Below are 56790 nucleotides of genomic sequence, written 5' to 3'. Positions count from 1 at the left end.
CCCATCTTCGCCCGGGTCTTGATCCACTCGGGCTTGCGCTCGATGGGGGTCTGGCTGTTCCGGACCTCCAGGCGCAGCATCTTGCGTCCGTCGGGTGCGACAGCGGCCACGTCCGGCTCCCTATGACTTCGATTCCTCGGCGCACACCAGGGTACGCCCGTGATTCATACGCTTTTACGCCCAGGGCAACCGGTGCCTACGCGGGCGCATTCCCGCCGCCCCGGTACGGCCCGCCGCAGCGCGCCGGTCGGGAGCGCACCTCACACCGCCCGCGGCAGCGGGACCGCCGACTCCAGGACCTCCCGCAGATGCTTCTCGATCACCGGGAGGACCTCGGCCACCGGGATCCGGCGGCCCAGCTCGTTGGAGAGCGACGTCACGCCCGCGTCGCGGATCCCGCACGGCACGATCTTGTCGAACACGGTGTTGTCCGGCTCGCAGTTGATCGAGAAGCCGTGCATGGACACGCCCTTGGCGATCCGCACCCCGATCGCCGCCAGCTTGCGGTCCTCGCGGCGCTGCCCGGCGTTGGACGGGGCGTACTCCGGGCCGTGCAGCCGCGCGTCGAACTCCTCGTCCGTCAGCCGGGGGTCGAAGTCCAGGTTCAGGCCCCCGAGCGCCGGACGCTGCTCGACCGGATCGCCGAGCACCCACACCCCGCTGCGGCCCTCCACCCGGGTGGTCTCCAGGCCGAACTCCGCGAAGGTGCGGATCATGGCCTCTTCGAGGCGGCGTACGTGCGCGATGACGTCCACCGGGCGCGGCAGCTTGAGGATCGGATAGCCGACGAGCTGGCCCGGGCCGTGCCAGGTGATCTTCCCGCCGCGGTCCACGTCCACCACCGGGGTGCCGTCAAGGGGGCGCTCGCTGTCCTCCGTGCGCCGTCCGGCCGTATACACCGGGGTGTGCTCCAGCAGCAGGCACGTGTCCGGGACCTCGTCCGCGAAGCGGGCCGCGTGCACCCGGCGCTGCTCCTGCCACGCCTCCTGGTAGTCGACGGCGTCCGCCCCGAAACCCAGGTGGACAAAGCGCAGCTCACTCACGGCAGCTCCTCTTCGAACCTCGTTCGCCGCCATGGCGGCGGCCATGGCGACCTTTCGCGCCACCAGCCACTGTACGACCGCCGTACGACACCGCCGCGGGCGGCCGGAGGGCCGGGGCGGTGCGGCGGGGCCCCGGCACCGGGAACCACGAGGTCGGGGCGGGGCCCCGGCGGCCCGTCCGCCGCCCTTGGCCTGTGCTCACACGATCGGATGAATGCGGGTCAGAGGAGGCCAGGAGGCGCGCCGGGACCGCTAAATTCGCGCCGTTCCACAGAGCGATCAGGGAGACCGGCAGGCTGATGACGGAACGATCCCCGCAGCGCAACCCCAACCGTCAGCTCGCGGCGCTCATCGCCGAGGCAGGTTTCTCCAATGCCGGGCTCGCCCGGCGGGTCGACCAGCTCGGCCTTGAGCACGGCCTCGATCTGCGTTACGACAAGACGTCCGTGACCCGGTGGCTGCGCGGGCAGCAGCCGCGGGGGACGACCCCGGCCCTCATCGCCGAGGTCTTCACCCGCAGACTGGGCCGGCGGCTGTCCGCGCAGGACCTCGGGCTGGACGCGTGCGCCCCGGTGTACGCCGGGCTGGAGTTCGCCGCGACGCCCGAGGAGGCGGTGGACATCGTCAGCGGCCTGTGGCGGAAGGACTCCGGCAACCACGTCGAACTGCGCAAGATCGCCTTCACCCCGGCGGGCCTGGTGGTGCCCAGCCGCGACTGGCTGATCGGGCGCCCCGACGACCGGGTGGCCCGCGGCGAGCCGGCGCCGCCCGCGCCGGGCCGGGTCCCCGCGCAGGGTCGGGTGCCCGCGCAGGGACGGCCGGGCGTGCCGCGGCAGCGCCAGATCACCGCCGACCGCGGTCCCGGCCACAAGGTGTCGATGGGCGACATCGCGGCCCTGCGGTCGGTGGGCGAACTGTTCCGGACCCTGGACCACGCGTACGGCGGCGGGCACGCCCGCCAAGCCCTGGTGCGCTACCTGGAGCACGAGGGCGAGCCCATGCTGCGCGGCACGTACGGGGAGGCGACCGGGCGGCGGCTGTTCGCGGCCGTCGCCGACCTGACCCGGCTGGCCGGCTGGACGTCGTACGACATCGCGGCGCACGGACTGGCCCAGCGGTACTTCGTCCAGGCACTGCGGCTGGCGCAGGCGGCGGGGGACCGGGCGTACGGGAGCTATGTGCTGGTGACGATGAGCCGGCAGGCGGTCTATCTGGGGCACGGGCGCGAAGCCGTGCAGCTCGCCCGGGTCGCCCAGCAGGGCGTGGGCAGCGGGGCGCCCCCGGTGGTGCAGTCGCTGCTGCACGCGGTCGAGGCGCGCGGGCACGCGGTCCTGGGGGATGTGCGGGCCTGCTCGGCGTCGCTGGCGCGGGCGGAGCGGGCGCTGGAGACGGCGCGGCCGGGGGACGAGGTGCCGCACTGGGCGCGGTTCTTCGACGAGGCGCAGCTGGCGGACGAGTTCGGGCACAGCTACCGGGACCTCCAGCAGTACCGGAGCGCGGCGCAGCACGCGGAGCGGTCGCTCCAGCTGCGGGGCGCGGGGTACGCGCGCAGTCGGCTGTTCTGCCGGGTGGTGCTGGCCACGGCGCGGCTGGGGCTCGGTGAGCTGGAGCAGGCGTGCGCGCTGGGGGCGGAGGCGGCGCAGCAGGCGTCGGAGATGCGGTCGGCGCGGGCGGTGGAGTACGTGCGCGACTTCGAGCGGCGGCTGGAGCCGTATCGGGACGCGGCGCCGGTGCGGGGGTATCGGGAGCGGGTGGCGGCGCTGGGGTGAGTCGTCGGCTGGGTGCCGGGTGCGTGGGTGGGCCGGGGCCGCCGTCGTCGGCTGTCTCGCCGTGCGTGGTTACGCTGCCGACGGCAGCGGCGTGTCCGTTGCCGGGGTGAGGCCGAAGTCGTGGAGGACCGCGCGGGCCGCGCGGCGGCCCGAGAAGAGGGCGCCCTGCACCGAGCTGGTGTCCCGGTGGTCGCCGCACACGTACAGCCCGCACAGCAGCCGTACCGGGCGGCTCAGGTCGTGCGGGGCGGGCATGGCGGGGATCGCGTACGGGTCGTGGTGGGCGCCGAGCAGTTCCCAGTCGGTGGTGGGCGTGCCGTAGACGGCGGAGAGCTGGCGGCGGGCCGCGCGGTCGAGGTCCGTCAGGGGGAGTCCGGCGGCGGTGCCGAGCACCGTGGAGGTGATCAGGGGGCGCCCCGGCGGGGTGCGGGACGGGTCGACCTCGCTGACCACGGCGGTGTGCGCCAGCGGGCCGCGGCGGTCGGCGGTGAGGATCAGCGAGGGTTCGTGCAGCGGGGAGTGCGGGGCCGTGTGGTGCAGCACGGTGACCGGGTGGAAGCCGGGCAGCCGCAGACCCGGAAGGAGTTCGGCCGCGGCGTGGGCGCCGGTGGCCACGATGACGGAGCGGCAGCCGAAGTCCCCGTGCTCGGCAGTGGTCACCGCGGTGGTGGACGCCGAGGTGACGCGCACTCCGGTACGGACGGTCCCCGGGGGCAGCGCGGCCGCCAGGAGCTCCGGTAAGGCCGCCGTACCGCCGGCCGGGAGGCAGAGGCGGCCGCGGGCGTAGCCGCGCAGGACGAGATCGGCGCAGCGGCTGGAGGTGGTCAGGTCCGGATCGCCCAGGAGCGAGACCAGCAACGGGCGCAGAAAGGTTTCGGCAGTACGGGTGGGCAGACCGCGCCCGGTGAGGGTCTCGCCGACGGGGCGGTCGGGGCGGGCGAGCAGCCGGGCCGGCGGCAGCGCGGCGAGCCTGCCGAGCGCCGTGCTGAGCCGCGCCTGGTCGAGCGCGCCGCCGAGCGGGGCCCGGGCGGCGGTCGCCAGGGCGCGCGCCGTGGTGAACGCGCCCCTTCCGCTCCGGGGCGGGGCGACGCGCTGCGTACGGCCGTCGCCGTGCACCAGCACGCCGGGCGAGAACGGCCGCAGCGTGAGCCCGTTCAGCCCGGGCAGGCGTCGCAGTTCGGGGAAGGAGGTGATGAGCAGCCGCCCGGTGCGGTCCAACCGGAAGCCGTCCACGCTGTCGGTGGCCATCCGGCCGCCCACCCGTGGCGCGGCCTCCAGGACCGTGACCGACACCCCCGCGGATATCAGCTGGTGAGCGGCGGACAGGCCGGCCGGCCCCGCCCCCACGATCACGACGTCTGTGCGTTCCGCGCGCTGGAGCACGTGCCCTCCCCGAGGTCGGTGCGTCGCTCGGGAGCCTCATGCCCCGGGCGGGCGGCCGGGATACGTCTGACGACGACGGTAGGAGGGAAAACGCTTGCCGACAGTCGCGCACCGACCGGGCACAGGCGCACGCCGGTCGCACAATCCGCACCGGTGTGGCCGGAGTCGCCCAGCGGGGCGGGGTGGGGGGCGCGCGAGCACCCCGCGCGCCCCTCGGCCTTGGGGACGGCCGCCCTCCGGAATGTCGGACTCCCGGGTCCGCCTGGCACAGTGTCAGGCATGTCCCAGCTGCTGATCCGTACCGCCACGCTCGACGACGACGCGGCGCTCGCCGCGGTGGACGCGAGGACCTGGTCGACGCTGCACGCCGTACAGCCGCGCCCCGAGCCCCCGTACGGCGGGTTCTTCACCGAGCGCAACCGGCCCGAGCACATACTCGTCGCCGAGGTCGACGGGGCGCCGGCCGGGTTCCTGCGCCTGGTGCCGCCGACGCCGCTGGCCTGCAACGCCCACGTCCGCCAGATCCAGGGGCTGGCGGTGGAGGCGTGGGCGCGCGGCAAGGGAGTGGCGCGGGCGCTGCTGTCCGCGGCGTACGAGGCGGCGCGGAGCGAGGGCGCGGTCCGCATGACACTGCGGGTCCTGGGGCACAACGGCCCGGCCCGGCGGCTCTACGAGTCGGAGGGGTTCGTGGTGGAGGGCGTGCTGCGCGGCGAGTTCCTGCTCGACGGCGCGTACGTGGACGACGTGTGCATGGCGCGCCCGCTCACGACCTGAACTGCTCCCAGAGCCTGGGGAAGCGGTCCGCCAGGACGTCCTCGTTCTCGAAGTCCAGCGGCGTGCCCGCCGGCTCGTCCGCTCGGGGCGGCAGCCCCAGGTCGGGCAGCGGGAGGCCGGTCAGCCGCTCGTACGCCTCGTCGGCCGCGAAGCCGAGGTCCTCGCAGTCCCCGTCGCGCTCCTCGTCGAAGTCCTCCAGCAGATCCGCCAGGTCGTCCGGCTCGTGCAGGGCGCCCTCGAAGACCTCCCGCCCCTGTCCGATCAGCCAGTACCGGAAGTTGTCGAACGCGTCGTCGCTCGCCCCGTACAGCAGCACCGAGGCGGCGCCCCACAGATCCCAGCGGTAGGCGCGGTTGAACCGCGCCTCGAAGTGCCGGGCGAAGTCCAGCACGGCGTCCGGGTCCATCCGCACCAGTCGCTCGACCAGCAGGTCGGACTGGTCCTCGGGGTCTCCCGCGGCGGCCTCGCGGGTGCTGTCCACCAGCTCCCAGAACTCCGTTTCGTCCATCACGGGACCAGGATCGGGCCTGCGCACCGCCCCCGCACGCGGAGCGGGCCGGATGCGGCGGTTTCGCTGTCGCTGCGAAAAGCGGACAGGAGGTGTCTGCTTTCACTGGGAGCGTCGATGACGTCAACCGCACGGCGGACCGAAGGGAAGAGCGGGCGATGAGCACACAGGGCGTACTGGCGGACAAGATCGCGCTGGTCGCGGGGGCGACGCGGGGCGCGAGCCGGGCGATGGCCGTGGCCCTCGGAGCCGAGGGCGCCACCGTCTACGTCACCGGGCGCACCACCCGCGACCGGGTCAGCGAGGTCGGACGGCCGACCGAGACCATCGAGGAGACGGCGGAACTGGTGACCGCGGCGGGCGGCGCGGGGATCGCCGTGCCCACCGACCACCTGGAGCGCGAGCAGGTCCGGGCGCTGGTCGAGCGCATCGACCGCGAGCAGGGCCGGCTGGACGTGCTGGTCAACGGGATGTGGGGCGGCGACTATCTGTGGATCGAAGCCGGCGGCTTCCACACGAAGAAGATGTGGGAGATCGACCTGGACGCGGGGCTGCGGATGCTGCGGCTGGGTGTCGAGAGCCACATCATCACCAGCCACCACGCGCTGCCGCTGCTGACCCGGCGGCCGGGCGGGCTGGTGGTGGAGGTCACCGACGGCACGGCCGAGTACAACGCGAAGTACCGCGGGCAGTTCCACTTCGACCTGGCCAAGTACGCGCCGATCCGGATGGCCTTCGACCTCGGAGAGGAGCTCAGGGAACTGGGCTGCACGGCGGTCTGCATCACGCCGGGGTACCTGCGGTCGGAGGCGATGCTCGACACGCACATGAAGGTGACGGAGGAGAACTGGCGCGATGCGGTCGAGCAGGACCCGCACTTCTGCATCTCCGAGTCGCCCGTGTACGTCGGCCGGGCCGTGGCGGCCCTGGCCGCCGACCCGGACGTGGCGCGCTGGAACGGGCAGTCGCTGTCCAGCGGGCAGCTGGCCCGGGTCTACGGCTTCACGGACGTGGACGGGACCCGGCCTGACGCGTGGGGCTACATCATGGCCGAGGAGGCGGGGAAGGAGCCGAAGGAGGCGGACTACCGGTAGCCGGGCGACACCGGTGCGCGCCGGCCGTACAGCGCCGCGCTTCTCGCCGCGGCCCGTGCGAAGCGCTCGCGCAGCTCCGGCGGGGCCAGGACCTCCGCCTCCGGGCCGAGCGCCAGCAGTTGCGCGTAGGCGACCTCCAGCGTCTCGACGGGCAGGGTGACGGTCACCCGCCCCTGCTCGTCGGGGTCCCCGGCCGCCGCCAGCGCGTCCTGACCGGCCGTCCGGTCCGTCGTGTACGGCAGGCGGCGCGCTCCCTCGGGGGTCAGCCGCAGCACCACCTCGGTGCGCAGCAGCGAGCGGGCGAACGCCGCCGCCCGCTCCTCCCAGAACTCCGGCAGCGCGAACGCGGGGTCCCGTATGAACCGCTCCTCCAGCACGGAGACGGCCGCGAAGCGGTCCACCCGGTAGACCCGCAGGTCACCCGGCTCGGTGGGGCCGCCCACCCGAGCCGCCAGGTACCACACGCCCGCCTTGAGCACGAGCCCGTACGGCGCCAGCTCCCGCGCCACCTCGTCGTCCGGCGAACGGAACCGGGCGTCCTTGCGGAGATAGCGGGCGCGGATCAGGCGGTCGTCCCAGACCGCCTCGGCGACGACGGGCAGCAGCTCGGGCGTCTGAGGTTCCTGGTACCAGCCCGGCGCGTCGAGGTGGAAGCGCTGCGCCGCGCCGTCCGCCGCGTCGCGCAGCTCCGGCAGCAGTGCCGCCGAGACCTTCAGCCGCGCCGCCGAGGCCGCGTCCGCCAATCCCATCTCCCGCAGCGCCGACGGCACCCCGGACAGGAACAGCGCCTCGGCCTCCGTACGCCCAAGGCCGGTCAGCCGGGTGCGGTAGCCGCCGATCAGGCGGTACCCCCCGGCCCGGCCGCGGTCCGCGTACACCGGGACCCCCGCCTCGGACAGCGCGAGGACGTCCCGCGCGACCGTGCGCTCGGAGACCTCCAGCTCCCGCGCCAGCTCGGCAGCCGTCATCGACGGCCGGTTCTGGAGGAGGAGCACCAATCTGATCAGCCGGGCAGCGCGCATGACGTCATCGTGCACGCTGCCACTGACATCACGGGGCGGGGGCCCCGCGGCGAGACCCCCGCGGTCGACTCAGAGGCCGTAGCGCTCCCGGGCCTTCGCCACCATGGCGGGCTCGACCTCGCCCCGCTTGGCCAGCGCCGCCAGCGCGGCGACCGTGATCGACTCCGCGTCCACCCCGAAGTGGCGGCGCGCGGCGTCCCGGGTGTCGGAGAGCCCGAACCCGTCCGTGCCCAGCGAGGTCCAGTCCTGCTCCACCCACGGCGCGATCTGGTCGGGGACCGCCCGCATCCAGTCGCTGACGGCGAGGACCGGGCCCGGTGCGCCTGCCAGGGCTCGGGTGACGTACGGGATCCGGTCCTCGCCCTGGAGCCGCGCCGCGTCACAGGTCAGGGCGTCGCGGCGGAGCTCGCTCCAGGAGGTGGCCGACCAGATGTCGGCCGTCACGCCCCAGTCCTCGGCAAGCAGGCGCCGGGCGTCCAGCGCCCAGTGGATCGCCGTGCCGCTGGCCAGGATCTGGAGCTGGGAGTCGTCGGTCGCGGTGAACCGGTACAGGCCGCGCACGATGCCCTCCTCGACGCCCTCGGGCATCGCGGGCTGGTGCTTGGGCTCGTTGTAGACCGTCAGGTAGTAGAAGACGTCCGAGTCCTCGCCGGGCGCGGTCTCGCCGTACATGCGGCGCAGGCCGTCCTTGACGATCACCGCGATCTCGTAGGCGAAGGCCGGGTCGTAGTTCAGCGACGCCGGGTTCGTCGACGCGATGAGGTGCGAGTGGCCGTCGGCGTGCTGGAGGCCCTCGCCGGTCAGGGTGGTGCGGCCCGCCGTGGCGCCGACGATGAAGCCCTTGCCGAGCTGGTCGGCGAGCTGCCACATCTGGTCGCCGGTGCGCTGCCAGCCGAACATCGAGTAGAAGATGTAGAAGGGGATCATCGTCTCGCCGTGCGTCGCGTACGACGTGGCGGCGGCGATGAAGTCGGCCATGGCGCCGGCCTCGGTGATCCCCTCGTTGAGGATCTGGCCGTCCGCGGCCTCCTTGTAGTACATCAGCTGGTCGCGGTCGACCGGCTCGTACGTCTGGCCGAGCGGCGAGTAGATGCCGGCGGACGGGAAGAGCGACTCCATGCCGAACGTACGGGCCTCGTCCGGGACGATCGGCACCCAGCGCCTGCCCGACTGCTTGTCCCGCATCAGGTCCTTGACGAGGCGGACGAAGGCCATCGTGGTGGCCATCTCCTGCTTGCCGGAGCCCTTGAGCAGCGGCGCGAAGGCGCGGTCCTCGGGCTGCGGCAGCGGCGCGACGGGGTGCACCCGGCGGGCGGGCGCGGGGCCGCCGAGGGCAGCGCGGCGCTCCTGGAGGTAGCGGACCTCGGGGGAGTCGGGGCCGGGGTGGCCGTAGGGCACCAGGTCCTCGTCGAGCCTGGCGTCCGGGATCGGCAGGTCGAGCAGGTCGCGCATGGCGCGGAACTCCTTGCCCGACAGCTTCTTCATCTGGTGGTTGGCGTTCTTGGACTCGAAGCCGGGGCCGAGCGTGTAGCCCTTCACCGTCTGCGCCAGGATCACGGTCGGCGCGCCCTTGAACTCCACAGCCGCCTTGTACGCCGCGTAGACCTTGCGGGCCTCGTGGCCGCCGCGCGAGGTGTGGAAGCACTCGGCGATCTTGGCGTCCGACAGCACCCCGGCGAGCTGGACCAGCGCCGGGTTCGCGCCGAAGAAGTGCTCGCGGATGTACGCGACGTCGCGGGTGGCGTACGTCTGGAACTGGGCGTCCGGCACCTCGCGGAGGCGGCGGACCAGCGCGCCGGTGGTGTCCAGCCGGAACAGCTCGTCCCAGGCGGAGCCCCACAGCGACTTGACCACGTTCCAGCCGGCGCCGCGGAACTGGGCCTCCAGCTCCTGCACGATCTTGAAGTTGGCGCGGACCGGGCCGTCCAGGCGCTGGAGGTTGCAGTTGATGACGAAGGTGAGGTTGTCGAGCCGCTCCCGCGCCGCGAGGGCGAGGGCGGCGGTCGACTCCGGCTCGTCCATCTCGCCGTCGCCCAGGAACGCCCAGACGTGGGAGGCCGAGGTGTCCTTGATGCCGCGGTTGGTCAGATAGCGGTTGAAGCGCGCCTGGTAGATGGCGGAGAGCGGGCCGAGTCCCATGGAGACCGTCGGGAACTCCCACAGCCACGGCAGCCGGCGCGGGTGCGGGTAGGACGGCAGGCCCGCTCCGCCCGCCTCCTGGCGGAAGTTGTCCAGGTGTTCCTCGGTCAGCCGCCCGTCGAGGAACGCGCGGGCGTAGATGCCGGGGGAGGCGTGGCCCTGGATGTAGAGCTGGTCGCCGGACCCGTCGGCCTCCTTGCCGCGGAAGAAGTGGTTGAAGCCCGTCTCGTACAGCCAGGCGGCGGAGGCGAAGGTGGCGATGTGGCCGCCGACGCCGAAGCGGGAGCCGCGGGTGACCATCGCGGCGGCGTTCCAGCGGTTCCAGGCGGTGATCCGCCGTTCCATGTCCTCGTCGCCGGCGAACGCGGGCTCGGCGGCGGTCGGGATGGTGTTGACGTAGTCGGTCTCCACCAGCCCCGGCAGGGCCAGACCCGCGCTCCGGCCGTGCTCCAGCGTGCGGCGCATCAGGTACGCGGCCCGGTGCGGGCCCGCGGCCTTGGCGACGGCGTCCAGGGAGGCCGCCCACTCGGCGGTCTCCTCGGGGTCCCGGTCCGGGAGCTGGTCGAGCTCGCTCGGCTGAGGGGGTACGAGGTCGGTCATGAAGCGCCGCCTTCCGGACTCGAAGGGGGTGGTGGCAGAAAGCCCTGAAGTTGGCAGGACAGGGCGGTGGGCGGTGGCCCGCCGTCGACTGTAAGTCGCTGATCGATGATCGATCAAAGTATTGGAGCGAAAAACTTCTCCATTGGGCGAAATTGGCATTCCGTGCCGCGAAATAAGGCACGGAGTGCCGGGATAAAAGGGGCGAGTCGGGTGCGGGTGCCGTGGGGGCGTCGGCGTCAGGCGCGCGGCGCGCAGCCCAGCACGTGCGCCTTGACCAGCTCGCCGATCCGCGGGTCGCGGCGCCGGAACGCCTCGACGAGCGCCTCGTGCTCCTCGGCGTACGACTGCTGGCGGGTCCCCAGCCAGCGGATGGACAGCGCCGTGAACACCTCGATGCCCAGGCCCTCCCAGGTGTGCAGCAGCACGCTGTTCCCGGCGGCCCGCACCAGCTCCCGGTGGAAGGCCACCGTATGGCGCACCTGCGCCTCCCCGTCGCCCGCCCGGTCCGCCTCGTACAGCGCCGCGACCTCCGGCTCCAGCGCGGAGACGTCCGCGGCCAGCCGCTCCGCGGCCAGCTCCGCCGCGATCTGCTCCAGGCCCGCGCGCACCGGATAGATCTCCTCCAGGTCGGCGGCGGTCAGGTTCCGTACCCGGACGCCCTTGTTGGGCGCGGACTCGATCAGCCGCAGCGCCTCCAGCTCGCGCAGCGCCTCCCGCACCGGCGTCTGGCTGACCTGGAGCTCCACCGCGATCCGCCGCTCCACGATCCGCTCGCCCGGCTTCCAGCGCCCGCTGACGATCCCCTCCACGATGTGCTCGCGGATCTGTTCGCGCAGCGAGTGGACGACGGGCGGGCTGGTCATGAAGGGCTCCTCGGCGGGCGGCGGGGCGATGCGTAGACAATACGGCGGCGCCCCCGCCCGGAAGGGGTTCCGGGCGGGGGCGCCGCTGGTGAGGCTGGTAACACGTAAGGCCAGGGGCCTTACAGACCGAGCTCGACCTCGTTGAGATCCTCGGTGGCCGGACCGTGGTCCGGCCACCGCCATGGTCAGAGCCCGAGCTCGACCTCGAACTCGCCGGCCTCCAGGATCGCCTTGACGGCCGTCAGGTAGCGGGCGGCGTCGGCGCCGTCCACCAGACGGTGGTCGTAGGAGAGCGTCAGGTACGTCATGTCGCGGACGCCGATGACGGTGCCCTCGGCGGTCTCGATGACGGCCGGACGCTTGACCGTGGCGCCGATGCCCAGGATCGCGACCTGGTTCGGCGGCACGATGATCGTGTCGAACAGCGCACCGCGCGAGCCGGTGTTGCTGATGGTGAAGGTCGCACCGGCCAGCTCGTCCGGGGTGATCTTGCTGCCGCGGACCTTGCCCGCCAGCTCCGCGGTCTTCTTGGCGATGCCGGCGATGTTCAGGTCGCCCGCACCCTTGATGACCGGGGTCATCAGACCCTTCTCGGAGTCCACCGCGATACCGATGTTCTCGGTGTCGAAGTAGGTGATCGTGCCCTCGTCCTCGTTGATCCGGGCGTTGATGACCGGGTAGGCCTTCAGCGCCTGGGCCGCCGCCTTCACGAAGAACGGCATCGGGGAGAGCTTGACGCCCTCGCGGGCGGCGAAGGAGTCCTTCGCCTGGGCGCGCAGCTTCATCAGCTTGGTGATGTCGACCTCGACGACCGAGGACAGCTGCGCCTGGCTGTGCAGCGCCTTCATCATGTTGTCGCCGATGACCTTGCGCATGCGGGTCATCTTGACCGTCTGGCCGCGCAGCGGGGACACCTCGAGGGCTGGGGCCTTCTTGGCGGCTGCCGGAGCGGCGGCGGCCGGAGCCGGCGCAGCGGCGGCGGCCTTGGCGGCCTCGGCGGCGGCGATGACGTCCTGCTTGCGGATACGGCCGCCGACGCCGGTGCCCTGGACGGCGGCCAGGTCGACGCCGGACTCGGCGGCGAGCTTGCGCACCAGCGGGGTGACGTACGCGCCCTCGCCACCGGCGGCGGCCGGAGCGGGGGCGGCCGGGGCAGCCGGAGCCGGAGCGGCCGGAGCCACCGGGGCGGGCGCGGGCGCCGGGGCCGGGGCGGCAGGGGCGACAGGAGCCGGAGCCGGAGCTGCGGCCGGGGCCGGAGCGGGCGCCGGGGCGGCCGGAGCGGGCGCCGGAGCCGGGGCCTCGGCGGCGGGCGCCGGGGCCGGGGCGGCCGGAGCGGCCGGGGCAGCAGGAGCCGCACCGGCGGCGCCGATCACGGCGAGCTTGGCGCCGACCTCGGCGGTGCCGTCCTCCTCGACCAGGATCTCCAGCAGGGTGCCGGAGACCGGGGCCGGGATCTCGGTGTCGACCTTGTCGGTGGAGACCTCGAGCAGCGGCTCGTCGGCCTCGACCGAGTCGCCGACCGCCTTCAGCCAGCGGGTGACGGTGCCCTCGGTGACCGACTCGCCCAGCGCGGGCAGGACGACGTCGGTGCCCTCGGCCGCACCGGCCGGGGCGGCGGGGGCCTCGGCGACGGGCGCCGGGGCGGGGGCGGGGGTGGGCTCGGGCTGCGCCGCCGGGGCCGGGGCCTCGACGACTGCCTCCGCGGCAGCCGGGGCGGGGGCCTCGGCCGGGGCGCCGGTGCCGTCGTCGATGACGGCGAGCTCGGCGCCGACCTCGACCGTCTCGTCCTCGGCCACCTTGATGGAGGAGAGGATGCCGGACGCGGGGGCCGGGATCTCGGTGTCGACCTTGTCGGTCGAGACCTCGAGCAGCGGCTCGTCGGCCTCGACGCGCTCACCCTCGGCCTTGAGCCAGCGGGTGACGGTGCCCTCGGTCACGCTCTCGCCGAGCGCCGGCAGGGTTACGGAAACCGCCATGGTTTCGGTTGCTCCTAACGATCTGTGCTGATGGGTCGCGCTCGGGGATTAGTCGTGGGAGTGCAGCGGCTTGCCGGCCAGCGCCAGGTGCGCCTCGCCGAGAGCCTCGTTCTGCGTCGGGTGCGCGTGGACGAGCTGGGCGACCTCCGCCGGCAGCGCCTCCCAGTTGTAGATCAGCTGGGCCTCACCGACCTGCTCGCCCATACGGTCACCGACCATGTGGACGCCGACCACGGCACCGTCGCGGACCTGGACGAGCTTGATCTCGCCCGCGGTCTTGAGGATCTTGCTCTTGCCGTTGCCCGCCAGGTTGTACTTCAGGGCGACGACCTTGTCGGCGCCGTACAGCTCCTTGGCCTTCGCCTCGGTGATGCCGACGGAGGCGACCTCCGGGTGGCAGTACGTCACGCGCGGCACGCCGTCGTAGTCGATCGGCACGGTCTTGAGACCGGCCAGCCGCTCCGCCACCAGGATGCCCTCCGCGAAGCCGACGTGCGCGAGCTGGAGGGTCGGGACCAGGTCGCCGACCGCCGAGATCGTCGGCACGTTGGTCCGCATGTACTCGTCCACGAGGACGTAACCGCGGTCCATGGCGACCCCGGCCTCCTCGTAGCCCAGGCCCTGGGAGACCGGGCCGCGCCCGACGGCGACGAGCAGCAGCTCGGCCTCGAACGTCTTGCCGTCGGCGAGGGTGACCTTGACGCCGTCGGCCGTGTACTCGGCCTTCTCGAAGAAGGTGCCGAGGTTGAACTTGATGCCGCGCTTGCGGAAGGCGCGCTCCAGCAGCTTGGAGCTGTTCTCGTCCTCGACCGGGACGAGGTGCTTCATGCCCTCGATGACGGTCACGTCCACGCCGAAGGACTTCCACGCGGAGGCGAACTCGACGCCGATGACGCCGCCGCCCAGCACGATCGCGGACTTCGGGACGCGGTCCAGGACCAGCGCGTGGTCCGAGGAGATGATGCGGTTGCCGTCGATCTCCAGGCCCGGGAGCGACTTCGGCACGGAGCCGGTCGCCAGCAGGACGTGGCGGCCGGTGTAGCGCTGGCCGTTCACGTCGACGGAGGTCGGGGAGGACAGCCGGCCCTCGCCGGTCACGTAGGTGACCTTGCGGGAGGCGACCAAGCCCTGCAGACCCTTGTAGAGCCCGGCGACCACGTCGTCCTTGTACTTGTGCACACCCGCGATGTCGATGCCCTCGAAGGAGGTCTTGACACCGAACTCGGCGCCCTCGCGAGCCTGGTCGGCGATCTCGCCGGCGTGCAGCAGGGCCTTGGTGGGGATGCAGCCGCGGTGCAGGCAGGTGCCGCCCAGCTTGTCCTTCTCGATCAGTGCGACGTCCAGGCCCAGCTGAGCACCTCGCAGGGCAGCGGCGTAACCACCGCTTCCGCCTCCGAGGATCACTAGGTCGAAAACGGTGCTGGCGTCGTTCGCCACGTCACGTCCTCCATGCATGGTGCGCCGGGGCCGGTCGTCGGTGACCGGGCGGCGGCTGTTGTTCGGCCGCTATTGCTTCGGCCCTCTGATGGGGGCCCTGTCCTGCCGGGACAACATCTTCGCACTTGTTGGCGGACGGCGGGACGCGGGGCCGGTGTGTGAGACACCCGTCGAGCTCTGTCCAGGGGTTACTCACGCGTAAGGCCGTACGGATTTCGTTGAGGGCGGAATCAGTCGTACGGGCCGGACGGTCCCGGACAAAACGCCCGGGACCGTCCTGCGTCGCAGGTACGTCAGCCCAGGTCGCCGGCGGCTGTGCGCTCGGCGAGCCGGACCAGCGTGCGGACGGCGGAGCCGGTGCCGCCCTTGGGCGTGTAGCCGAACGGGCCGGACTCGTTGAAGGCCGGGCCCGCGATGTCCAGGTGGGCCCAGGTGATGCCCTCCCCGACGAACTCCTTCAGGAACAGGCCGGCGACCAGGCCGCCGCCCATCCGCTCACCGATGTTGGCGAGGTCGGCGACCGGGGAGTCCATGCTCTTGCGCAGGTGCGTCGGGAGCGGCATCGGCCAGGACGGCTCGCCTGCCTCCTCCGCGATCTCGTGGATCGCGGTGCGGTACGCGTCGTCGTTGGCCATGATCCCGAAGGTGCGGTTGCCCAGCGCCGCGACCATCGCACCGGTCAGGGTGGCCACGTCGACGATGGCGTCCGGCTTCTCCTGAGAGGCGCGGGTCAGCGCGTCGGCGAGCACCAGCCGGCCCTCGGCGTCGGTGTTCAGCACCTCGACCGTCTTGCCGCTGTACATCGTCAGGACGTCGCCCGGACGGGTGGCGGAGCCGGACGGCATGTTCTCGGCGAGCGCCAGCCAGCCGGTCACGTTGACCTTCAGGCCCAGCCTGGCGGCGGCGACGACGGCGGCGAACACGGCGGCGGCACCGCTCATGTCGCACTTCATCGTCTCGTTGTGCCCGGCCGGCTTCAGGGAGATGCCGCCCGAGTCGTACGTGATGCCCTTGCCGACCAGGGCCAGGGTCGCGTCCGCCTTGGGGTGCGTGTAGGCGACCTTCACCAGGCGCGGCGGGGCGTCCGAGCCCTGGCCGACGCCGAGGATGCCGCCGAAGCCGCCCTTCTTCAGGGCCTTCTCGTCCAGCACCTCGACCTTGAGGCCGTGCTCCTTGCCCGCGTCCTGGACGGCAGCGGCGAACGCCTTCGGGTCCAGCACGTTGGGCGCGGTGTTGATCAGGTCGCGGGCCCGGTTGACCTCGGAGGCCAGCGTGGCGGCGCGCTCGGCCGCGGCCTTGAACGCCTTGTCCCGCGGCTTGGCGCCCAGGACGGCGACCTCGGCCAGCGGGGCGCCGTTGCCGTTGCCCTTCTTGGTGCCGTTCTCGCTGCGGTGCGCGGTGAAGGTGTACGCGCCGAGCAGCGCGCCCTCGGCGATCGCGGCCGCGTCCTCGGCGTCCTGGACGGGCAGCGCGAACGCGCCCTTCTTGGCACCGGACAGCGCGCGGGCGGCGGCTCCCGCCGCGCGGCGGAGTGCCTCGGCGTCGAACCGGCCGTCCCCGTCCTTGACGGGGGCCTCGCCGAGACCGACCGCCAGCACGACCGGCGCCTTGAACCCGGCCGGGGCCGGGAGCTTGGTCACCTCGCCCTCGGCGCCGCTCGCCCCGAGCGTCTCGACGATGCTCGCGAGCTTCCCGTCGTACGCGGCGTCCACGGTCTCGGCGCCGGGTGCGACGACGGGGCCCTTCGGCCCCTTCGCCACACCGACGACGACGGCGTCCGCGCGCAGCGTCGCCGCGGAAGAGGTGCTGAGAGTCAGTGCAGTCACGGTGTTGGGGTCCCTACTTCCGGTTGGTTGCTCGGCCGATGGGTGGGTCAGCCGCGCCCGGGGGCATCGTATGCGCCGGTCGCGGGGCGGTTGCGGCGCGGGCCTACGTGGATGCCGTGGAGCGGGCTTGGTTGGGCCATCGCGAGCCTAACTCTGCCTCGTGCCTTCTGCGTTTGTCCGCAATGCCGGGCGGGATGTGTCCGTGATGCCGGGCGGGATGTGTCCGTGATGCCGGGCGGGATGTGTCCGTGATGCCGGGTGGGGTTCGTCGGCGATGCCGGGTGGGGTTCGTCCGCCATGCCGGGGGTGGGCAGGCGAGTCGCGGGTCAGCCCAGCGCCAGGGCGATCAGCGCCGTCGTGGCGGCGGTCTCGGCGAGCGCGCCGAACACGTCGCCGGTGACCCCGCCGAAGCGGCGGCGGCAGTGCCGCAGCAGCAGTTCGGCGGCGCCGAGCGCGGCCACGGCGGCGAGCGCGTGCCCGACGGCGGCCTGCGGACCCCAGGTCGCGCCCGCCGCCGCGCACCCGGCGGCCACCAGCGCCGCCGCCACCGTCGCGGGCAGCGCGGGAACGGCGCCCGCGACCGCCGCGCCCAGGCCCTCGGGCCGGGCCGCGGGCACCCCCGAGCGGGCGGCGAGGGTGAGGGCGCACCGGGCCGTGCCGCCCGCGACGGCCGCCGCGACCGCGCCGCGCGCCCAGTGGTCCCCGTACAGCTCGGCCACCGCCGCGACCTGGGCGAGCAGCACGAACAGCAGGGTGACGACCCCGAAGGGCCCGATGTCCGACCGCTTCATGATGCGCAGCGCGTCGTCCGCGGGCTTGCCGCTGCCCAGCCCGTCGGCGGTGTCGGCGAGCCCGTCGAGGTGCAGACCGCGGGTCAGCGCCGCCGGTACGGCGACCGTGGCGACCGCCGCGAGCAGCGGCCCCGCGCCGAGCAGCAGCAGGAGCCCGCCGAGCGCGGCCGCGCACAGACCGACCACGACACCGGCCACCGGCGCGCACAGCATGCCGGTGCGCGCGGCGGGCCGGTCCCAGCGCGTCACCCGCACCGGCAGCGCGGTGAGCGTGCCGAAGGCGAAGCGGAGGCCGTCGCCGAGCGGCGCGTACGGGGGGCGGGGCGGGCGTGCGGGGGACCGTGGCGGCGTGGTGTCCATCGCGCCGCAGGCTATCGCGCTTCGCTGGAGGGCCATGGGGCACTGGTGGGAGCGGAACATCGTGGAGCCCGGCAAGCTGCCGCTGTTCCTCGCCTTGCTGTCGTTCATCCTGTCGTTCCTGGTCACGCGGACCATCACGCGGATGATCAAGGCGGGGAAGGGGCCGTTCCGCAACGTGACGTCGGAGGGCGGGCTGCACATCCACCACGTGGTGCCCGGGGTCGTGCTGTGCGTCGTCGGCGGCTTCGGCGCGGTCGGCAGCAGCACGCACGGATTCGGGGCGCTGGCGTCGGCGGTGCTGTTCGGGACCGGCGCGGGCCTGGTGCTGGACGAGTTCGCGCTGATCCTCCATCTGCACGACGTGTACTGGAGCGAGCAGGGCCGGCAGAGCGTCGAGGTGGTGGTGGTCACCGCCGCCCTGGTCGGGCTGCTGCTCAGCGGATTCGTGCCGTTCGGGGTCAACGACCTGTCGGCCGAGGAGCAGGGCGACCGGGCGACCGTGATGGCGACCGTGTGCGGCAACTTCCTGATCGCGCTGCTCGCCCTGGTCAAGGGCAAGCCGCGGATCGCGGTGGTCGGCGTGCTGGTGCCGCCGGTGGCGGTCGTGGGTGCCGTACGGCTCGCGCGGCCGGACTCGCCCTGGGCGCGGCACCTCTACCGCGCCAGGCCCCGTACGCGCGACCGCGCGCGCGTACGGGCCACCCGTCACGACAGGCGCTGGAACGCGTGGCGCCGCCGACTCCAGGACTGGCTCGGCGGATTCTCGGAATCCGCCGGTCCGGACTCGGGGACCGGCCCGGACTCGGGGACCGGGCCGGACCCGCGGACCGGGCCGGACTCCGGCCCTGGCTCGGGCTCCGGGACCGGCCGGGAGCCCCGCTTCGGCCCGGATCCCGGGACTGGATCGGACTCCGGAACTGGCCGGGACTCAGGCTTCGGACCGGATCCCGGAACCGGCCGGGACCCCCGCTCAGGGCCGGACTCCGGCTCCGACGCGGACTCCGGCCCCGGCACGGTGGACCGGCCGGACCGGCCGGGCAGGTCGGATCCGCCCGAGCCGTCGGGCCCGCCCGGCCCCTGACGGCGCGTCCGCTGCCGTACCTCGTCCGCGACGCACAGCGCCAGCACCGCCACGACCGCCGCCACGTGCTCCTTGCCCGCCAGATTGGGCTTGACGAACGCCTCGACCACCATCGCGGCGACCACGACCGCGCAGGTGAACCACGCCCGGTAGCGCCAGCACACGTACACCGCCAGCCCCACCACGGCGGCGGACGGGCCGGTGTCGGTGGTGTGCGCCTCGTGGCCGGGCAGCCCGAGCAGGCCGCCGGGGCCCACCGCGATCCCCAGCCGCGCGTACATCGTTCCGGCGAGCGTGGCCGCGTACGCGACGAGCAGGGTGCGCAGCGGCCCGACGCAGACCTCCGCGATACCGAAGACCAGCAGGAGTTGGGCGAGCGCGCCCCACACCGGAAGGTCGAGCGCCGGGACGTACAGCGACAGCGGGGTGCGCAGCAGCGCCGACCACCACGGCTGGTCCGCCTGGACGGCGCCCAGGTGCCGGACCGGTCCGAACCCCCAGGGCTGGTTCTGCACGTACTGGAACAGCCCGGTCAGGCAGACGGCGGTCAGCGTGAGGGCGACGGCGGCGGCCCTGCGGCTGCGCAGCCCGTCCCGCAGGGCGCGCAGCAGCGGGCCCCATTCGGCCCGTGCGGCGCGCCCCAGCGCGGTGCCGGCCGCCGCGCCGGCCGCGGCGCGGGTCACAGCGCGGGTCACGGCGCCGTCTCCAGGTGGGACCGGTTGAGCCACTTCGGCAGGCCCGGCGCTTCGAGGAAGCCCTCGGCGCGGGCGCTCGCGAGCCCGATGCGGGGCAGGTCCGTGCTCTTCTCGAAGAGCAGATAACGGGGCTCCCAGACCGGGCGGTACTTCGCGTTGGCCCGGTACAGCGACTCGATCTGCCACCAGCGGGAGAAGAAGCTCAGCAGCGAGCGCCACAGCCGCAGCACCGGGCCCGCGCCCAGCCTGGCCCCGCGTTCGAAGACCGAGCGGAACATCGCGAAGTTCAACGACACCTGGGTGACGTCGACCTCCTTGGCGCGCTGGATCAGCTCCAGCACCATGAACTCCATCAGGCCGTTGTCGGAGTCGCGGTCACGCCGCATCAGGTCCAGGGACAGCCCGCGGGCGCCCCAGGGCGCGAAGCTGAGCAGCGCCCGCGGCGTCCCCTCGGCGTCCGAGCAGACCAGGATCACGCAGCGCCCGTCGCGCGGGTCGCCGAGCCGTCCCAGCGCCATGGAGAACCCGCGCTCGGTCTCGCCGTCCCGCCAGTCGTCGGCCAGCCGCACCAGCTCGGCCATCTCCTGGGGCGGTACGTCCTCGTGGCGGCGGATGTCGACGGTGTACCCGGCCCGCTTGACCCGGTTGTACGCCTGGCGGACGGTGCGCATGGCGCGGCCCTCCAGCGTGAACTCGCCGGTGTCCACGATCGCCTCGTCGCCGAGTTCGAGCGCGTCCAGGCCGTGCCGGGCGTAGATGGTGCCGCCCTCCTCGCTCGCGCCGATCACCGCGGGGATCCAGCCGTGCTCGCGGGCCTCCGCCAGCCAGCGGTCGATCGCCTGCGGCCAGGCCTCCGGGTCGCCGATCGGGTCGCCGGAGGCCAGGGAGACCCCGCCCACCACCCGGTAGGTCACCGCCGACTTGCCCGACGGCGACCAGATGGCGCTCTTGTCGTGGCGGAGGGCGAAGTAGCCCAGCGAGTCGCGGTCGCCGTGCCGGTCCAGGAGCGCGCGCAGCCGGGTCTCGTCGTCCTCGGAGATCGGGTCCACCGCGCGGCGGGCGCGGAACGCCGCGTACAGCACGAGGAGCAGCAGCAGCGTGCTCATGATGTTGATGGTGACGTTGACCCATGCGGGTGTCTCGATGTGCGCGAACGAGGAGTCGTCGGCGGCGAGTGAGACCAGCCGCAGGACGCCGTAGTGCCAGCGGTCGAGGAAGGAGGCGCGCTCCTCGTGCGGGGCGTCGTTGGTGACGGTGACCAGCGCGGCGGCGAGCAGGGAGCCGACGAGCAGCCCGAGGACGCCGACGACGGCCGCCAGCTTGGGGTTCGAGCGGTCGCCCTTGGCGTAGAACTCGCGCCGCCCGGCGAGCAGCGCGGCGACGAAGGCCAGCGTGAGGATCAGGGAGATCCAGTTCTGCGTGTGTTCGCGCAGATCCGGCCAGCTCATGGCGAACGAGAAGAGCACCAGCAGCAGTGTGGCGAGCACCATGTTCAGGATCCACGCGGCGCGCTTGCGGCGGCGCATGGTGATGGCGAGGAACACCGACAGGGCACTGGAGAAGAAGCCCGCGGTCAGCAGATACGGGGTGAAGTACTCGTCCGCGTTGTGCCGCTTGATGTCGTTGCCGAAGGACACCCACACGGCGCCGAGCAGGTTGACGAACGCGATGACGCGCAGATACCAGACGGTGAACGTCGCCCCGCGCCGTGCCCAGGCATGCCGAAGGGTTCCCTCGCGCGGATTCATCCGGACATCTCCCATGAAAATCGATCTTATGAGGGGAGAACGTTCCGGTGTAAATCGGACGAATCGCTACGCGTGGTCGTCGGTGACCGGTGGTCCGGCGGTCGGCGGCCCGGCGATCAGTCGCGCTCGGGCAGCTCCGCCGAGAGCGCGGCGGCGGCCTGCACCAGCGGCAGGGCCAGCAGCGCTCCCGTTCCCTCACCCAGACAGACGCCGTGGTCGAGCAGAGGGTTGAGTGCTATCCGGTCCAGGGCCTTCGCCTGCGCCGGCTCGCCGCTCGCCTGCCCGGCCAGCCACCAGTCCGGAGCCCGGAACGCCACCCGCTGCGCCACCAGCGCGCACGCCGCCGAGACCACCCCGTCCAGGATCACCGGCGTCCGGCGCACGGCGCTCTGCAGCAGGAACCCGGTGATCGCGGTCAGGTCCGCCCCGCCGACCGCCGCCAGCAGCTCGAGCTGGTCGCCGAGGACCGGCCGCGCCCGGCGCAGCCCGTCCCGGATCGCGGCGCACTTGCGCATCCAGGCCAGATCGTCGATCCCCGCCCCGCCGCGCCCGGTGACCACCGAGGCGTCGGTGCCGCACAGCGCGGCGATCAGCGTCCCGGCGGCCGTGGTGCCGCCCACGCTGAGATCGCCCAGCACCAGCAGATCGGTGCCCGCGTCGGCCTCCTCGTCGGCCACCGCCATCCCCGCCCGGAACGCCTGCTCGGCCTCCTCGGGAGTGAGCGTGTCCGCCACATCCAGCCGCCCCGAGCCGCGGCGCACGCGGTACCGCGTCACCTCCTCGGGCAGCTCGGCCGGGTCGCAGTCCAGCGCCATGTCGACCACCCGCAGCGGTACGCCGAAGCGGCGGGCCAGGATGGCCACGGGGCTCTCCCCGTCCAGCACGGAGCGCACCAGCGCGGTCGCGGACCCGGCGGGCCGCCCCGACACGCCCAGCTCCGCCACCCCGTGATCACCGGCGAACAGCACGACGCGGGGCCGCTCGACCGGCCGGACCGGCACCTGGCCCTGGGCGGCACTCAGCCACTCGCCCAGCTCGTCCAGCCGCCCGAGCGCGCCGACCGGCGCCACGAGCCGCTCCCGCCGCTCCTCGGCGTCGCGCCGGACCGTACCGTCGGGGCGCTCGATCAGGTCGACGAAGTCATCGAGATTCAGACCGCTCACGCCCGGAACCCTATCGCCTCCCGGCGAGGGGCCGTGGAGCGCGTACCGGGGCTTCGGGGGGCGCCTCCGGCGGGGCTGTGAGGCGCCCTTCGGGTCGCCTGCGAGCGGGGTCCGTCGGCTGCGTACCGCATACGGTCCCGGACCCTGCCCCGGAGACCCCGGCCCCGGCCACCCACCCCGCGAAGGCGCCCGGGTCACCGCAGCCGCAGCGCCTGGCCCGCCACGACGAGCAGCACGTGCTCGCACTCCTCGGCGAACGCCGCGTTCAGGCGGCCCAGCTCGTCCCGGAACCGGCGGCCCGCGGCGGTCGCCGGGACCACTCCGGACCCCACCTCGTTGCTCACCGCCACCACCGTCCGCCCGGTGGCCCGCACCGCCGCCACCAGCTCGGCCACCCGCTCCCGCAGCGCCTGCTCCCCGGTCGCCGCCCACGTCGCGTCGTCCCACGCCCCGGCCGAGTCCATCGCGTCCGTCAGCCACAGCGCCAGGCAGTCGATCAGCAGCGGCGGCCCCTCCTCCGCGAGCAGCGGCGCCAGGTCGCAGGTCTCGGTCGTACGCCAGCTCCCCGGGCGGCGCTCACGGTGCAGGGCCACGCGCTCGGCCCACTCCCGGTCCCCGTCGCGGGTGCCGCCGGTGGCCACGTACAGCACCTCGGGGAAGGACTCCAGCCGCCGCTCCGCCTCCACCGACTTGCCGGACCGCGCGCCGCCCAGGACCAGCGTGCGGCGCGGCAGGTCCGGTACGTCGTGGTACTCGCCGACGGCGAGCGTCGTCCCGTCGGGGACCGCCCGAGCGCCCACCGCGGCCAGCCTGCGGTGCAGCTCGGGGCCGGGCGGCACGGTGTGGTCGAGGTGCACCGCGAGCACGTCGGTCGTGGCCGCGACCGCACCCGCCGCCCGCAGCCGGGCCAGCGCGTCGGGGCGGCCGATGACATCCAGCAGCACCATGTCGAAGGGCTGCTCCTGATCCGCCAGCCCCGCGGGCGCCGCGTTCGGCGGCAGATACAGCAGCCGGTCGCCGTCCGTGCCGGTGACCTCGTACCCGGTGCCCGGCGCGTCCAGGGCCACCGCCCGCACCCGGTGCCCGCTGATCAGCGACAGCTCGCGGCCGTCGGGCACCCGCCCCGGTGCGGGCAGCCCCGCCGGGTACTCGACCGGCGGGCCGTCGTGCGGGTGCGACAGCAGCACCTGCCGTACGCCGATCAGCGAGTGCCCGGCGCGCGCGGCGGCGAACGCCGGGCCCGGGGTGAGATCGAGCAGCAGCGCGCTGTCGACGAGCACGGCGGTCGACGCCCGCGCCTCGTCGCCGACGGCGGTGGCACAGGCCGCGCAGGGGCAGCCGTGGCGCGGCAGCCCGTCCGGGGCCCCGGTGCCGAGGAGAGTCAGTTCCACGCCCCGATCGTCTCGCGTCGGCGCGGAGCGGGCGCGCGGGGCCACCGCCGTATGGAGTCGGGCCCTGAGCCCGGTCCTGAGCCCGGCCCTGCCGGGAGTGGTGAAGGCCATCCCGTTCGGAGAGATCAGTCCCTTAGGCTGCGGGCAGACATCAAGGTGACCGGCGCGAACGAGGAGGCGGACATGGCATGGACGTGGCGGTTCGAGACGTCGGACGGGACGGAGACGGAGCCCGCGGTGCAGCCGGAGGAGTTCTCCACCCAGGGGGACGCCGAGTCCTGGATCGGGCAGGTCTGGAAGGAACTGCTCGACGGCGGCACGGACCAGGTGCGGCTCTTCGAGGACGGCAAGGAGGTCTACGGGCCGATGAGCCTGAACGCGTAGGCCGGACGCACGGACGCACGGACGCCGGACGGGGCAGAGCCTGCGGTCACAGTTCGCCCAGGGTGACGCGCGCCGTCCGGCTCCGGCCGTGCCGTTCGTACGTCACCGTGGCGCTGTCCCCCGGCTGATGGTCCGCCAGCGCCCTGGACAGGGACGTCATCGAGACGATCGGGGTGCCGTCCACGGCGGTGATGATGTCGCCCGTCGCGATGCCCGCGTCGGCCGCGGGTCCGTCGTCGGAGACCGAGACCACCGCGACCCCCGAGGGTTCGTAGTCGTCGCCCAGCACGGTCCGCGCGGTGATGCCGAGCGCGGCCTTCCCGGACGAGGTGACCTCGCCGTTCTTGATGATCTGGTCCGCGATGTGGGTGACCGTCGACGACGGGATCGCGAACCCGATCCCGGCCGCCGCGTCCCCCAGTTCCGGGTCGCGCGCGGCCAGCGTCGGCACCCCGATGACCTGGTCGTCCAGGTTGACCAGCGCGCCGCCGCTGTTGCCCGGGTTGATCGGCGCGGAGGTCTGCACCAGATCGCTCATCGGGGATCCGGTCCCGGTGCCGTCCTCCGCGCTCCCCGCGTCGACGGTGCGCCCCACCGCCGAGACGATGCCCTGCGTGACGCTGCTCGACAGGCCGAGAGGGCTGCCCATGGCGAGCACGATCTGCCCGACCTCGACCTTCGAGGAGTCCGCGAAGGCGGCGGGCTTCAACCCGCGTGGCACGCTGTCGAGTCTGATGACGGCCAGGTCCTGGGCGGGGTAGCTGGCGACCAGCTTCGCCGGGTGGCTGCCCCGGCCGGTGGCGAGGGTGACCTCGAACGTGTCGGCGTCGCCCACGACGTGGGCGTTGGTGACTATGTGGCCGCGGTGGTCGTAGACCACGCCGGAACCGAGGGTGTCCCCGGTGGTGATCTGCACGACCGACGGCAGGACGGCCACCACGGTCTTCCCGTACCCCTCCGGTCGCTCTCCGCCGTCCCCGGGGACGGCGCGAGAGTGGGCGGGCACCGACGCCGACTGCCGCCCGGCGGTGTCCGCGTCCGCCCGGCCGGTCCCGCCGTGGCCTCCTCCCCAGCCGCATCCGGCGAGCAGCACCGCGGCGCCCAGCACGGCGGTGGCGCGCGGTGGGAGTCCCCGAACGCGAGATCCGTCCATGAGCGCAGTGTCCCCGCGCCGCGGGAAGACGGCCATGGCTGTCGGCCGTACGGGTCCTTTGCCGCGCGGGGTCACACGCCGGGTCAGGGGCGGAGCCCCTGACCGAGGGAAGGGGCGGGGTGGGGAAAGCGCACCGCGAGCGCGCCGTGGGCGGTCAGCCGCCCCGTACGCCGCACAGATGCAGCAGCGCCGCCACCGCGCGGTACGGATCCGTGCGCGCGGCCCGTTCCTCCGCCGCCAGCAGCCGCGCCAGTTCCTCCGGCTCCGGCGGCACCGCGTCGTCGGGCGCCTGGTCGGTGAAGACCCGCACGCCGTACCAGGTGTCCAGCGGTGCCCCGACGCCGGTCAGGGTCGCGGTCAGGTCCGCCAGCCGGTCCGCCCGTACCCGCAGGCCGATGCGGTTGGTGTACGAGGGGGAGTCGAAGGCGGCCAGCGCCGTCTCCCAGTCGCCGGCCAGGCCCGGCCGCATCGCGAGCGCGTCGGCGTTCCGCACCAGCAGGGACAGCAGCCCGCCGGGGGCCAGCACCCGCGCCATCCCGGCCAGCATCGGGTCCGGCTCGGGCACGTACATCAGCACGCCGTGGCAGAGCACGACATCGAAGGCGCCGGGCGCGAAGTGCGCGCCGGTGTCCCGGCCGTCGCCCTCGATCAGCCGCACCCGCTCGCGGATGCCCTCCGGCTCGGCCGTCAGGGTCTCGCGCACCGACGCCAGCATCGCCGGATCCGACTCCAGGCCGGTCACCTCGTGACCGGCGCGGGCCAGCCGCAGCGCCTGGGTGCCCTGGCCGAGGCCGACGTCCAACACCCGCAGTCGCCGGCCCACCGGGAAGCGGGCGGCGATCCGCTCGTCGAGCTGGCGCGCCACCAGCTCCTGCCGGACGGTGTTCCGCAGGCCCCCGAGGCCCTTCAGCCAGCCGCTCGCGCCGCCGAGGAACCCCGACGGCTGTGCGCTCAGGGCCGCTCTCCGCGCTTGACCTGGGGCTTGGGCAGCCGCAGTCGGCGCATCTGGAGCGTACGCATCAGGGCGTACGGCACGGCGCCGCGCAGGTTCTCGTCGGGGAAGCGCTTGCGCAGGGCCCGCTTGAGCTGGAAGGCGAGGACGAAGGAGTTGATCACGATCAGGAGGATCACGAGCATCCACAGCAGCAGCACGTAGCTCTGCATGGCGCCCGCCTGGACCATGCTCAGGACCAGGATGACCACCGCGAGCGGCAGGAAGAACTCCGCGACCACGAACCGCGAGTCCACGAAGTCCCGCGCGAAGCGGCGGATCGGTCCCCTGTCCCGCACGGGCAGGTACCGCTCGTCGCCGCCGGCCAGCGCCTCGCGCTGACGGGCGAGATCGGCGCGCCGGGCCTCCCGCTGGCGCTTGGCGGCCTCCTTGCGGTTGGTCGGCGTCTGGGCCAGGCTGCGGCGCAGCGACTGGGCCTCGCTGCGCTTGGGCGTCGGGCGGCCCTTGGGCGCCTGCGGGTCACGGGTCTGCTGCGGCTGGTCCGCGGTCACCTTGGTGGGCGCGGCCTGCTCATCCTTGGAACGGCTTCGGAACACGAAACCCAAGGGTACGGGGTGCTGGGGTGTGGACCCCAGTCCCAGGGGGAACGATCCGGCAACGGCAGCGCGCCCCGCGCGGGGCCCGGTTCCGCCCGGAGGCCGTGTCATCCCTGCGCGGGAGGGGCCGCGGGATCGATCGTTCTGCAGGAGGAGCGCGGGGGACAGCGAACAGTGCGGTAATGGAACCAGGGCCCGTACGCTGGGGTCTGTAGCAGGAGTGTCGGAGTCTCTCGTCCGTCAGAAGGGGGCGCGCGAAGCCCATGAGCGGTGTCATGAAGCGTATGGGGATGATCTTCCGCGCGAAGGCCAACAAGGCCCTGGACCGGGCCGAGGATCCGCGCGAGACCCTTGACTACTCGTACCAGAAGCAGCTGGAACTGCTGCAGAAGGTGCGCCGCGGTGTCGCGGACGTGGCGACCTCCCGCAAGCGTCTGGAGCTCCAGCTCAACCAGTTGTCGAGCCAGTCCGCCAAGCTGGAGGACCAGGGCCGCAAGGCGCTCGCGCTGGGCCGGGAGGACCTGGCGCGCGAGGCGCTGTCGCGCCGTGCCTCGCTCCAGCAGCAGGCCGGTGACCTGGAGGTGCAGCACCAGACGCTCCAGGGCGAGGAGGAGAAGCTGACGCTGGCGGCGCAGCGGCTCCAGGCCAAGGTCGACGCCTTCCGCACGCGCAAGGAGACTCTCAAGGCCACCTACACCGCCGCCCAGGCGCAGACCCGTATCGGCGAGGCGTTCTCCGGTATCTCGGAGGAGATGGGCGACGTCGGCATGGCGATCCAGCGCGCCGAGGACAAGACCGCGCAGATGCAGGCGCGGGCGGGCGCGATCGACGAGCTGCTGGCCTCCGGCGCGCTCGACGACCAGAGCGGCGCGGCCAAGGACGACATCACCGCCGAGCTGGAGCGCATCTCCGGCGGCGCCGACGTGGAGCTGGAGCTCCAGCGGATGAAGGCAGAACTGGCGGGTGGCAGCGGCACCCAGCAGGCTATTGAGGGCGGGCGGTCGGACCGTACCGAGCAGCCGCAGGGGCAGCACAAGCTCGACAAGCAGTAGCCCGGTCCCTCGCGAAGCGAGATCCCCGAGGAGGAGTCGTGATCGTACGGATCATGGGGGAGGGGCAGCTGCGGCTGGCGGACAGCCACATGTCCGGGCTGAACAAGCTGGACGAGGAACTGCTCACCGAGGTCCAAAGCGGTGACGAGAGCGGCTTCCGGCGCACGCTCGCGGCACTCCTCGACGCCGTACGCAGCCTGGGCGAGCGCATCCCCGACGACTCCCTGGAGCCCTCGGAGCTGATCCTGCCCGCGCCCGACGCGACCCTCGAAGAGGTGAAGGAAATGCTCAGCGACGACGGACTCATCCCTGGCTGACCGTCCGCACGGCGCCCGGCGCGGTAGGAGGGGCCCCCTCAAGCGCTTACGGTTGGGTGCCGTGACCCCTCTCGCCGTAGGGCCGGGCCTGGCCCGCCCGTACCGCTGGCTGAGCGCCCACCCCCGCGCATTCGACTCCGCACTGGCCCTGGGCGTCTTCACGATGATCCTGGTCGGGACGCTCAGCAGCGCGCAGTACGTCAAGGTGCCTCCGATCGGTCCCGCCTTCCTGGTGGCGAGCTCGGTGGCATCCGGCTCGCTGGTGCTGCGGTCCCGCTTTCCGCGCGGCGTGCTCGCCGTCACCTCCGCCGTGACGATCGCCGAGATCGTGGCCACCGGGCGGGGTGACTCGCCGCGCAGCGCCATCGTGCTCAGCGTCGTCGTCGCGCTGTACACCGTCGCCTCGCGCACCGACCGGCCCACCACCTGGCGGATCGGTGCGGCCACCGTCGCGGTGATCACCGGCACGGGCATGGTCTTCGGGGTCGGCCCCTGGTACGCGCAGGAGAACCTCGGCATGTTCGCCTGGACCGGCATGGCCGCGGCCGTCGGCGACGCCGTGCGCAGCCGGCGCGCCTTCGTCGCGGCGATCGAGGAGCGCGCGGTGCGGGCGGAGCGGAGCCGTGAGGAGGAGGCCCGCCGCCGGGTGGCCGAGGAGCGGCTGCGGATCGCCCGCGACCTGCACGACGTGGTCGCGCACCACATCGCGCTGGTCAACGTGCAGGCCGGAGTCGCCTCCCATGTCATGGACAGCCGTCCGGACCAGGCCAAGCAGGCGCTGGCGCACGTTCGGGAGGCGAGCCGGTCGGCGCTGGACGAACTGCGCGCCACGGTCGGCCTGCTGCGGCAGTACGGGGACCCCGCGGCCCCGACCGAGCCCGCCCCCGGCCTCGGCGTCCTCGACCAGCTCGTCGACGGGTTCGTCCGGGCCGGGCTGCGGGTCGAGGTCGCCATGGAGCCGGCGGACGGGCCGGGCCCGCTGGCGGCGACGGTGGACCTCACCGCGTACCGCGTGGTGCAGGAAGCCCTGACCAACGTGCACAAGCACGCCGGGCCGCAGGCCAAGGCCGAGGTGCGGATCGTCCGCGCGCCGGGGTTGCTGGAGATCACGGTGGTGGACGACGGCGCCGGGACGACCGCCGACGCGGACGGGGATCCGGACGGTGCTCCGGACCGCGGCCCTGTCCGCGGCGCGGACTGCGGCGCGGGCTGCGGCGACCCGGTCGGCGGTGGCGGCGGGCACGGGCTGATCGGGATGTGCGAGCGGATCGCCGCGCTGCGCGGCGACTGCGAAGCGGGACCCCGGCCGGAGGGCGGCTTCCGGGTGCGGGCGAGACTTCCGTTGCAGGTCCGCACGGGAGGGGACGACAGATGACGATCAAGGTGTTGCTCGCCGACGACCAGGCGCTGCTGCGCAGCGCGTTCCGGGTGTTGGTCGACTCCGAGCCGGACATGGAGGTGGTGGGGGAGGCGTCCGACGGCGCCGAGGCCGTGGCGCTCGCCCGCGCGCAGGGCGCCGATGTCGTCCTGATGGACATCCGCATGCCGGGTACGGACGGGCTCACCGCGACCCGCATGATCAGCGAGGACCCGGAGATGGCCGGGGTGCGGGTGGTGATGCTGACGACGTTCGAGGTCGACGAGTACGTGGTGGAGTCGCTGCGCGCGGGCGCCAGCGGCTTCCTGGGCAAGGGCGCCGAACCGCAGGAACTGCTGTCCGCGATCCGGGTGGCGGCGGGCGGCGAGGCGCTGCTGTCCCCGGCCGCGACGAAGGGGCTCATCGCCCGGTTCCTGGCCCAGGGCGGCGGCGAACGGCTCAGCGACTACGACGCGGACCGCCTGGACGCCCTGACGGTACGGGAGCGCGAGGTGCTGGTCCAGGTCGCAGGCGGCCTGTCGAACGACGAGATCGCCGAACGCCTGGCGGTCAGCCCGCTCACGGTCAAGACGCACGTGAACCGCGCGATGGCCAAACTGGGCGCCCGCGACCGGGCGCAGCTGGTGGTCATCTCGTACGAGACGGGCCTGGTCCACCCGAGAACCCCCTGACGCCGCTCCGGCCAGACTTCTCCGGGACGACCGGCGCCGTCCGGCGGGGGCCGAGCCCCGCGTGGGGGGTCCGGCCGCACGCTGCGCGCGCTCGCGCGGCCGCGCGCCGGCCCGGGGGACGACGCGACGGAGCCCGGGCCGTACCTTGCGGTGCGGTCCCGGGCTCCCCGTTCGAACAGCGCTGCCTACGGCAGCATGAGCATCCGCTCCAGCGCCAGCTTCGCGAAGCTCTCCGTCTCGTTGTCGACCTGGATGCGGTTGACGACCTTGCCCGCCGCCAGCGACTCCAGCGCCCACACCAGGTGCGGGAGGTCGATCCGGTTCATCGTGGAGCAGAAGCAGACCGTCTTGTCGAGGAAGACGATCTCCTTGCCCTGGTCGGCGAAACGGTTCGCCAGGCGCCGCACCAGGTTGAGCTCCGTACCGATGGCCCACTTCGAGCCGGCAGGCGCCGCCTCCAGCGTCTTGATGATGTACTCCGTGGAGCCGACGTAGTCCGCCGCCGCCACGACCTCGTGCTTGCACTCCGGGTGCACCAGCACGTTGACGCCCGGGATGCGCTCCCGTACGTCATTGACGGAGTCCAGCGAGAAGCGGCCGTGCACCGAGCAGTGGCCGCGCCACAGGATCATCTTCGCGGCGCGCACCTCCTCGGCGGTCAGCCCGCCGTTCGGCTTGTGCGGGTTGTAGACGACGCAGTCGTCCAGCGACATCCCCATGTCGCGTACGGCCGTGTTGCGGCCCAGGTGCTGGTCGGGCAGGAAGAGCACCTTCTCGCCCTGCTCGAACGCCCAGTCCAGCGCCCGCTTGGCGTTGGACGAGGTACAGATCGTGCCGCCGTGCTTGCCGGTGAAGGCCTTGATGTCGGCGGAGGAGTTCATGTACGAGACCGGGACCGTCACCTCGGCGATCCCGGCCTCGGTCAGCACGTCCCAGCACTCGGCGACCTGCTCGGCGGTGGCCATGTCCGCCATCGAGCAGCCCGCGGCCAGGTCGGGCAGGATCACCTGCTGGTCGTCGCCGGTGAGGATGTCCGCCGACTCGGCCATGAAGTGCACACCGCAGAAGACGATGTACTCGGCGTCCGGCCGGGCCGCCGCGTCGCGGGCGAGCTTGAAGGAGTCGCCGGTGACGTCGGCGAACTCGATGACCTCGTCCCGCTGGTAGTGGTGGCCGAGGACGAAGACCCTGTCCCCGAGCTTCGCCTTGGCCGCGCGGGCCCGCTCCACCAGGTCCGGGTCGGAGGGCGCCGGCAGATCGCCGGGGCACTCCACGCCTCGCTCGCTCCGCGGATCGGCCTCGCGGCCCAGGAGGAGCAGGGCCAGCGGAGACGGCTGGACGTCCAGGGGCTGGGCGGTGGTCACGGGCACGCACCCTTCTTTCTTCGTCTACTGGAACCTTTGACCGGCAGGTCATCAGGCTTGTCGTCAAAATGACGCTATATATCATAACCGCTTCGCGTCACGTTGACGATGGCCCTCGCGTCAATGTGACGCATTACGGGTGCGCGGCACGGTATGCGAGCATGAGGAGCACAGAGCGGCGAGAGAAATCGCCGGGACCCGGAATGAATCCGGGACGCCGACGGTTCCAGCTGACGGCAAGCAGTCCGTACAACCCGGGAGAGAAGCAGATGTCCGTTCAGGACGAGAAGACCAGCGTGAGCGACGGCATCATCCTGTCGGACGCCGCCGCGGCGAAGGTCAAGAGCCTGCTGGAGCAGGAGGGTCGCGATGACCTCGCGCTGCGCGTCGCCGTCCAGCCCGGAGGCTGCTCCGGCCTGCGCTACCAGCTCTTCTTCGACGAGCGCTCGCTCGATGGCGACGTGGTGAAGGACTTCGACGGCGTCAAGGTCGTCACCGACCGGATGAGCGCTCCGTACCTGGGCGGTGCCTCCATCGACTTCGTCGACACCATCGAGAAGCAGGGCTTCACGATCGACAACCCGAACGCCACGGGCTCCTGCGCCTGCGGCGACTCCTTCAGCTGAGTCGTCTCGGCACACAGCGGTGAGGCGGTGGTCCCGGCCGGGATCACCGCCTCCGTCGTTCCGGAGCCTGTTACCGCTCGGGCACGGCCCTGCCGCTGACCGCGTCCACGACCTGCCGGTCGCCCAGCGGCTTGTCGAGCGCCACCTTCACGTCCTGGCCCATCGCCATCGCGATGCAGGGGCGGCCGGGCTTGTTCCACTTGCCGGTGATCTTGACCTTCACCGTGGAGGGCGACTCGTCGGCGGTGGCGGTGTACGTGCTGCACACTCCGCCCGAGAACCGCAGCGTCAGGGTCTTCCCCTTGGCGGTGTAGGCCTGGGCGCGCTCGATGTCCAGCTCGCCGGGCTTGCCCGGCTCCACCGGGTGGCCGGGCCGGGACCCCGGAGGGGCGTCACCGGGAGCCTTCCGCTGGTGCTTCGACTGGTCGGCGATGTACTTCGGGGCGATGGCCGGGTAGGTCGTCACCGTCTGCGCCTGCCGCCCCTCGGTGCCGGGCGGCTGCACGGTGAAGATCCACGACGGCACCAGCGCCTGCCGCCCGTCCACGTAGTACGCCGCCAGCCCGAACACCGACGTCACGATCTTCGACGGCCGGGGCTTCTGCGCGGACCCGGAGAACGAGGTGGGCGCGGGCTCGCAGGGCCTCGCGGTGTCGATGGCCGCGCCCTGCTCCGTCGCGTCGGTCCGGTCCTTGTGCGGAACCGGCGTCGCGCAGTCGCCGGGCTCAGCCGGGACCCGCCACTCGCGTGCCGGCGTGTTCAACTGCTTGATCGCCTCGCCCGCGCCGATGAGCGGATAGTCGGCGGTCTTCTTCGGAACGGACAGCATCCCCTTGCCGCCGACCAGCTGCCCGGCGGCGTCGATCTCCAGCTCCGTCTGCCAGCCGTACGTGGGCAGTCCGTCCAGCACCGGGGACGCGCTGACCGTCCGCAGCGCCCCGTACACGTGCCGCGCGTCCAGCTTCGCGTCGTCCAGCCCGAGGGTGTTGAGCACCGGCGCGGCCGCCCGCTTCGCCGCCTTCTCCGACACGGCCTCGCTGCCGCCCTTCGGCGGCTGGGGCCCGTCCCGGAAGGTGGGGCAGCCCTCGCGGCCCTTCCCGGGAGCCGACCCGCCCGGCTCCGACGAACTCACGCTGTCATCGGGCGCGTCGGTGGCGGGCCGCTCCACACACGGCTTCCCGCCCGGAGCGCCGTAGCGGGTATACGCCCAGCCGCCCGGTCCCTTGGCGCTGACCTCCAGCAGCGGGCTCATCGCGTCCGGCGTGCCGCCGACCTTCCACACGCCGTGGTCCAGGCGCGGTGCGCCGGACACGTCCAGCGCCTTGGCCAGCCGCGCCACCTCGTCCTTGGTGACCTTGCCGGGCGTCAGGTACGCGGGCGTCGCATCCGGGGTGTCCGGCAGCTTCTCCGGGGCCTGGTAGCGGTTGCCGTACGGGTTGTGCTCGCCGACCGCGATGCCCTCATGGCCGCCCTGCCGCTTCCCGCCGTAGCCGTCCAAGGCCAGCGGCTCGGGCGAACCGCCCTGGGAGGCGCCGTCCGAACCGCCGCCGTCGCCCGCCGCTGCCGCCCAGTACGCTCCGCCGCCCCCGGCGAGCAGCACCGCGGCGGCCACCGAGGCGATCGCCAGCGGCGAGCGCCGCCGCCGCGCCGTGGTCTCGCCGTCGCCGTCGTTGTCGGGGGTCTGCGGGGTGTCCTCGGTGCTGGTGCTCACCGCTCACTCCTTCGTGCTCCGCGATTGATCCCGGTTCGTCCCTCTGTGTGGGGGGACGCCCATGGGACGGAGCGGAGGCGCAAGCGGTTCCCCCGTCCGAAGAGTGGACGTGACGGCGCCCTCAGTCGCCGTAGTCGGACATGCCGTCCAGAAGGTGCGCGGAGGAGGCCGGAACCCGGACCCCGTGGATACGCGAGGGGGAGACGGGGGCCGGGGCGGGCGCTACGGTAGCCGCCCAGTGCGGCGCCATGTGGGCGCAGTCGCGGCGCAGCTGGGCCAGGGACTCGGGCTCCGTGGCGCGCGAGGTGGCGGCGGGGGAGTCGTGCTTCGGCATGGAAGCTCCCGTTCCGGGGGGCCGCGCGGACGCCGGCCCGTACATCGGCACCGTACGCACCGTCCGCTGGGCGGCAAAAGCCCTACTATCGGGTAGTTTCCGCTGTTCGAAGGGGGCGGGTGAACCCGGTAGCGTGAAGCGTCCGTTTTCGCCCTCCGCCCGCAGGAGCAGACCCGCCGTGCGTATCGCAGTCACCGGCTCCATCGCCACCGACCATCTGATGACCTTCCCCGGCCGCTTCGCCGATCAGTTGGTCGCCGACCAGCTGCATACGGTCTCCCTCTCCTTCCTCGTCGACACCCTCGACGTCCGCCGGGGCGGCGTCGCCCCGAACATCTGCTTCGGCATGGGAGTCCTCGGCCTGCGGCCGGTCCTCGTCGGCGCGGCGGGGTCGGACTTCGCCGAGTACCGCGCCTGGCTGGACCGGCACGGGGTCGACACCGCCTCGGTCCGGATCTCCGAGGTCCTGCACACCGCCCGCTTCGTGTGCACCACGGACACCGACCACAACCAGATCGCGTCCTTCTACACCGGCGCGATGAGCGAGGCCCGCCAGATCGAGCTGCAGCCCGTCGCCGACCGGGTCGGCGGCCTCGACCTGGTCCTCATCGGCGCGGACGACCCGGAGGCGATGGTCCGGCACACCGAGGAGTGCCGCGCCCGCGGCATCCCGTTCGCCGCCGACCCCTCCCAGCAGCTGGCCCGGATGGACGGCGACGACATCCGCATCCTCATCGAGGGCGCCTCCTACCTGTTCACCAACGAGTACGAGAAGGCGCTCGTCGAGACCAAGACCGGCTGGACCTCCGAGGAGATCCTCGGCAAGGTCGGCACGCGCGTCACCACCCTCGGCGCGCAGGGCGTGCGGATCGAGCGCTCCGGTGAGGAGCCCATCGTCGTCGGCACCCCGGAGGAGGAGGCCAAGGTCGACCCGACCGGCGTGGGCGACGCGTTCCGCGCGGGCTTCCTCGCCGGCCTGTCCTGGGGGCTGCCCCTGGAGCGGTCCGCGGAGGTGGGCTGCATGCTCGCCACCCTGGTGATCGAGACGCTGGGCACGCAGGAGTACGAGCTGCGGCGCGGCCACTTCATGGAGCGGTTCGCCAAGGCGTACGGGTCGGAGGCCGCCGCCGACGTCCAGGTCCACCTGGCCTGACCGTCCTTGCTGCCTTCCCCGGTCGCACGGTCCCTTGGCGACCGGGGAAGGAGAGGTCACCTCCGGCGGACCCGGTAGGCCGTGCCGCCGTCGGCCGGGCGCTCGCCCAGATAGTCGTGCCCGCGCATCGCGCACCACGCGGGGATGTCCAGCCGGGCCGCCTCGTCGTCGGCCAGTACGGCCACCACCCCGCCCACCGGCACGTCGTCGATCACCTTGGCGAGTTCGATCACCGGAACGGGGCAACGCCTGCCGAGCGCATCGACGATCAGCTCCGGCACCTCCTCTTCCGCGGCCGCCGACGGCGCGGCCGACGCGGACACCGGCGCCCCCAGCCGCTCCCGTACCGCACCGACCACCCCCGGCAGCACCTCCAGGAAGCGCTCCACGTCCGCCGCGGCCGTACCCGCCGGCAGCGACACCCGGACGTTGCCCTCCGACAGCACCCCCATCGCCCGCAGCACATGGCTGGGCGTCAGCGTGCTGGAGGTGCAGGACGAACCGGACGAGACGGAGAAGCCCACCTGGTCCAGCTCGTGCAGCAACGTCTCCCCGTCGACATAGAGACAGGAGAAGGTGACCAGGTGCGGCAGCCGGTGGACCGGGTCGCCGACCACCTCCACGTCCGGCACCAGCTCCGGCACCCGGGCCCGGATCCGGTCCACCAGCTCCCGCAGCCGCGCCGCCTCGGCCGCCGCCTCCTGCCGTACGGCCCGCAGCGACGCGGCGGCCGCGACGATGGCGGGCAGGTTCTCGAAGCCGGGCGCGCGCCCCGACTCCCGTTCGTCCGCCGGGGAGTGCGCGGCGAACCGCACCCCCTTGCGCACCGCCAGCAGCCCCACGCCCGCGGGACCGCCCCACTTGTGCGCGCTCGCCGTGAGCAGCGACCAGCCGTCCGCGACCGGGCCCCAGCCCAGCGACTGGGCGGCGTCCACGAGCAGCGGCACATCGGCCGCCCGGCACTCCTGGGCGACCTCGGCCACCGGCTGCTCGGTGCCCACCTCGTGGTTGGCGGACTGCAGACAGGCCAGTGCGGTGGGGCCCGGCGCGTCGCGCAGCGCGGCGGCGAACGCCCCGGGCGCGACCCGGCCGGCGCGGTCCACCGCCACCTCGGCGACCGTCCCGCCCCCCGCCTCGTGGGCCGCGGCGGCGTGCAGGACGGCGGAGTGCTCGACGGCGGAGACGACCAGATGGCGGCCCGCGCGGCGGCGGCCCGCCAGCGCGCCCGCGATCCCGTCGTGCAGCGCGCGGGTGCCGGAGGAGGTGAACACCAACTCGTCCGGGCGGCAGCCGACCGCCTCCGCGGCGGTCTCCCGCGCGGCGTCCAGCAGCAACCGGGCGCGCCGGCCCTCCCGGTAGAGCCGTGCCGGGTCCGCCCAGCCCTCGTCGAGGGCGGCGAGCAACGCCTGGCGGGCGATGGAGTGCAGGGGCGCGGAGGACGCGGCGTCGAAGTAAGGCACGCTTCCACGCTAGTCCCACCGCTGCCCACCCACCGCCGGGCGTACCCGCTCGTACGCGGCTGCGGCCGCTGGCTGGTTTGTGCCCACTCCTTCCGTATGGGGGCACCTCTGGGAGTCCCCCCTCTGGGGGATGCCGCGCAGGGGAAGAACGCCTGCCCACAACCCCCGCGGCAGGTGCCCCACGGACCGTCAGGGAACCGGCGGAGGGGTCGCTTCCACCCCTTCGGGGAGTGACCCGGCGCGTTGGGCACCCTCCCCGCGCAGCCCTAAAACGCGTCCAGTAGGGTTTGGTCCGCATAAACATCCAAACCCCTGCCCGCACCGGGCCGGCGACCGACCAGCGAGACGGCCGCAGCCGGCCGCGCGGGCGAGACTCTCGGGAAGGCGCTACGTGAGTCCCAACGGCTCCGACCGCTCGTCGCGGCGCCCGGTGCGGCGGAAGCTGCTGCAGGCGCTGTCTGCGGGCTTGGTCCTGGCGACCGCCACCGGTTGCACATCGAAGGACGACATCCGCCTTGGAATGCCCGCTCCCGCCACGGAGGAGGCGCCGCGGATCCTCTCCCTGTGGCAGGGCTCGTGGGCGGCGGCGCTCGCCACGGGCGTCCTGGTCTGGGGCCTGATCCTGTGGAGCTGCATCTTCCACCGGCGCAGCAGGACCAAGGTGGAGGTTCCTCCGCAGACCCGGTACAACATGCCGATCGAGGCGCTGTACACCGTGGTCCCGATCATCATCGTCTCCGTGCTGTTCTACTTCACGGCACGTGACGAGAACGAGCTCCTCAAGGTGGACAAGAAGCCCGACCACGTCATCAACGTCGTCGGCTTCCAGTGGAGCTGGGGCTTCAACTACATGGAGAACGTGGACGGCAATGCCGCCACGCCGGGGAAGCCGTACCGGGAGATCAAGAACATCTCCAACATCCCGGACCGCATGCTCGACACCGTGCCCAAGGGCGCCGAGGGCGTGTACGACGTCGGTACCCCCGGCGACCGGAACCCCGACAAGGGCTGGCCGGGCCCGACCCTGTACCTGCCCAAGGGTGAGACCGTCGAGTTCGTCCTGACCTCGCGCGACGTCATCCACTCCTTCTGGGTGGTGCCGTTCCTGATGAAGCAGGACGTCATCCCGGGCCACACCAACCGCTTCCAGGTGACCCCCAACAAGGAGGGCACCTTCATGGGCAAGTGCGCCGAGCTCTGCGGCGTGGACCACTCCCGGATGCTCTTCAACGTCAAGGTCGTCTCCCCGAAGGAGTACCGGGACCACCTGGACAAGCTCAAGAACAAGGGCCAGACCGGCTACATCCCGTCGGGTATTGAGCAGACGGACCCCGCCAAGAACGCGGAGACGAAGCAGCAGTGAGCATCCTCAACGAATCCCAGGGTGCCGAGGGGACCGCCTCGTACGAGGACGAGTTGCCCGTCCGCACCAAGCAGCCCGGCAACGTCGTCGTCAAGTGGCTCACCACCACCGACCACAAGACGATCGGCACGCTGTACCTGATCACGTCGTTCGCGTTCTTCTGCATCGGCGGGCTCATGGCGCTGTTCATGCGCGCCGAGCTGGCCCGGCCCGGCACGCAGATCATGTCGAACGAGCAGTTCAACCAGGCGTTCACCATGCATGGCACGATCATGCTGCTGATGTTCGCCACCCCGCTGTTCGCGGGCTTCGCGAACTGGATCATGCCGCTCCAGATCGGCGCCCCCGACGTCGCGTTCCCGCGGCTGAACATGTTCGCCTACTGGCTCTACCTGTTCGGCTCGCTGATCGCGGTGGCGGGCTTCCTGACCCCGCAGGGCGCGGCCGACTTCGGCTGGTTCGCGTACTCCCCGCTCTCCGACGCGGTCCGGTCGCCGGGTGTCGGCGCCGACATGTGGATCATGGGTCTGGCGTTCTCGGGCTTCGGTACGATCCTGGGCTCGGTCAACTTCATCACCACGATCATCTGCATGCGCGCTCCGGGCATGACGATGTTCCGGATGCCGATCTTCACGTGGAACGTGCTGCTGACCGGTGTGCTGGTGCTGCTGGCCTTCCCGGTGCTGGCCGCGGCGCTGTTCGCGCTGGAGGCGGACCGCAAGTTCGGGGCGCACATCTTCGACGCGGCCAACGGCGGGGCGCTGCTGTGGCAGCACCTGTTCTGGTTCTTCGGGCACCCCGAGGTGTACATCATCGCGCTGCCGTTCTTCGGCATCATCTCCGAGGTCATCCCGGTCTTCTCGCGTAAGCCGATGTTCGGTTACGGCGGTCTGGTCGCGGCGACGATCGCGATCGCGGGTCTGTCGGTGACGGTGTGGGCGCACCACATGTACGTCACGGGCGGGGTGCTGCTGCCGTTCTTCTCGTTCATGACCTTCCTGATCGCGGTCCCGACCGGTGTGAAGTTCTTCAACTGGATCGGCACCATGTGGAAGGGCTCGTTGAGCTTCGAGACGCCGATGCTGTGGGCGGTCGGCTTCCTGATCACCTTCACCTTCGGTGGTCTGACCGGTGTCATCCTGGCGTCGCCGCCGATGGACTTCCACGTCTCGGACTCGTACTTCGTGGTGGCGCACTTCCACTACGTGATCTTCGGGACCGTGGTCTTCGCGATGTTCTCCGGCTTCCACTTCTGGTGGCCGAAGTTCACCGGCAAGATGCTCGACGAGCGGCTCGGCAAGATCACCTTCTGGACGCTGTTCATCGGCTTCCACGGCACCTTCCTCGTCCAGCACTGGCTGGGCGCCGAGGGCATGCCGCGCCGGTACGCGGACTACCTGGCCGCCGACGGCTTCACCACGCTGAACACCATCTCCACCATCGCCTCGTTCCTGCTCGGTCTGTCGATACTGCCGTTCTTCTACAACGTCTGGAAGACGGCCAAGTACGGCAAGAAGGTCGAGGTCGACGACCCGTGGGGCTACGGCCGCTCGCTGGAGTGGGCGACCTCCTGCCCGCCGCCCCGGCACAACTTCCTCACGCTGCCGCGCATCCGCTCCGAATCCCCGGCGTTCGACCTGCACCACCCGGAGATCGCGGCGCTCGACCAGCTTGAGAACGTGGACGTCGAGTCCGAAGACAAGGCCCTCGCGGGTGGCAAGGAGGCCGGCAAGTGAAGGTCCAAGGCCGGATGTTCATCTGGCTCTCCGTCTTCGTCCTCGCCATGGCGGTCGTCTACGGCGTCTGGTCGAAGGAGCCGGCGGGCACCACCGCGCTGTTCCTGGCCTTCGGCCTGTGCATCATGATCGGCTACTACCTGGCCTTCACGGCTCGCCGGGTGGACACCGGAGCACAGGACAACAAGAACGCCGATGTCGCGGACGACGCCGGTGAGCTGGGCTTCTTCAGCCCGCACAGCTGGCAGCCGCTCTCGCTGGCCGTCGGTGGCGCGCTCGCCTTCATGGGCGTCGTCTTCGGCTGGTGGCTGCTGTACTTCTCCGCCCCGATCATCCTCGTCGGCCTCTTCGGCTGGGTCTTCGAGTACTACCGCGGCGAGAACCAGAACCAGTAGCGGAGCCCGCTCCGTACCGAGGGGCCCGGTGCACCTGCCCAGGTGTACCGGGCCCCTCGTTTGCAGCACTCCGCGCGCCGAACCGGGCGGATCTCCCTAGCTTTGTGGTCATGAGTCAGAGATCTCGGTCCCGGACGGTCCCGGTCTGCGCGCTGCTGCTCGCGCCCCTCGCGGCGGCGGCCGCGGGCTGCGGCGGTCCCTCCTCGGATCCGCTGGCCGCCAAGCCGTACGACGCCTCCGGGCAGATCGCCTTCGGCGGGGTGGAGGAGGGCCGGAAGGTCGACCCCGACAAGCCCCTCGAAGTGACCGCCAAGGGGAGCCGCATCACCGATGTGACCGCCACGGACGCCGCGGGCCGGTACGTACGCGGCGAACTCAGACCCGACGGCAGCAGGTGGCGCAGCACCACCCCGCTCGCCGCGGGGGCGCACTACACCGTGCGGGTGAGCACGGAGAACCACAACGGCAGGCCGGGCCGCCGCACCATCGGCTTCGACACCGCCCCCACCGACGGGAAGCTGCGGGTCACCTTCGGCCCGGACAGCGGCACGTACGGCGTGGGCCAGCCGGTCACCGCGGAGCTCAGCGAGGCGGTCCGGGACGCCTCGGCCCGCGCCGTCGTCGAGCGCGCCCTGAAGGTCCAGTCAACCCCCGCCGTGCAGGGCGCCTGGCACTGGGTGAACAACCGGACCCTGCACTACCGTCCGCGCGAGTACTGGCCCGCCCACGCCGCGATCGACGTCCGCTCCGCCCTGGAGGGCGTCAAGGTCGGCGGCGGCCTCTACGGGGGCTCCTCCAAGCCGCTGAAGCTGCGCACCGGGGAACGGATCGAGGCCGTCACGGACGCGGCTACGCACCAGATGACCGTACGGCGCGACGGCAAGGAGCTCCGCAGGATCCCCATCACCACCGGCAAGCCGGGCTTCGACACCCGCAACGGCGTCAAGGTGGTACTGGCCCGGGAAGCCTTCGTACGCATGCGCGGCACCAGCATCGGCATCCCGGCGGGCTCGTCGGACTCCTACGACCTGCCCGTCTACTGGGCCACCCGGGTCACCTGGAGCGGCGAGTACGTGCACGCGGCGCCCTGGTCGGTGGGCTCACAGGGCTACGCCAACGTCAGCCACGGCTGTACGGGCATGAGCACCGCGAACGCCAAATGGTTCTTCGACACCATCCATGTCGGTGACCTCGTCAGGGTCGTGGGCAGCGGAGGCGAGACCATGACGCCCTTCGACAACGGCTTCGGCGACTGGAACCTGACGTGGAACGAATGGCAGGAGGGCAGCGCGCTGGCCCAGACCCGGCCGGACGGGAGCGGCCCGGCCGACGCGGCCCGGCTCCGCCCCGAGGTCTGAGCCCGGTCGCGGGCGGCTCAGGCGGCGCCCAGCCGCCTGCCCTTGCGGAGCAGCCCGGCGAGCGCGTCGGCGAACTCCACAGGATCCACCGGATGGGTGACGGCGGCCTCCGCGCGGCTCCACGTGGCCAGCCACGCGTCCTGCGCGCGGCCGATCAGCAGCAGCACCGGCGGGCACTGGAAGATCTCGTCCTTGATCTGCCGGCACACGCCCATCCCGCCCGCCGGAACGGCCTCGCCGTCCAGGACGCAGACGTCCACGCCGCCCTCCTCCAGGGCCGCCAACACGGCGGGCAGAGTGGCGCATTCCAGGAACTCGACCGGCGGTACGTCGGCGGCGGGACGCCGCCCGGCGGCCAGCCGGACCTGCTCGCGGATGGTGGCGTCGTCGCTGTAGACCAGCACCGTGGCGGTCGGCTGCATTGTTCCTCCGCGTCGTTGGTTCGGGAACCCTGGCGCGGATGCTACTCCGTCACCCGCGGGGCAGGGAGGGTGTCGTACGGTGCGCCGATGGGCCGTTCGGGCCGCGCACACGGCGTTGACACACCGAACGGCACCCCCCGGAGTGAGGGCTGGATAAGCGACCGACATAATGTCGGTCGTGGCGACAGCAACAGCAGTAGATACCGGGCACGCGCACCCGTCGGTCAACCGGCCGAACCTCACCAGCGTCGGAACCATCATCTGGCTCAGTTCCGAGCTGATGTTCTTCGCGGCCCTCTTCGCGATGTACTTCACCCTGCGATCGGTGACGGGCGCCGAGCACTGGAAGGAAATGGCCGAAGCGCTGAACTTCCCGTTCTCGGCCACCAACACCACGATCCTGGTGCTCTCCTCCCTCACCTGCCAGCTCGGCGTCTTCGCGGCAGAGCGCGGCGACGTGAAGAAGCTGCGCATGTGGTTCGTGATCACCTTCATCATGGGCGCGATCTTCATCGGCGGCCAGGTCTTCGAGTACACCGAGCTGGTCAAGCACGAGGGCCTGTCGCTCTCGTCGGACCCGTACGGCTCGGTCTTCTACCTGACCACCGGCTTCCACGGCCTGCACGTGACGGGCGGACTCATCGCCTTCCTGCTGGTCCTGGGCAGGACGTACGCGGCCAAGAGGTTCACCCACGAGCAGGCGACCGCGGCCATCGTCGTGTCCTACTACTGGCACTTCGTCGATGTCGTCTGGATCGGCCTCTTCGCCACGATCTACATGATCAAGTAATCCGGCGCCCGGGGCCGAGGACCTCGCGCCCCGCACCGGAACCACGTCCTTAAAGCATCGACGCAGAAGATCCTGACACCGGGGTAATCCGTGAAAAAGCTCTCCGCACGACGACGCCATCCGCTGGCGGCGGTCGTCGTCCTACTCTTCGCGCTGGCGGTCACTGGGGGGCTGTACGCCGCGTTCGCGCCCGCGGACAAGGCCAAGGCCGATGACGCCTCCCAGTCCCTCACCATCGAGGAGGGCAAGAAGCTCTATTCCGTGGGCTGTGCGACCTGCCACGGAACGGGCGGTCAGGGTACGTCCGACGGGCCGAGCCTGGTCGGCGTCGGCTCCGCCGCCGTGGACTTCCAGGTCAGCACCGGCCGCATGCCCGCCCAGCAGCCCAGCGCCCAGGTGCCCAAGAAGAAGAAGATCTACACGGACGCCGAGATCGAGCAGCTGTCCGCGTACATCGCTTCGCTCGGCCCCGGCCCGGTGACGCCCACCAAGGAGCAGTACAACCCCGAGGGCGCGAACGCCGCCAAGGGCGGCGAGCTCTTCCGCACCAACTGCGCGCAGTGCCACAACTTCGTCGGCAAGGGCGGCGCGCTGACCAACGGCAAGTACGCGCCGAAGCTCGACAACGTCGACCCGAAGCACATCTACGAGGCCATGCAGACCGGCCCGCAGAACATGCCCTCCTTCCCCGACACGATCATGCCGGAGAAGGAGAAGAAGGAAATCATCGCGTACCTCGACAAGGTCAACAGCTCCGAGACCGAGACTCCTGGCGGCATGGAACTGGGCGGGCTCGGTCCGGTCAGTGAGGGCCTGTTCGGCTGGATCTTCGGTCTCGGCGCCATGATCGTCGTCACCATCTGGGTCGCCGCCCGGACCGCAAAGGCCAAGAAGTCATGAGTACCCAAGACATTCCAGAAGAAGAGAACCTGCCGCAAGAGCAGGTCGCCAAGGGCAGCGAAGAGGTAGCGGTCCGCGAGAACCCCTTCGCCGACCCGGGTCTGCCGCCGCACGAGCACCGCATCCAGGACATCGACGCCCGGGCCGCCCAGCGCTCCGAGCGCACCGTCGCCCTGCTGTTCACGCTCTCGATGCTCGCCACGGTCGGCTTCATCGCCTCCTTCGTGGCCTTCCCGGTCGACAAGATCGTCTACATCTTCCCGATCGGGCACGTCAGCGCGCTGAACTTCTCGCTGGGCATCACGCTCGCGGTGGCGCTGTTCTGCATCGGCGCGGGCGCGGTCCACTGGGCCCGCACCCTGATGTCCGACGTGGAGATCGTCCACGAGCGGCACCCGATCGCGGCCACCCCCGAAGTCAAGGAGAAGGTCTTCCAGGACTTCCGGGACGGCGCCGCGGACTCCGGCTTCGGCCGCCGCAAGCTCGCCCGCAACACTCTGTTCGGCGCCCTGGCGCTGCTGCCGCTCTCCAGCATCGTCCTGCTGCGCGACCTCGGCCCGCTGCCGGAGGACAAGCTCCGCCACACCAAGTGGGGCAAGGGCAAGCGGCTGATGAACCAGAACACCATGCAGCCGCTGCGCCCCGAGGACATCGCCGTCGGTTCGCTGACCTTCGCCATGCCCGAGGGCATGCACGAGGAGGACCACGACTTCCAGGTGCAGATCGCCAAGGCCGCCCTGATGATCGTCCGCATCCAGCCGGACGACATCAAGGACAAGCGCGAGCTGGACTGGTCGCACGAGGGCATCGTCGCGTTCTCCAAGATCTGCACCCACGTCGGCTGCCCGATCAGCCTGTACGAGCAGCAGACCCACCACGTGCTGTGCCCGTGCCACCAGTCGACCTTCGACCTGGCCGACGGCGGCAAGGTGATCTTCGGTCCGGCCGGTCACGCCCTGCCGCAGCTGCAGATCACCGTGAACAAGGAGGGTTACCTCGAAGCCGTGAGTGACTTCCGGGAGCCCGTCGGCCCGGCGTTTTGGGAGCGCGGATGAGTACGAACGAGACGCCGCGCCGCGGCAAGCCGGCACCTCGCGGGGAGCGGGTCGCCGACTGGATGGACGGCCGGCTCGGCATCTACGGTGCCGCCAAGGCCAACCTGCGCAAGGTCTTTCCGGACCACTGGTCCTTCATGCTGGGCGAGGTCGCCCTCTACAGCTTCCTGATCATCATCCTCACGGGTGTGTATCTGACGCTGTTCTTCCACCCCAGCATGGAAGAGGTCGTCTACCACGGCCCGTACGTCCCGATGCAGGGCATGCGGATGTCCGAGGCGTTCGCCTCGACCCTGGACATCAGCTTCGAGGTCCGCGGCGGTCTGCTCATCCGGCAGATCCACCACTGGGCCGCGCTGATCTTCCTCGGCGCCATGCTCGTGCACATGATGCGCGTGTTCTTCACCGGCGCGTTCCGCAAGCCGCGTGAGATCAACTGGCTCTTCGGCTTCCTGCTGTTCGTGCTGGGCATGTTCACCGGCTTCACCGGCTACTCGCTCCCGGACGACCTGCTCTCCGGTACCGGTATCCGGTTCATCCAGGGTGTGTTCCTGTCGATCCCGCTGGTCGGCACGTACATCTCGATGTTCGTGTTCGGCGGCGAGTTCCCCGGCATGGACGTGATCCCGAGGCTGTACTCGGTGCACATCCTGCTGCTGCCGGGCATCATGCTCGGCCTCGTGGTGGCGCACCTGATCCTGGTCTTCTACCACAAGCACACGCAGTTCCCCGGCCCCGGCCGGACCGAGAAGAACGTCGTCGGCATGCCGCTGATGCCGGTCTACATGGCCAAGGCGGGCGGCTTCTTCTTCCTGGTCTTCGGTGTCATCGCGTTCATCTCCGCGATCGCGACGATCAACCCGATCTGGGCCATCGGCCCGTACCGGCCGGACCAGGTCTCCACCGGCGCCCAGCCCGACTGGTACATGGGCTTCGCCGAGGGTCTGGTGCGTGTGATGCCGGGCTGGGAGATCAACCTGTGGGGTCACACGCTCGTCCTGGGCGTCTTCATCCCGATCGTGCTCTTCCCGCTCGTCCTCGTGGCCATCGCGGTGTACCCGTTCATCGAGTCCTGGGTCACCGGTGACAAGCGCGAGCACCACCTGCTGGACCGGCCGCGCAACGCCCCGACCCGCACTGCCTTCGGTGTGGCCTGGCTGACCGCGTACCTGATCATGCTCATCGGTGGCGGCAACGACCTGTGGGCCACGCACTTCCACCTGTCGATCAACGCGATCACGTGGTTCGTGCGGATCGGCTTCTTCGCCGGCCCGGTGATCGCGTTCATCGCGACCAAGCGGATCTGCCTGGGTCTGCAGCGGCGCGACCGCGACAAGGTGCTGCACGGTCGCGAGACCGGCATCATCAAGCGGCTGCCGCACGGCGAGTTCATCGAGGTGCACGAGCCGCTCCCGCAGGACCAGCTGCACACGCTGACCTCGCACGAGCAGCCGCAGCCGCTCGAACTCGGCCCGGAGGTCGACGAGAACGGCGTGCGCCGCAAGGTGACGCGCGGCCAGAAGCTCCGGGTGAAGCTCTCCAAGGGCTTCTACGGCGACGGCACGCAGATCCCCAAGGCCACTCCGGAGGAGTACGAGGAGATCACCAGCGGCCACGGCCACCACTGAGCCGCGCCTGCGCTGACGCCACGTCCGAGGGCCTCGGCCCCGCCCCTTCCCGGGGGCGGGCCGGGGCCCTCGGCCATGTCCCGTCCGCGGCCGTGTCCAGTCATCGGGCACGGCGACGGCATCGGGCCGATCCGCCGCTAGGCTGACGCCGGGGCCCCGAGACGGCCCCGTGCCCATCGTCGGACCCAGGAGCGGACCATGAACGTTGTGACCCCAGTCGGAGGCGACAACCGCGCGACGGCCCGCACCTGGCCCGGCGTACTGAAGTCGCTGCTCGCCGGTGCCGACCTGAGCGCCGACGACACCGCCTGGGCCATGGACCGCATCATGCGCGGGGAGGCGACCGACGCCCAGATCGCCGGGTTCCTGGTCGCGCTGCGGGCCAAGGGCGAGACCGTCGCCGAGGTGACCGGACTCGTGCGCGCGATGTACGCCCACGCGAACGCGATCGAGGTGCCCGGCCGTACCGTCGACATCGTCGGGACCGGCGGCGACCTCGCCAAGACCGTCAACATCTCCACCATGTCCGCGCTGGTCGTCGCCGGCACGGGCGCGAAGGTCGTCAAGCACGGCAACCGCGCCGCCTCGTCGGCCAGCGGCGCCTCGGACGTGCTGGAGAAGCTCGGGGTCAATCTGGAGCTGACCCCGCGGCGGGTGGTCGAGGTCGTCGAGGAGGCCGGCATCACCTTCTGCTTCGCGGTCAAGTTCCACCCGGCGCTGCGTCACGTCGCCCCGGCCCGCCGCGAGCTGGGCATCCCCACCACCTTCAACGTCCTCGGCCCGCTGACCAATCCGGCGCGGGTGAAGGCTCAGGCGACGGGCGTGGCGGACGCCCGGATGGCGCCCATCGTCGCCGGGGTGCTCGCCGAGCGCGGCTCCTCCGCGCTGGTCTTCCGCGGCGACGACGGGCTGGACGAGCTGACCACCACCGCGACCTCGCAGGTGTGGGTCGTCCGGGACGGCACCGTCACGCAGACGTCGTTCGACCCGCGCGACGTCGGGATCGACCTGGTGCCGGTGGAGGCGCTGCGCGGCGCCGACGCCTCGTACAACGCGGATGTCGCCCGGCGGCTGCTGGCCGGTGAGACCGGGCCGGTACGGGACGCGGTGCTGCTCAACTCCGCCGCCGCGCTGGTCGCCCTGGAACCGGGCGGCGGGACGCTCGAGGAGCAGATCGTGGCGGGCATGGCGAAGGCCGCGGAGGCCATCGACTCGGGGGCGGCCCAGCGGGCCCTGGAGCGCTGGGTCGAGGCCACCAACGCGTAGCCGTGACGGGGGTCCACCTGGACCCCCGTTCCGCCATGCGGACGGCGACTTGCGCGCCGTTGATCAGCTGGCATACTGCTCCGCAGGTCACGAGTGACAGCGACTACGGCCCCGGCCCGCTGTCCGGCAACCCTCCGTCCGTGGCGGGGTGCCCCGGGTGATGACCAGGCCGCAGGCAGCGAGGTCTGCGGCAAGCGCGGACCCCTGCGGAACCCTGGGGTCCTGGTCCTCAAGGGAGCAGTCTCGTGAGCAAGCGAATGCGTTAGGGCCGATCGGCCCGTTCTCCGCGCACCACCTTTTCTCTTTTCCTCCCGCCGTCGCGTCTGCCGCGTCGCGCGGTGAGTTTCGCCTGCGTATCCACGGGAGTTCGCCATGTCCGTCCCCACCCTTGCCGCCGACCCGTCGGTTTGTGCCCCGCTGCCCGTCCTCGGGCGAGATGTCCTCGTGCCGCTCGTGACCGGCGGGGAGGTCACGTACGCCGCCCTCGACTACGCGGCCAGCGCCCCGGCGCTCCAGCGGGTCTGGGACGACGTCGCCGCCTACGCCCCGTACTACGGCAGCGTTCACCGCGGCGCGGGCTATCTCTCGCAGCTGTCCACCGACCTGTTCGAGAACAGCCGCGGGGACGTCGCCGCGTTCCTCGGCTGCCGTCCCGACGACCAGGTCGTCTTCACCCGCTCCACCACCGACTCCCTCAACCTGCTCGCCGCCGTCCTGCCCGCCGGCACCCGGGTCTTCGTCTTCGAGACCGAGCACCACGCCTCGCTGCTGCCCTGGGAGCGCCGGGACGACGTCGAGGTGACCTACCTGGCCGCGCCCCGGTCGCACCGGGAGGCGGTCGAGACCCTGGAGCGGGCGCTCGCGGCACGGGAGCCCCACGGCCCGGCGCTGGTGTGCGTCACCGGCGCGTCCAACGTCACCGGGGAGCTGTGGCCGGTACGGGAGCTGACCGCCGCCGCCCACGCACACGGCGCCCGCATCGTCCTGGACGCCGCCCAACTGGCCCCGCACCACCCGGTCGACGTCGCGGAGTGGGACGTGGACTGGGTGGCCTTCTCCGGGCACAAGCTGTACGCGCCGTTCGGCTCCGGGGTACTGGCCGGGCGCGCCGACTGGCTGCGGGACGCGGAGCCGTACCTGGCGGGCGGCGGCGCGAGCCGTACGGTGGCGCGCCGCGGCGACGGCGGTGTCGACGTCGAGTGGCACACCACGGCCGCCCGGCACGAGGCCGGCTCGCCGAACGTCATCGGGGTCTACGCCATCGCCTCCGCCTGCAAGGCGCTGACCGAGGCCGGGTTCGACGCCCTGGTGGCGCGCGAGCGGCAGCTGATCGAGGCGGTCCGGCGCGGGCTGGCTCAGGTGCCCGAGGTGCGCGTGCTGTCGCTGTTCGGCGACGACGCCCCCCGGGTGGGCGTCCTCTCCTTCGTCGTGGAGGGCTGGAACAGCTCGCACTTCGCGGCGGCGCTCTCCGCCGAGTACGGCATCGGCGTACGCGACGGCCTCTTCTGCGCCCACCCGCTGGTACGGACCCTGCTGGGCGGCGAGCCGCAGGACCCGGGGGAGTGCGGCGCCCCGGAGGCGGCCCCCGGCGAGAAGTCGCTCAACGCGATCCGGGTCAGCTTCGGCGCGGGGACCCCGGACGAGCACGTGGAGCGGTTCGTGGGGGCGGTGAAGGAACTGGTCCGCGACGGCGCGAAGTGGAGCTACCGCACGGAGGACGGCCGCTGCGTGCCGGACCGAGGCTGAGGGCCGCCGGGGGTGCTCGCGGAGTACCCCCGCAACGGGCTACGCGTCCAGGCCGATCGCGAACGCCGCTTCCAGGTCGTGGCTGGAGTACGTACGGAACGCCACGTGCGTCTCCGTCGAGGCGACGCCCGGCACCTTGTTGATCCGGCCCGGGATCACGTCCGCGAGGTCGTCGTGCCGGGCCACCCGCACCATCGCGATCAGGTCGTGCACGCCGGTGACGGAGTACACCTCGCTGACCTCGTCCAGGGCGGCGATCTTCTCGGCGATCTCGGGGATCCGGTCGACGTCGGTCTTGATGAGCACGATCGCGGTGATCACGGTGGGCTGTCTCCCTCGCTGGGGCGGGTTGCGCCGCTCACTCTATCCCTCCCGTCTCCCGCCACCGCCCTCAAGCGAAGGCGCTCCGCGCCCCTTGGACTCCCGCCCGAAGCGGGCCCACGCGAAGAGGAAGCCGAGGACGAACCCGACCAGGTGGGCCAGGTACGCCACGCCGGGGCGCGGGCCCTCCTGCCGGATGGCGAGCCACTGCAGGGCGAACCAGAAGATCAGCACCGCCCAGGCCGGGAACCGCAGCGGCAGGAAGAGCAGGAACGGGAAGAGGCTGGTCACCCGCGCGCGCGGGAAGAGCCACAGGAAGGCGCCCAGCACCCCGGAGATGGCCCCGGAGGCGCCGACCAGGGTCTGGGTGGAGTCGGCGTGCGCGGCGGCGTAACCGACCAGCGCCAGATAGCCGGTCACCAGGTAGAACAGGGTGAACTGCAACCGGCCCATGCGCTCCTCGGCCATCGCGCCGAAGACGTACAGGAACAGTATGTTGCCGAGCAGGTGCAGCCAGTTCCCGTGCACGAAGAGCGCGGTGAGCGGGGTGAGCGCCTCGGCGGACGGGCCGTTCCACAGGCTGCCCGGGACCACGCCCCAGCGTTCGAAGAAGGCGGCCCGCGCCTCCAGCAGCGCGCCGCCCGTGCCGTAGCCCGGGTTGAGCCCGGACGCCGGACTCACGGCGAAGACCAGGCAGCAGACACCGATGAGGGTGTACGTCACCGTGGGCCGCCCCGGGCCCGCCGACGTATCGATCATGGCCAGATCATGGCGTACCGGGCACAACCTGCCCAGAGCGCCTCGCCGCCGCCGGTCGGCGGTGGCCCGGCCCCGGCGCGGCCCACCTTTCAGGCCGTAGGGTTACAGCACACGGCATGGACAGCATGCGCGTATCGCACTCCCCCGGCTGAGGCCGGGGGTGCCCCAGCGGCGCCCGCCCGGACGCGGCACCGAGGAAGAGGACAGGACGATGGCCGTTCCCCAGCCGACCGACCGGACCCGGTGGCGCTGCACGCTGTGCGGGAACCTCACCCGTTTCGATGTCACCCGGTCGACCAGGGCTGTGGAGTACGTCCATCTGGACCTCGCGGGGGAGCCCACGGTCGAGGAGCGCGAGGTGCTCGGTGAGACCATCGAGTCGGTGCGTTGCCGCTGGTGCAACGCGGTCGACCGGATCGAGCTGGTCGACCGCCCGGGCGCGGGCGCGAGCGCCTGAGAACGGAGCGGTGACAGGTGGTGGAACGGACGGACGGGCCCACGGCGGCCGGTGACGCCGACGGCGGCGGCACCGAGACGCTGGACCGTCCCCTGCCGGAGGGCGTGCGGCGCCGGGTCGTGGCGCTCGTCGCGGATGCCTTCGGCGGCCTCACGGTCACCGAACTTCCGCCCCAGTTGCGGCAGTACGCCCGTTTCACCCCAACGCGTCGGGCCAAGTTCGCCGGGAACGCGATGGCCGCCGCGGTGGAGACCGAGGCGCTGTTCCGGCAGCGGATCGGGGCCCGGCTGCGCGAGACGCACACCGAGCTGGCCGAGGCCATCGAGGGCGGCTCGCCGCCCGCCGCCGCCGATCCCGTGGACGTGGCGGCGCTGGCCTTCGTGCTGCGCCCGGTGGGCTGGGTGAAGCTCGTCGAGGCGGCGGGTGAGGAGGCCCAGAGGGCGGACGCCGAGCGGGCCGGCGAGGAGGCCGAGCGGGAGCTGCGGCGGCTGCGGGAGGAGTTGGCGCAGGCGCGCGCCGCGGCCCGTACGGAGGTGGAGCGGACCCGGGCGGAGCTGGAGGCGGCCCGCAAGGAGGTCGACGTCCTCCACCGGAAGCTGCGCAGCGCGCTCAGCGACGTCAAGCGGGGCGAGGCGGCCCTGCGCAAGGCCGAGGCGGAGCTGGAGTCGGTCCGGTCCGCGGCCGCGGCGCAGGCGGCGACGGCCGACGGCGAGGCCCGTCGGCTGCGGTCCCGGCTGGCGGAGGCCGAGTCGGCGCTGGAGGCCAGCCGGCGGGCCGCGCGCGAGGGCCGCAGCGTCGAGGACATGCGGGTGCGGCTGCTGCTGGACACGGTGCTGGACGCGGCCCAGGGCCTGCGCCGGGAGCTGGCGCTGCCGCCGGCCTCCAGCCGCCCCGCGGACACCGTGGACGCGGTCGAGCCGGGCAAGATGACCCCCAAGGACATCGCGCGGCGGGCGCTGTCGGAGACCGACCCGGCGCTGCTCGACCAGCTGTTGGCGCTCCCTCAGGCGCATCTGGTGGTGGACGGCTACAACGTCACCAAGACCGGCTATCCCACGATGCCGCTGGAGAAGCAGCGGCTGCGGCTGCTGGGCGGGCTCGCGGTGCTGGCCGCCCAGACCGGCGCGGAGATGACCTGCGTCTTCGACGGGGCCGAACTGGCCGCCCCGGTGCTGCTCGCGCCCCCGCGCGGGGTGCGGGTGCTGTTCAGCAAGCCGGGCGTGACGGCGGACGAACTGATCAGGCAGCTGGTCCGGGCCGAACCGCCGGGCCGCCCCGTGGTCGTGGTCTCCACCGACCGGGAGGTGGCGGACGGCGTGGCGAAGGCCGGTGCGCGCCCGGTGGCATCCGCCCTGCTGCTCAAGCGACTTGCGCGCACCTGATCATCAGCGCAGCGTCAAGGGGCCGTCACCAAGCGTGTGACGTTTGTAAAAGATGTGCTCGGGGAGCAGATATTTCGCTTGTGGGATTTGAAGCGATCACGATGAGCTTACTAATCTCAGGCCACGCATCTCCGCGTGGTTGATCGCCCAACCGGGGTGACAGCGGAGGTACCGCCGAGTCCGCGGAGCGTGTGCGCGGAGCCGGGGTCTTGAACCCCCACCACCCGGTAGGCGGCTGAAGGAAGAAGGAGACCGCCTTCGTGGCGTCCCACCGTCGACCCAAGCAGCCGAGCCGCACTCGGGTAACCGTGCTCACCGCGACCGCCGCCGCTGCCGTGGCCCTGAGCTCCCAGGCGGCCCAGGCCGCGCCCAAGCCGTCCAAGGAAGACGTCAAGGCCAAGGTCGACAAGCTCTACGAAGAGGCGGAGCAGGCCACCGAGAAGTACAACGGGGCCAAGGCCAAGCAGGACAAGCTCAAGGAGCAGGTCGACGACCTCCAGGACAAGGTCGCCCGCGGCCAGGAGGACCTGAACAAGCTGCGCGACGGCCTCGGTTCGATGGCCACCGCGCAGTACCGCTCCGGCGGCATCGACCCGTCCGTGCAGCTGCTGCTGTCCTCCGACCCGGACGAGTACCTCGACAAGGCGTCCACCCTCGACCAGCTCAGCGGCAAGCAGGCCGTCGCGCTCAAGCAGATCGGCGACAAGCAGCGCACTCTCAAGCAGCAGCGCGCCGAGGCCACCACCAAGCTCCAGGACCTCGCCGAGACCCGTAAGTCGCTCGGGGAGAAGAAGAAGGACATCCAGGGCAAGCTCGCCAAGGCCCAGGCGCTGCTGAACACCCTCACCGCGCAGGAGCGCCAGGCCCTCGCGGAGAAGGAGGAGCGCGCCAACCGTTCCAACGACCGCGTGGACCTGGGCGACGACGTGCCCGAGTCGCAGCGCGCCGCCGCCGCCCTGGCCGCCGCCAAGACCAAGATCGGCTCCCCGTACGTCTGGGGCGCCACCGGCCCCAGCTCCTTCGACTGCTCCGGGCTCACCTCGTGGGCGTACGCGCAGGCCGGTGTGCAGCTGCCGCGCACCTCGCAGGAGCAGGCGAACGCCGGCACCCACCTCGGGCAGGGCCAGCTCAAGCCGGGCGACCTGGTGCTGTTCTACGGCGACCTGCACCACATCGGGCTGTACGCGGGCAACGGCCAGGTGCTGCACGCCCCCAAGCCCGGTGCCAACGTGCGCTACGAGTCCATCAACAACATGCCGTTCATGTACGGCGTGCGCGTCTGAGCGTTTGACTGGGACCGAAACCCCGCCGGGAGACGCCCGTTAGGGCGAATCCCGGTACCGTCCGCTGACCCCGCGCCCCGCCGGTGACCTGCGTCTCCGGTGGGGCGTCGCGCTGTCCGCCCGGCCCGGCCTTTTTGTACGCTGCGTGTCCGTGGGGCTACTGTCTGCGCGCAGTTCCTCGCGGCCCGGCATCCGGGCCGCGTCCCAGCGGAAGGGAGTGCGGCGTCCGTGGCGTCCCATCGCCGTCCCTCGTCGTCCGGTCTTGACCGGACGAAACGGGTGACCGTCCTGTCCGCGGCCGCGGCTTCCGCGGCCGCCGCGCTGTCGGCCGTGCCGGCCGGCGCCCGACCCGAGGACCCGCCCTCCGACGCGGTATCGGCCCGCGGCGCGGTCGACCGGCTCTACGCGCAGGCCGAGCGCGCCACCGAACTGTTCAACGCCGCGGAGGAGCGCTCCCGGCGGCTGACCGAGGAAGTCGACCTGCTCCGCGACCGGGCGGCCCGCGGCCAGGAGCGCGTCAACGCGATACGGAACGCGCTCGGCGGACTCGCCGGGGCGCAGTACCGCTCCGGCGGCCTCGACCCGGCCATCGCCCTGGTCCTCTCCGAGAGCCCCGACGGCTATCTCGACAAGGCCTCGGCCCTGGAGCGCATCGGGCAGCGGCACGCGGAGCGGCTCCGCTCCCTGCGGACCGCGCTGCGGAGCCTGCGGCAGCAGCGCACCGAGGCGGCGGGCAAGCTCGTCGAACTCTCCGACAGCCGCAAGGCCGTGGCCCATCACAAGAAGACCGTGCAGCGCAAGCTCGCCACCGCCCGCAGGCTGCTCAACGCGCTCTCTCCCGAGGAGCGGGCGCGGTTCGCGCGCGCGTCCCGGCACGGCAGGCGCGCGGACGGCGGGTTCCTGCCGGGGTTCGAGGACATGGCCGCGGCCTCCCCGCGGGCCGCGGCCGCGCTGGCCGCCGCGCGGCAGGCGGTCGGCCTGCCGTACGCCTGGGGAGCGGCTGGGCCGAGCGCGTTCGACTGCTCCGGGCTGACGCAGTGGGCGTACGGCGCCGCGGGCGTGGCCATTCCGCGCACCTCGCAGGCGCAGCGGTACGCCGGGCGGTCCGTGCCACTGTCCCAGGCCCAGCCCGGCGACCTGGTGGTCTACCGCTCCGACGCCAGCCACGTCGGGATGTACGCGGGCAACGGCCAGGTGATCCACGCGCCGTACCCGGGGGCGGCGGTGCGCTACGACCCGGTGGGCATGATGCCGATCTCCTCCGTGACCCGCCCATAGCGGGCGCCGGTCGGCGGGCGACGCGTCCCGCCCTCGCGCCATCGGCCGACCACCGCGCCGTATTGGCCGAACCGCACGCTCCGCCCCGCCGCCGCGACTCGTACGATCTAGCGCGTGGCAGGTCAGCAGCGACGGCGGGCGGTCCTCCGGATGGCCGTGGTCGGCGCGTTGGGCGCCACGGCGCTCTCCGCGTGCGGCCGGGCCCCCGCGGACGAGGATCGCGCGGACATCCAGCGAATGCTGGACCGGCGCGCCGCGGCGGTACGGGAGCGGGACGCAAGCGCGTTCCTGGCCACCGTCGACCGGGGCGCGGTCCGCTACCGCTCCGGTCAGCGGCGGGTCTTCGAGAACCTCGCGGACGTGCCGCTGAGTTCGTGGACGTACCGGCTCGCGGGCACCGGCGGCTTCACCCCGGCCGCCGGTACGGGCCGCCGGATCGCCGCCCGCGTCGAACTCCGGTACCGCCTCGCCGGATACGACAGCGCGCCGGTCACCAGCGAGCAGTTCCTGACCCTCGTACGCCGCGAGGGGCGGTGGTACGTCGCGGCCGAACGCGGCAAGCGCGCCCCCCAGCAACTGTGGGACCAGGGCGGCGTCGAGGTCGTACGCGGCAGGCACAGCCTGGTCCTCGGGGTCGGCCAGGACCGCGCCCGGCTGCGCGAGATCGCGGCCACCGCCGACCGCGCGGTGCCCGCGGTGGGCGGCGTGTGGCGGGAGAAGTGGGCGCACCGCGTGGTGGTCCAGGTGCCCGCCTCGGTGGAGCGGCTGGCCGGTCTGCTGGGCACCTCCGCCAACGCCTACCGGGGCATCGCGGCGGTCACCACCGCCGAGCTCGTCCGGGACGGCTCCGCGCCCGCCGACCGCGTCATCGTGAACCCGGACGCGTACGCCGTGCTCGGCGCGTTCGGCCGCCAGGCCGTCATGACGCACGAGACGGCCCACGTCGCGACCCGCGCGTCCACCACACGGGCCACCCCGCTGTGGCTGTCGGAGGGGTTCGCGGACTGGGTGGGCTACCGCGGCGCGGACCGCCCACCGCAGGCGCTGGCGCCCGAACTGACCGTCGCGGTCCGGCAGGGCCGCCCGCCGCGCGACCTGCCGGACACCGACGCGTTCCGCTTCGGCACCGACGGCCCCGCGCTGGCCCGCGCCTATGAGGAGGGCTGGCTGGCCTGCCGCATGATCGCCGAACGGTGGGGCGAGCGGAAGCTCGCGGAGTTCTACCGGGAGGTCGGGGCGGGCGGCGGGGGCGAGCGGAGATCGGTGGACGCGGCGCTGGTGAAGGTCCTGGGGGTACGGCGGGCGGAGTTCATGGCGGGCTGGCGGTCGTATGTGACGCGCACGTTGGGCTAGCGCGCGTTGGGCCGACGCACGTGGTGCCGGCGCGCGTCGGGCCGGCCGCGCGACGGGCCCTGGACTAGCGGGCGCGACCGTGCGGCGGGCCCTGGGCTAGCCGGGGGCGTCGACTGTGCGGCGGCCCCTGGGTCAACCGGGACTGCGCCCCGGCCCCCGCTCCAACTCCGCCAGTGCCTCCGCCAGCCACGCCTTCTCCGCCTGGCCCGTGGCCCGTGCGATCCGCAGCATGCCCTGGCGGAAGAGGTCGCCGGCCTCCTCCGCGCGCACCGGTTCGCCGTCGCGGTAGAAGAAGCTGGCCGGAGTGTCCAGGAAGGCCTTTCTGCGGCGCAGCACCGCGGCCTGCTCGGCCGGGTCCGGGAGGTGGTGCAGGAAGGCCAGCAGGGTGAAGAAGCGCTGGCCGTCGGTGATCTCGACGTCCTTGGGGTCGCGGAGCCTGGCCAGCAGCCGGGCGCGGCCCGCGTCGGTCAGGGACAGGATGCGG

Annotated in this window: 50 protein-coding genes, 2 pseudogenes and 1 riboswitch (2 of these 53 only partly in view); of the genes and pseudogenes, 26 read left to right on the top strand and 26 right to left on the bottom strand. The window is 72.4% G+C overall.

The window, feature by feature from the left end; all coding sequences use genetic code 11:
- A protein-coding gene (lipA, locus tag Q3Y56_RS08325; RefSeq protein WP_304461310.1) for a lipoyl synthase crosses the window boundary here: on the bottom strand, positions 1-110 show its 5' portion. 868 nt of this gene lie to the left of the window's left edge; the window shows 110 of its 978 coding nt (coding positions 1-110); its start codon is at positions 108-110; the stop codon falls past the left edge of the window.
- A gap of 150 nt (positions 111-260) precedes the next feature.
- The gene (lipB, locus tag Q3Y56_RS08320; RefSeq protein WP_304465517.1) at positions 261-1076 is read right to left on the bottom strand and encodes a lipoyl(octanoyl) transferase LipB; all 816 of its coding nucleotides are present in this window, start codon (positions 1074-1076) and stop codon (positions 261-263) included.
- Positions 1077-1342: 266 nt separating this feature from the next.
- Between lipB and Q3Y56_RS08315 the strand changes: the two genes are divergently transcribed.
- Entirely contained in the window at positions 1343-2812 is a 1470-nt protein-coding gene (locus Q3Y56_RS08315; RefSeq protein ID WP_304461309.1) for a regulator, read from the top strand.
- 69 nt (positions 2813-2881) lie between these two features.
- Here the strand turns inward: Q3Y56_RS08315 and Q3Y56_RS08310 are convergent, their stop codons facing one another.
- Positions 2882-4195, bottom strand: coding sequence for an NAD(P)/FAD-dependent oxidoreductase (locus Q3Y56_RS08310; RefSeq protein WP_304461308.1), 1314 nt, complete (start codon positions 4193-4195; stop codon positions 2882-2884).
- 279 nt (positions 4196-4474) lie between these two features.
- On the opposite strand from Q3Y56_RS08310, the gene Q3Y56_RS08305 reads away from it, so the two are divergent.
- Positions 4475-4969, top strand: coding sequence for a GNAT family N-acetyltransferase (locus tag Q3Y56_RS08305; protein ID WP_304461307.1), 495 nt, complete (start codon positions 4475-4477; stop codon positions 4967-4969).
- Here Q3Y56_RS08305 and Q3Y56_RS08300 read toward each other — a convergent pair.
- Positions 4959-5477 carry a DUF4240 domain-containing protein gene (locus Q3Y56_RS08300; RefSeq protein WP_304465516.1) on the bottom strand — a complete coding sequence of 173 codons (519 nt, stop codon included), beginning with the start codon at positions 5475-5477 and terminating at the stop codon, positions 4959-4961. The genes Q3Y56_RS08305 and Q3Y56_RS08300 overlap by 11 nt on opposite strands.
- A gap of 158 nt (positions 5478-5635) precedes the next feature.
- On the opposite strand from Q3Y56_RS08300, the gene Q3Y56_RS08295 reads away from it, so the two are divergent.
- A complete protein-coding gene (locus Q3Y56_RS08295) occupies positions 5636-6571 on the top strand; it encodes an SDR family oxidoreductase (protein ID WP_304461306.1) in 936 nt (311 codons plus the stop codon).
- Here Q3Y56_RS08295 and Q3Y56_RS08290 read toward each other — a convergent pair.
- From Q3Y56_RS08290 to Q3Y56_RS08260, 7 genes are all read right to left on the bottom strand, one after another.
- Positions 6562-7593, bottom strand: coding sequence for a YafY family protein (locus Q3Y56_RS08290; protein WP_304461305.1), 1032 nt, complete (start codon positions 7591-7593; stop codon positions 6562-6564). The two genes, Q3Y56_RS08295 and Q3Y56_RS08290, sit on opposite strands and share 10 nt — an antisense overlap.
- Before the next feature lie 69 nt (positions 7594-7662).
- Positions 7663-10332, bottom strand: coding sequence for a pyruvate dehydrogenase (acetyl-transferring), homodimeric type (aceE, locus tag Q3Y56_RS08285; protein WP_304461304.1), 2670 nt, complete (start codon positions 10330-10332; stop codon positions 7663-7665).
- Positions 10333-10568: 236 nt separating this feature from the next.
- Positions 10569-11195: a GntR family transcriptional regulator gene (locus Q3Y56_RS08280; protein WP_304461303.1), complete on the bottom strand. Its 627-nt coding sequence runs from the start codon at positions 11193-11195 to the stop codon at positions 10569-10571.
- 185 nt (positions 11196-11380) lie between these two features.
- Positions 11381-13171, bottom strand: a complete 1791-nt coding sequence (gene sucB / locus Q3Y56_RS08275) for a 2-oxoglutarate dehydrogenase, E2 component, dihydrolipoamide succinyltransferase (RefSeq protein ID WP_304461302.1) — start codon at positions 13169-13171, stop codon at positions 11381-11383.
- Positions 13172-13219: 48 nt separating this feature from the next.
- On the bottom strand, positions 13220-14608 hold the full coding sequence (gene lpdA / locus Q3Y56_RS08270; protein WP_304461301.1) for a dihydrolipoyl dehydrogenase: 1389 nt from the start codon (positions 14606-14608) through the stop codon (positions 13220-13222).
- A 293-nt stretch (positions 14609-14901) separates the two neighbouring features.
- Positions 14902-16434: a leucyl aminopeptidase gene (locus tag Q3Y56_RS08265; protein WP_304461300.1), complete on the bottom strand. Its 1533-nt coding sequence runs from the start codon at positions 16432-16434 to the stop codon at positions 14902-14904.
- Between the two features lie 326 nt (positions 16435-16760).
- Complete coding sequence (locus Q3Y56_RS08260) at positions 16761-17585, bottom strand: adenosylcobinamide-GDP ribazoletransferase (protein WP_304461299.1); 825 nt, start codon at positions 17583-17585, stop codon at positions 16761-16763.
- A gap of 34 nt (positions 17586-17619) precedes the next feature.
- Here Q3Y56_RS08260 and Q3Y56_RS08255 point away from each other — a divergent pair.
- A pseudogene (locus tag Q3Y56_RS08255) lies at positions 17620-18345 on the top strand (hypothetical protein); the annotation flags it as partial.
- 353 nt (positions 18346-18698) lie between these two features.
- Here the strand turns inward: Q3Y56_RS08255 and Q3Y56_RS08250 are convergent.
- From Q3Y56_RS08250 to Q3Y56_RS08235, 4 genes and pseudogenes are all read right to left on the bottom strand, one after another.
- Positions 18699-19349 (bottom strand): annotated as a pseudogene (locus Q3Y56_RS08250) (hypothetical protein); the annotation flags it as partial.
- 8 nt (positions 19350-19357) lie between these two features.
- Positions 19358-21124 (bottom strand): phosphatidylglycerol lysyltransferase domain-containing protein, encoded by a 1767-nt coding sequence (locus Q3Y56_RS08245; RefSeq protein WP_304461298.1) that lies wholly within the window; start codon positions 21122-21124, stop codon positions 19358-19360.
- 101 nt (positions 21125-21225) lie between these two features.
- Positions 21226-22272 (bottom strand): nicotinate-nucleotide--dimethylbenzimidazole phosphoribosyltransferase, encoded by a 1047-nt coding sequence (gene cobT, locus Q3Y56_RS08240; RefSeq protein WP_304461297.1) that lies wholly within the window; start codon positions 22270-22272, stop codon positions 21226-21228.
- A 194-nt stretch (positions 22273-22466) separates the two neighbouring features.
- Positions 22467-23663 carry a bifunctional adenosylcobinamide kinase/adenosylcobinamide-phosphate guanylyltransferase gene (locus Q3Y56_RS08235; RefSeq protein ID WP_304461296.1) on the bottom strand — a complete coding sequence of 399 codons (1197 nt, stop codon included), beginning with the start codon at positions 23661-23663 and terminating at the stop codon, positions 22467-22469.
- Between the two features lie 183 nt (positions 23664-23846).
- Here Q3Y56_RS08235 and Q3Y56_RS08230 point away from each other — a divergent pair, with 183 nt between their 5' ends.
- Complete coding sequence (locus Q3Y56_RS08230; RefSeq protein WP_304461295.1) at positions 23847-24047, top strand: hypothetical protein; 201 nt, start codon at positions 23847-23849, stop codon at positions 24045-24047.
- Positions 24048-24093: 46 nt separating this feature from the next.
- On the opposite strand, the gene Q3Y56_RS08225 is transcribed toward Q3Y56_RS08230, so the two are convergent.
- The 3 genes from Q3Y56_RS08225 to Q3Y56_RS08215 form a co-directional block, all read right to left on the bottom strand.
- Positions 24094-25200, bottom strand: a complete 1107-nt coding sequence (locus Q3Y56_RS08225) for a S1C family serine protease (RefSeq protein WP_304461294.1) — start codon at positions 25198-25200, stop codon at positions 24094-24096.
- 154 nt (positions 25201-25354) lie between these two features.
- Positions 25355-26065, bottom strand: coding sequence for a bifunctional 2-polyprenyl-6-hydroxyphenol methylase/3-demethylubiquinol 3-O-methyltransferase UbiG (locus Q3Y56_RS08220; protein WP_304461293.1), 711 nt, complete (start codon positions 26063-26065; stop codon positions 25355-25357).
- Between the two features lie 86 nt (positions 26066-26151).
- The gene (locus Q3Y56_RS08215; protein WP_304461292.1) at positions 26152-26859 is read right to left on the bottom strand and encodes a DUF3043 domain-containing protein; all 708 of its coding nucleotides are present in this window, start codon (positions 26857-26859) and stop codon (positions 26152-26154) included.
- Positions 26860-27011: 152 nt separating this feature from the next.
- Here Q3Y56_RS08215 and Q3Y56_RS08210 point away from each other — a divergent pair, with 152 nt between their 5' ends.
- From Q3Y56_RS08210 to Q3Y56_RS08195, 4 genes are read left to right on the top strand one after another with little or no spacing between them, the layout of a single operon-like run.
- The gene (locus Q3Y56_RS08210) at positions 27012-27800 is read left to right on the top strand and encodes a PspA/IM30 family protein (protein WP_304461291.1); all 789 of its coding nucleotides are present in this window, start codon (positions 27012-27014) and stop codon (positions 27798-27800) included.
- Between the two features lie 38 nt (positions 27801-27838).
- Positions 27839-28117 (top strand): hypothetical protein, encoded by a 279-nt coding sequence (locus tag Q3Y56_RS08205; protein WP_304461290.1) that lies wholly within the window; start codon positions 27839-27841, stop codon positions 28115-28117.
- A gap of 52 nt (positions 28118-28169) precedes the next feature.
- Positions 28170-29492, top strand: coding sequence for a sensor histidine kinase (locus tag Q3Y56_RS08200; RefSeq protein ID WP_304461289.1), 1323 nt, complete (start codon positions 28170-28172; stop codon positions 29490-29492).
- Positions 29489-30166, top strand: coding sequence for a response regulator transcription factor (locus tag Q3Y56_RS08195; protein ID WP_304461288.1), 678 nt, complete (start codon positions 29489-29491; stop codon positions 30164-30166). Before Q3Y56_RS08200 ends, Q3Y56_RS08195 begins: the two co-directional genes overlap by 4 nt.
- Positions 30167-30351: 185 nt before the next feature.
- Here Q3Y56_RS08195 and nadA read toward each other — a convergent pair whose 3' ends face one another.
- Complete coding sequence (gene nadA, locus Q3Y56_RS08190; protein WP_304465515.1) at positions 30352-31530, bottom strand: quinolinate synthase NadA; 1179 nt, start codon at positions 31528-31530, stop codon at positions 30352-30354.
- A 269-nt stretch (positions 31531-31799) separates the two neighbouring features.
- Here nadA and erpA point away from each other — a divergent pair, with 269 nt between their 5' ends.
- Positions 31800-32156, top strand: a complete 357-nt coding sequence (gene erpA, locus Q3Y56_RS08185) for an iron-sulfur cluster insertion protein ErpA (protein ID WP_304461287.1) — start codon at positions 31800-31802, stop codon at positions 32154-32156.
- 70 nt (positions 32157-32226) lie between these two features.
- On the opposite strand, the gene Q3Y56_RS08180 is transcribed toward erpA, so the two are convergent.
- Positions 32227-33867: a hypothetical protein gene (locus Q3Y56_RS08180; RefSeq protein ID WP_304461286.1), complete on the bottom strand. Its 1641-nt coding sequence runs from the start codon at positions 33865-33867 to the stop codon at positions 32227-32229.
- A 121-nt stretch (positions 33868-33988) separates the two neighbouring features.
- On the bottom strand, positions 33989-34201 hold the full coding sequence (locus tag Q3Y56_RS08175) for a hypothetical protein (protein WP_304461285.1): 213 nt from the start codon (positions 34199-34201) through the stop codon (positions 33989-33991).
- A 178-nt stretch (positions 34202-34379) separates the two neighbouring features.
- On the opposite strand from Q3Y56_RS08175, the gene Q3Y56_RS08170 reads away from it, so the two are divergent.
- Positions 34380-35354: a carbohydrate kinase family protein gene (locus Q3Y56_RS08170; RefSeq protein ID WP_304461284.1), complete on the top strand. Its 975-nt coding sequence runs from the start codon at positions 34380-34382 to the stop codon at positions 35352-35354.
- Between the two features lie 56 nt (positions 35355-35410).
- On the opposite strand, the gene Q3Y56_RS08165 is transcribed toward Q3Y56_RS08170, so the two are convergent.
- Positions 35411-36814, bottom strand: coding sequence for a cysteine desulfurase/sulfurtransferase TusA family protein (locus tag Q3Y56_RS08165; RefSeq protein ID WP_304461283.1), 1404 nt, complete (start codon positions 36812-36814; stop codon positions 35411-35413).
- Between the two features lie 391 nt (positions 36815-37205).
- Between Q3Y56_RS08165 and coxB the strand changes: the two genes are divergently transcribed.
- The 4 genes from coxB to Q3Y56_RS08145 all read left to right on the top strand — a co-directional run bounded on the left by coxB (position 37206) and on the right by Q3Y56_RS08145 (position 41666).
- Positions 37206-38177 carry a cytochrome c oxidase subunit II gene (gene coxB, locus Q3Y56_RS08160; protein WP_304461282.1) on the top strand — a complete coding sequence of 324 codons (972 nt, stop codon included), beginning with the start codon at positions 37206-37208 and terminating at the stop codon, positions 38175-38177.
- On the top strand, positions 38174-39913 hold the full coding sequence (gene ctaD / locus Q3Y56_RS08155; protein ID WP_304461281.1) for a cytochrome c oxidase subunit I: 1740 nt from the start codon (positions 38174-38176) through the stop codon (positions 39911-39913). Before coxB ends, ctaD begins: the two co-directional genes overlap by 4 nt.
- Positions 39910-40308, top strand: coding sequence for a cytochrome c oxidase subunit 4 (locus tag Q3Y56_RS08150; RefSeq protein ID WP_304461280.1), 399 nt, complete (start codon positions 39910-39912; stop codon positions 40306-40308). The genes ctaD and Q3Y56_RS08150 overlap by 4 nt, the downstream gene beginning before the upstream one ends.
- 110 nt (positions 40309-40418) lie before the next feature.
- Entirely contained in the window at positions 40419-41666 is a 1248-nt protein-coding gene (locus tag Q3Y56_RS08145; RefSeq protein WP_304461279.1) for an Ig-like domain-containing protein, read from the top strand.
- A gap of 17 nt (positions 41667-41683) precedes the next feature.
- Here the strand turns inward: Q3Y56_RS08145 and Q3Y56_RS08140 are convergent, their stop codons facing one another.
- Positions 41684-42088 carry a hypothetical protein gene (locus tag Q3Y56_RS08140; protein ID WP_304461278.1) on the bottom strand — a complete coding sequence of 135 codons (405 nt, stop codon included), beginning with the start codon at positions 42086-42088 and terminating at the stop codon, positions 41684-41686.
- A gap of 169 nt (positions 42089-42257) precedes the next feature.
- Between Q3Y56_RS08140 and Q3Y56_RS08135 the strand changes: the two genes are divergently transcribed.
- The 6 genes from Q3Y56_RS08135 (at position 42258) to Q3Y56_RS08110 (ending at position 49473) form a co-directional block, all read left to right on the top strand.
- Entirely contained in the window at positions 42258-42878 is a 621-nt protein-coding gene (locus Q3Y56_RS08135) for a heme-copper oxidase subunit III (RefSeq protein ID WP_304461277.1), read from the top strand.
- A 90-nt stretch (positions 42879-42968) separates the two neighbouring features.
- A complete protein-coding gene (locus Q3Y56_RS08130; protein WP_304461276.1) occupies positions 42969-43778 on the top strand; it encodes a c-type cytochrome in 810 nt (269 codons plus the stop codon).
- A complete protein-coding gene (locus Q3Y56_RS08125) occupies positions 43775-44833 on the top strand; it encodes a ubiquinol-cytochrome c reductase iron-sulfur subunit (RefSeq protein ID WP_304461275.1) in 1059 nt (352 codons plus the stop codon). Before Q3Y56_RS08130 ends, Q3Y56_RS08125 begins: the two co-directional genes overlap by 4 nt.
- Positions 44830-46461: a cytochrome bc complex cytochrome b subunit gene (locus tag Q3Y56_RS08120; protein WP_304461274.1), complete on the top strand. Its 1632-nt coding sequence runs from the start codon at positions 44830-44832 to the stop codon at positions 46459-46461. Before Q3Y56_RS08125 ends, Q3Y56_RS08120 begins: the two co-directional genes overlap by 4 nt.
- Before the next feature lie 198 nt (positions 46462-46659).
- Positions 46660-47727 carry an anthranilate phosphoribosyltransferase gene (trpD, locus tag Q3Y56_RS08115; RefSeq protein WP_304461273.1) on the top strand — a complete coding sequence of 356 codons (1068 nt, stop codon included), beginning with the start codon at positions 46660-46662 and terminating at the stop codon, positions 47725-47727.
- Between the two features lie 85 nt (positions 47728-47812).
- Positions 47813-47930: riboswitch (SAM riboswitch) on the top strand.
- Between the two features lie 169 nt (positions 47931-48099).
- Positions 48100-49473: an aminotransferase class V-fold PLP-dependent enzyme gene (locus tag Q3Y56_RS08110; RefSeq protein ID WP_304461272.1), complete on the top strand. Its 1374-nt coding sequence runs from the start codon at positions 48100-48102 to the stop codon at positions 49471-49473.
- 39 nt (positions 49474-49512) lie between these two features.
- Here Q3Y56_RS08110 and Q3Y56_RS08105 read toward each other — a convergent pair whose 3' ends face one another.
- Both Q3Y56_RS08105 and Q3Y56_RS08100 read right to left on the bottom strand, forming a co-directional pair.
- Complete coding sequence (locus Q3Y56_RS08105; protein ID WP_304461271.1) at positions 49513-49794, bottom strand: Lrp/AsnC family transcriptional regulator; 282 nt, start codon at positions 49792-49794, stop codon at positions 49513-49515.
- A gap of 42 nt (positions 49795-49836) precedes the next feature.
- Positions 49837-50553, bottom strand: coding sequence for a rhomboid family intramembrane serine protease (locus tag Q3Y56_RS08100; RefSeq protein WP_304461270.1), 717 nt, complete (start codon positions 50551-50553; stop codon positions 49837-49839).
- Between the two features lie 211 nt (positions 50554-50764).
- On the opposite strand from Q3Y56_RS08100, the gene Q3Y56_RS08095 reads away from it, so the two are divergent.
- From Q3Y56_RS08095 to Q3Y56_RS08075, 5 genes are all read left to right on the top strand, one after another.
- Entirely contained in the window at positions 50765-51010 is a 246-nt protein-coding gene (locus tag Q3Y56_RS08095; RefSeq protein WP_304461269.1) for a hypothetical protein, read from the top strand.
- A 20-nt stretch (positions 51011-51030) separates the two neighbouring features.
- Positions 51031-52392, top strand: coding sequence for an NYN domain-containing protein (locus Q3Y56_RS08090; RefSeq protein WP_304465514.1), 1362 nt, complete (start codon positions 51031-51033; stop codon positions 52390-52392).
- A 260-nt stretch (positions 52393-52652) separates the two neighbouring features.
- Positions 52653-53675 carry a C40 family peptidase gene (locus Q3Y56_RS08085; protein ID WP_304461268.1) on the top strand — a complete coding sequence of 341 codons (1023 nt, stop codon included), beginning with the start codon at positions 52653-52655 and terminating at the stop codon, positions 53673-53675.
- 228 nt (positions 53676-53903) lie between these two features.
- Positions 53904-54953, top strand: coding sequence for an NlpC/P60 family protein (locus Q3Y56_RS08080; RefSeq protein ID WP_304461267.1), 1050 nt, complete (start codon positions 53904-53906; stop codon positions 54951-54953).
- 114 nt (positions 54954-55067) lie between these two features.
- The gene (locus Q3Y56_RS08075) at positions 55068-56306 is read left to right on the top strand and encodes a hypothetical protein (RefSeq protein WP_304461266.1); all 1239 of its coding nucleotides are present in this window, start codon (positions 55068-55070) and stop codon (positions 56304-56306) included.
- A gap of 132 nt (positions 56307-56438) precedes the next feature.
- On the opposite strand, the gene Q3Y56_RS08070 is transcribed toward Q3Y56_RS08075, so the two are convergent.
- Positions 56439-56790 carry the 3' portion of a PadR family transcriptional regulator gene (locus Q3Y56_RS08070; protein ID WP_304461265.1) on the bottom strand. 194 nt of this gene lie beyond the right edge of the window, so 352 of the gene's 546 nt are visible here — the last part of the coding sequence; its start codon lies off the right edge, out of view; the stop codon is at positions 56439-56441.

The organism is Streptomyces sp. XD-27, from assembly GCF_030553055.1.
Taxonomy (GTDB): domain Bacteria; phylum Actinomycetota; class Actinomycetes; order Streptomycetales; family Streptomycetaceae; genus Streptomyces.
Note: the sequence above shows the minus strand (reverse complement) of the source record. Positions and strands in the feature narration are given on the sequence as shown.

Excerpts from the sequence above, each read along its gene's own strand:
- Q3Y56_RS08100 (WP_304461270.1), bottom strand. The coding sequence starts at position 50,553 with ATGATCGATACGTCGGCGGGCCCGGGGCGGCCCACGGTGACGTACACC.
- Q3Y56_RS08125 (WP_304461275.1), top strand. The coding sequence starts at position 43,775 with ATGAGTACCCAAGACATTCCAGAAGAAGAGAACCTGCCGCAAGAGCAG.
- sucB (WP_304461302.1), bottom strand. The coding sequence starts at position 13,171 with ATGGCGGTTTCCGTAACCCTGCCGGCGCTCGGCGAGAGCGTGACCGAG.
- Q3Y56_RS08145 (WP_304461279.1), top strand. The coding sequence starts at position 40,419 with ATGAGTCAGAGATCTCGGTCCCGGACGGTCCCGGTCTGCGCGCTGCTG.
- Q3Y56_RS08305 (WP_304461307.1), top strand. The coding sequence starts at position 4,475 with ATGTCCCAGCTGCTGATCCGTACCGCCACGCTCGACGACGACGCGGCG.
- Q3Y56_RS08120 (WP_304461274.1), top strand. The coding sequence starts at position 44,830 with ATGAGTACGAACGAGACGCCGCGCCGCGGCAAGCCGGCACCTCGCGGG.
- lipB (WP_304465517.1), bottom strand. The coding sequence starts at position 1,076 with ATGGCGGCGAACGAGGTTCGAAGAGGAGCTGCCGTGAGTGAGCTGCGC.
- Q3Y56_RS08245 (WP_304461298.1), bottom strand. The coding sequence starts at position 21,124 with ATGGGAGATGTCCGGATGAATCCGCGCGAGGGAACCCTTCGGCATGCC.
- Q3Y56_RS08280 (WP_304461303.1), bottom strand. The coding sequence starts at position 11,195 with ATGACCAGCCCGCCCGTCGTCCACTCGCTGCGCGAACAGATCCGCGAG.
- Q3Y56_RS08230 (WP_304461295.1), top strand. The coding sequence starts at position 23,847 with ATGGCATGGACGTGGCGGTTCGAGACGTCGGACGGGACGGAGACGGAG.
- Q3Y56_RS08225 (WP_304461294.1), bottom strand. The coding sequence starts at position 25,200 with ATGGACGGATCTCGCGTTCGGGGACTCCCACCGCGCGCCACCGCCGTG.
- Q3Y56_RS08210 (WP_304461291.1), top strand. The coding sequence starts at position 27,012 with ATGAGCGGTGTCATGAAGCGTATGGGGATGATCTTCCGCGCGAAGGCC.
- Q3Y56_RS08135 (WP_304461277.1), top strand. The coding sequence starts at position 42,258 with ATGTCGGTCGTGGCGACAGCAACAGCAGTAGATACCGGGCACGCGCAC.
- Q3Y56_RS08260 (WP_304461299.1), bottom strand. The coding sequence starts at position 17,585 with ATGGACACCACGCCGCCACGGTCCCCCGCACGCCCGCCCCGCCCCCCG.
- Q3Y56_RS08095 (WP_304461269.1), top strand. The coding sequence starts at position 50,765 with ATGGCCGTTCCCCAGCCGACCGACCGGACCCGGTGGCGCTGCACGCTG.
- aceE (WP_304461304.1), bottom strand. The coding sequence starts at position 10,332 with ATGACCGACCTCGTACCCCCTCAGCCGAGCGAGCTCGACCAGCTCCCG.
- Q3Y56_RS08195 (WP_304461288.1), top strand. The coding sequence starts at position 29,489 with ATGACGATCAAGGTGTTGCTCGCCGACGACCAGGCGCTGCTGCGCAGC.
- Q3Y56_RS08140 (WP_304461278.1), bottom strand. The coding sequence starts at position 42,088 with ATGCAGCCGACCGCCACGGTGCTGGTCTACAGCGACGACGCCACCATC.
- trpD (WP_304461273.1), top strand. The coding sequence starts at position 46,660 with ATGAACGTTGTGACCCCAGTCGGAGGCGACAACCGCGCGACGGCCCGC.
- Q3Y56_RS08175 (WP_304461285.1), bottom strand. The coding sequence starts at position 34,201 with ATGCCGAAGCACGACTCCCCCGCCGCCACCTCGCGCGCCACGGAGCCC.
- erpA (WP_304461287.1), top strand. The coding sequence starts at position 31,800 with ATGTCCGTTCAGGACGAGAAGACCAGCGTGAGCGACGGCATCATCCTG.
- Q3Y56_RS08295 (WP_304461306.1), top strand. The coding sequence starts at position 5,636 with ATGAGCACACAGGGCGTACTGGCGGACAAGATCGCGCTGGTCGCGGGG.
- Q3Y56_RS08300 (WP_304465516.1), bottom strand. The coding sequence starts at position 5,477 with ATGGACGAAACGGAGTTCTGGGAGCTGGTGGACAGCACCCGCGAGGCC.
- Q3Y56_RS08315 (WP_304461309.1), top strand. The coding sequence starts at position 1,343 with ATGACGGAACGATCCCCGCAGCGCAACCCCAACCGTCAGCTCGCGGCG.
- Q3Y56_RS08215 (WP_304461292.1), bottom strand. The coding sequence starts at position 26,859 with ATGACACGGCCTCCGGGCGGAACCGGGCCCCGCGCGGGGCGCGCTGCC.
- Q3Y56_RS08110 (WP_304461272.1), top strand. The coding sequence starts at position 48,100 with ATGTCCGTCCCCACCCTTGCCGCCGACCCGTCGGTTTGTGCCCCGCTG.
- Q3Y56_RS08290 (WP_304461305.1), bottom strand. The coding sequence starts at position 7,593 with ATGCGCGCTGCCCGGCTGATCAGATTGGTGCTCCTCCTCCAGAACCGG.